Below are 57,671 nucleotides of genomic sequence, written 5' to 3' on the forward strand. Positions count from 1 at the left end.
AGGAATGTCGACCCTGACCGCATTGGTCGGGCAATCCTTCTCGCACGGCATGCAGTACCAGCATTCGTCGAACTTCATGTAGGCCTTGCCTTTGGTCAGGTCGATCGCGAGCAGGTCGAGCGGGCATACATCCACGCAGACGGTGCAGCCTTTGTCGGCGATGCATTTGTCTTCGTCGATCGTGACCGGCGCTGCGCTGCGCTGGAAAATGTTGTGCGGTGTCGTAGACATGGTGGCTCCTTAGGCGTCGGCCAGCGCGGGCTCGCCGATGCGCAGGTTCTGATAGGCGTGACTCTCGTGGGTGTCGAGCGGCACCACGTACGGCTCGACAGCGCGTTTTTCGCTGACCATGCGGCCCGCTGCATCTTTCTTCAGATGCGTGTGGCAGAACCACTCGGCGTCATTACGCTGCGGATAATCGACGCGATGGTGGTACAGCCCCCAGCGGCTTTCCGTGCGATACAGCGACGCATGGGCCGCCATTTCGGCGCAGTCGCGAATCGCCCGCACTTCCGCGGCGCGCATCAGTTCGTGCGGATTGTCGGCTTTGATCTGGTCGATGTCGGTGGCGATTTCCGCGAAACGTTGCAGGCCGATTTCCATCTTGCGCGTGACCTTCGGCGGCTGAAGATAGTCGTTCACCATGCGGCGCAGCTTGTATTCGACTTGCGCCGGTGCAAGCCCTGTCTCGCGTTCGAGCGGTGCATAGATCCGCGCCCGTTCGGCTTCGATCTGCCCGTTATCGAGCGCTGCATGCTCACGGCCCTCGACGTACTGCGCCGCGTTCTGCCCCGCGAACCAGCCGTAGGTGAACGCACCGAGCATGTAGTTGTGCGGTACCGCAGCCATGTCGCCGGCAGCGTAGAGACCGGCGACCGTGGTCTCCGCGCGCTCGTTCACGTAGACGCCCGACGCGCTATGGCCGCTGCAAAAACCGATCTCCGAGATGTGCATCTCGATCATCTGCTGCCGGTAATCGGTGCCGCGTCCCGCATGAAATCGTCCGCGGCTCGGGCGCTCATTCGTGTGCAGAATCTGCTCGATCGTTTGAATGGTTTCTTCCGCGAGATGGTCGAGCTTCAGAAATACCGGGCCGTTGCCGCTTTGGAGTTCCTGATAGAACTCCCACATCATCTGGCCGCTCCAGTAGTCGCATTCGATGAAACGCTCACCTTTGCCGTTCGCGGTGAAGCCGCCGAGGGGGCCCGTCACATAGGCGCAGGCGGGGCCGTTGTAGTCCTTGATCAGCGGATTGATCTGGAAGCACTCGAGGTTCGCTAGCGCCGCGCCCGCGTGATAGGCCATCGCGTAGCCGTCGCCTGCGTTGGTGGGATTCTCGTAGGTTCCCATCAGGTAGCCGGAGGACGGCAAGCCGAGCCGTCCTGCCGCCCCGCAGCTGAGAATGACGGCCTTCGCGCGCACCACATAAAAATCCGCCGTGCGGCAATCGAAGCCCAGCACGCCACACGCGCGCCCTTGCGCATCGGTCAGAACACGTGTCACGACGATGCGATTGGTAATCGCAATGCGCGCGCGTTTGAGCTGCCGGTAAAGCACTTTCTTGATGTCATGGCCTTCCGGCATCGGCAGAACATAGGAGCCCATGTGATGCACTTTCTTGACCGCATAGTCGCCCGTGCCGTCTTTTTCGAACTTCACGCCCCAGCGATCGAGTTCCTCGATGGTCTTGAAACTGTGCTGGGCGTACGCGTAGACGGCGGCCTGATCGACGATGCCGTCGTTGGCGATGGTGATTTCCTTGGTGTACTGCTCGGGTGTGGCGTGGCCTGGGATGATGGCGTTATTCAGACCGTCCATGCCCATCGAAATCGCGCCGCTGCGTTTGACATTGGCCTTTTCCAGCAGCAGTACCTTCAGATTCGGATTCTGTTCCTTTGCTTTGACGGCAGCCATCGGACCCGCTGTGCCACCCCCAACGACGACCAGGTCGTACTCGATCACGTGCGTATTCATTTGCTCTTCCTTGTGGTCTTCTTCTCTTTCTGGCGGTCGATGCGAAAGCGGTACTGAAACGCGTCGCCGCGGAAATAGAGGTGTTCGTAATCGATCGGTGTGCCGTCCGCGCTATGCGTCAGACGTTCGATGCGCAGCACCGGGCTGCCTTCTTCAACGTTCAGGGCTTCGACGATTTCATCGTCGGCGAGAATCGCGTCGATGGAGACGTCGGCGTGGCCAAGCGGCACCGCGCAGTCGTTCTCGAGAATCAGGAAGATGTCGCGCGTGACGAGATCGGCGCCGGCGAGGCGTTTGCCCAATGCTTCCGGCACCCACGTAATTTCGAGCGACACCGGCGCGCGATTGAGCATCCGCACGCGACGGATTTCGGCGACCTTCGCGCCCTCGGGCAGTTGAAGCCGGCTCGCGATCTGCGCGGTGGCGGGAATAAAGCGGATATGTTTGAGCTGGTTGACGATCTCATAGCCCATCGACGACATCGCTTCGGCGAAACCTTGCAACGCACTGACGTTCTGGAAGGCCTTAGGCTTGGAGACAAAGGTGCCCTTGCCGTGCAGTTTGAAAACGAGGCCTTCTTTCTGCAGATCGCCGAGCGCTTGCCGCACGGTGATTCGGCTGACGTTGAACATCGCGCAGAGGTCGTTTTCAGATGGCATCTGCGAATGGGCCGCATACGTACCGTCGAGAATGCGCGAGCGCAATGCAGTCTTTATCTGCTCGTAGAGCGGCGGGGCGGAGAGAGGCAGCACGTTGGCCGGGTTGGGTTTCTGCATGATCTGGGGGGTGTCTGAACTTGTTATGACAAGTGTATAACAGTTTGGCGAGAGAGCCTTGAGGGGCGAACGAAGATTTTGTGCTTTGCATTTCTGCGGAACAGCTTTCGGCGTGCCCGTTAGTGCCGGAGCCCCGGCGCATCGCGTTCGGCGGGCGGGTACGGAGCGGCGGGGGTGGCAAGCAGCGTCGGCGAAGGACGATTAAACTGGCCCGACCTGTTTGCGATGGAGCTTGCTACATGTCACGTCAGCTTCGCCTCGGCGCTTTCATGCGTCCGACGACAATTCACACCGGCGCATGGCGCTATCCCGGCGCCTATCCCGACGCCAACTTCAATTTCGCGCACCTCAAACGCTTCGCCCAGACGCTCGAACGTGGCCGTTTCGACGCGTTCTTCATGGCGGATCACCTCGCGGTGCTTAACATGCCGCTCGACGCGCTCAAGCATAGCCATACGGTCACGTCGTTCGAACCGTTGACGTTGCTGCCCGCGCTTGCGGCGGTCACGGAACGGCTGGGGCTTATCGCCACGGCGTCCACTACGTTCGACGCGCCTTATCACGTCGCGAGGCGCTTTGCTTCGCTCGACCATATCAGCGGCGGCCGCGCGGGATGGAATCTCGTGACGACATCGAACCCCGATGCCGCGCTCAATTTCGGTCTCGACGAGCATGTCGAACACGACGAGCGGTATCGACGTGCCCGCGAGTTTTTCGATGTGGTAACAGGGCTCTGGGACAGTTGGGCCGACGATGCATTTATTCGCGATATCGAAACCGGCACCTTCTTCGATCCGGAGAAATTGCATGTGCTGAACTATAAGAGCGAGAATTTCTCGGTGCGCGGCCCGTTGAATATTGCGCGCCCCGTTCAGGGATGGCCCGTCATCGTGCAGGCCGGTTCGTCGGAAGCAGGGCGCCAGATTGCTGCCGAAACAGCCGAGGTGGTGTTCACCGCGCAAACCTTGCTGGCTGACGGCAAGCGTTTCTATGCCGATGTGAAAGGCCGCATGGAAAAGCTCGGACGTGAGCGCGATCACATGAAGATACTTCCGGCCGCCTTCGTGGTTGTCGGCGATACCCTGGAAGATGCGCTGGAAACGCGTGCGCGGCTCGACACGTTCGTGCACTACGAGAGCGGCATCGCATCGTTGTCGATTGCATTGGGGCATGACGTGTCCGGTTTCGATCCGGACGGCCCGTTGCCCGAGATTCCCGAAACCAATGCGAGCCGGACAGCGCGGCAACGAGTGGTCGAATGGGCGCAGCGCGATGGGCTGACGATTCGTCAACTCGCTCAACGCATCGGCGGATATTCGGGGCTCGAGATGGTGGGCACGGCGAAAATGATCGCCGATCAGATGGAGCAATGGCTGGTGGAAGAGGGCTCGGACGGCTTCAACGTGATGTTCCCGTATCTGCCGGGCGGTCTCGACGACTTCGTCGACAAGGTCATTCCCGAGTTGCAGAAGCGCGGCTTGTTCCGGCGCGAATACGAAGGTGCGACGCTGCGCGAGAATCTGGGCTTGCCACGGCCTGAGAACCGTTTTTTTGCCCGGTGAAATGACCGACTACTGAACCGCTAATCGGCTTATTTCACTGCGTATTCGCGAGTTGGTGTGATGCTGGGAAGCACGTTTGACTATTCGCCCATGCGTGCAGTCAACTCGCCATTCATCGCGCTGCTCACGACAAACTCATACCGCTCCGGCCGGATATGAAACAGCGTCGATTCGCAGACACGCCCATCGGTGAGGCGCGAGACCCGTTTCATCACCAGCAGGGGCGCATCTTCCTTCATCTGAAGGCTGCGCGCGATAGCCGCTGACGCCGCCACGGCGGTAATGCTCATGTCCGCGCGGGCGATTTTCCATCCCGGCATCGATTCGATGATCTCGTAGGACGGCCGCGTTTGCGCCAGTTGCTCGGAGATCGTCTCCGCTTCCGGCAGCAGCCACGTTTGCGCCAGCGCGACGCTGACGCTGTCTACGGAATGCAGCCGCTCGAGATAGACGGCGGTCTTGACCTCGTTCGCGAATACGCCGGCCATGTCGGCCGGCAGCTTCTTGCCGGGCTGCATGCGCAGCAGCTTCATTTGCGGCTCGGCGCCCTGGCGCGCCAGTGAGTCGTAAAAGCCCCGCAATACATCGAGGCGATGCTGCATGCGCTTGCCGCTGGCAAAGGTGCCTTTGCCCTGTTTGCGCTCCACCAACTTTTCGTCCGCCAGTTTGCCGACGGCGAGACGCACCGTCACGCGGCTCACGCCAAAACGTTCGCTGAGTTCTGCCTCCGACGGCAGCTTGCCGGAAGGCTCGTAGCTGCCATTCTCTATTTCGCCGCGCAAGGTGCCGGCAATCTGATCGTAAAGCGACGTGACGTTCTCACGGACCAGGCTCATAGGTTCCTTTTCCTCTTGCAGTACAGATCGGCACTGCCATGAATCGATGCTGCGGGCTAAGCCATATCTTCGTATAAGGATATGAGAAGTGCTTAGATCGACGACTTGTATTAATACGTATTATGCCAACTTTCCGGCAGGTCATGTCCGTATGTGGACGAATCTCGGCCGCCTTACAGGAGCGGGGAAGTGGCAAACGAAACATCGAGCTATGCGTCGGTCGCAAGTGTCAGTCCAGCCGCGCCGCAACACGCGAGTCATTCTGCTGCGGCGCAATTGCCGGCGCGCGGGAGCCTGTTGAAGGCTCGCGCGGGATTTCTGCTCGCGTGGCTGTGCTTTGTCGCTATCGCCTGGGTATTGCCGGCGCCACAAGGTCTGACGCCGCACGGCAGGGCCACGCTGGCCGTGGTCGCATGGGTGGCGATCGTGTGGATCACCGAGGCGATTCCCGTCGGCGTCAGCGGCATTCTGCTGCCGATGCTGCTGGTGTTGTCGCACGCGGTCACGCCGTTCCCGAAAGCCGCAAGCGGCTTTGCCGCGCCGGTCGTGTTTCTGTGTCTTGCCGCTTTCCTGTTTTCCGCGATCATGCAGGCGGCCGGGCTCGACCGCCGCATTGCGCTGGTGTTGCTCGACAAGCTCAAGGTGCGCTCGGCGAATGGCGTGATCTGGGCAATGTTCGTCGTCAACTTTGTGATGTCGCTAGTGGTGCCGGCTGCCAACGCCCGTGCGGCCGCGTTGCTGCCGGTGACCAACGGCATCGTCGGGCTGTTCGGCAATAGCGTCCGCGAGCGTAATGCAAGGAAGGCCATCGTGATCCAGACGCTGGTCTATGGCTCGATGATCAGTGGCATGTGCATTCTCACCGCGCATCTGCCGAATATGGTTGTGTCCGGTCTGCTGGAGAAGCAGCTCGGTGTGCGGATTTCGTATTTCACGTGGTTCCGGCTGCAATGGCCGTACCTCGGCATGTTCGTGTTGACGCAGTTCTGGGTGCAGCACTATTTCAAATCACGCGGCGTGCCGGTGCCCGGCGGCCGTCAGGCGATCGTCGACGCGCGCCGTAGTTTGCCGCCGGTGGCGCGTCAGGACTGGCTGGTGCTCGCCGTATTTGGTTTCGTCGCCGTGATGTGGGCCACTGAATCGCTGCACCATCTGCAATCGGAAATCGTCGCATTGATCGCGCTTGCGCTGATGTTCGCACCGGGCGTGTTGCGTTCGAGCTGGAAGGACATTCAGGAACGCACCATCTGGGGCACGCTGTTTCTGCTCGGTGGCGCGCTTTCGCTGTCCGCCGCGATCAGCGATTCGGGACTCGCGCAATGGGCCGCCGATCACATCTACGCACTCGCGCACGGCTATGTCTGGTGGCTAATGCTGGCGATCGTGATGATCGGCACGCATGCGATCCGGATCGGCATGCTGTCGAACGTCGCGGCGGTGACCATGATCGCGCCGATTGCGCTCGCGTTGGCGCCACGTCTCGGCTTGCATCCGGTGGCGTTCACGCTGTTGATCAGCGATACCGACAGCTTTGCCTACCTGCTGCCCACGCAAATCACAGCGGGCGTCATTGCGTATAGCAGCGGCGCCTTCACGACCTCGGACTACGCCAAGGTCGGCGTGATCTCGGTGCTGATCGCAATTGTCTACGGTATCTGCGTCATGGCGCCGTGGTACGCGTATCAGGGTATCCCGATCTGGAATCCCGCCGCGCCCTGGCCGTTCGCGCACTGACCGCGCTGCGTTTCACCCCATCCTTTGATCAAGAGACACCGACGTGAACCACGACCACGAATACGATAGCGACCACGAAATCATCGAAGCAAAGGCCGCCGCACTGCGCAAGCGTCTCGGCCCGCACGTCGCGCCGGCCGGCTTGTACGAGCGTCACAAGGCGCTGCCGTTTGCCGGGCGGGTGAGCTGCAACGTGACGCAGCTCGAAGCGGGAAGCTGGAGCGAAATCGTGCTCGACTATGAAGTGGGCGCATCAGGTATCGCCGATGGCGCGTGGCTGAAGGCGACCTTCAAGTTCTATTCGGATTGGGCGCTGTTTCAGACCAGCGATCCGGCCGCGGCTAATTACATCAGCGCTGAATATCATGCGGCGGCGCTCGTCCCGGGCCAAAGCCCGGCGACTGTCCAGTCGTTGAATGTACGCTTCGATCAGAAGGGGCACGAAAGGCCCTTTCAGAAGGCCGTCATTGTGGATGTAGCCGACGGTTACCTGAATGCCGGCGACCACATCGTGATCCGCCTGGGCGATCGGCGGCGCGGTCCCGGTACGCGTGTGCAGACCTTCGTCGAGGATCAGTTCCGTTTCCGTTTTTACGTCGATCCGCTCGGCACCTCGCGTTTTGTCGCGGTGCCAGGCGACGTCGTGATCGACATCCACGCCGGTGCGCCAGCTCAGGTGCTGCTCAACGGGCCGCGTTTCGTGCAGCCGGGCCAAGCCGCGCCGTTCCGGCTTTCATTGCAGGACCGTTGGGGCAATGCCTGCCGCGATACCGGCGGTGCGGTGCGTGTACGAGCCTATGACGAACGCCAGCACGTGGTCTATGACCGCGAGCTGCCGCTGCCGGCCGAAGGCTGGGCGAGCATAGCGCTGACCGATTTGCCGACAACGCCTGGCAGCTTGCGTATCGTGGCGGATGCGCCGTCACTGCGCGACGTGCGCGCAGCAGAAGTATTTCTGACGATCGATGCCGCGCTGCCGGTCGCCCGTTCCCTATACGCGGACTTGCATGTTCACGCACACGATACGGTGGGGACGAACAGCCCGGCCTATAACGCCGCCTATGCGCGCGATATCGGTGGCATCGATGTACTCGGCTACACCGCCAACGATTTCCAGATCACGGATGCGAACTGGCAACTGGGCGTCGAAACCGTCGAACAGTTCAATGAAGCAGGGCGTTTCGTCGTTTATCCGGTGCAGGAATGGTGCGGCAGCTCGACAGCGGGCGGCGATCACAATGTCGTTTTTCTCGGCGACGAACGGCCGGGCTTTCCGTACAACGCGCGTGGCGAACACAACCGCACGCTGGTGTGGAACGAGGACATGAAGGGCGCCGCGGTCGAGTTGGGCCGCTGGCCGGTGGATGAACTGTGGGACGCTTACGTCGACGATGCCGCTCAACATCTGGTGATGCCGCACGTGGGCGGCCGCCGCTATATCCCTGACTGGCATCATCCGGAACTCGAACGGCTGGTTGAAATTGCGTCGACGTGGGGCCATTTCGACTGGCTCTATCGCGACGTGATCGCACGCGGCTATCAACTCGGCGTGGCGGCGAGCGGCGACGAGCATCGCGGCCGGCCTGGCGGCGGCGCGCCCGGCGTCAGCGTGTTCGGCGTGCATGGCGGGCTGACCGGCGTGCTGTCCGATTCGCTCGACCGGCGCTCCGTCGGCGAGGCACTACGCGCCCGCCGCACGTGGGCGACCACCGGCGAGCACAGCACGGCGCTGGTTCGCTGCGGCGAGTTTTGGCAGGGCGACGCCTTTACACACCGCGGGCCGGCGACACTCGACTATCGTTTGCTAGGCCGCGCCGGCTGGGAATACGTTGCCGCGTTCGATCACAATGGTCTGCTGGCTGAGCGCAATCTGCACGAAGAACTGGGCTACGCCGAGCGCCTGATCCGGGTGCGCTGGGGCGGCGCACGGATTCGCGACCGCTATCGCTGGGCGTCATGGCAAGGGCGCATTCGTATCGTCAACGGCACCATCAATAATTTCGGCGCTGGGGGCTTCGAACATGTGGAGGAGGCCGCGTGGCGCACGGGTGCAACGGATATCGAGTTTCGCAGCGATACCTATGGCGACGCCGATAGCATCGAGATCGACGTGAGCAATCTCGCGCATGCGCGCATCGTAATCGAAGGCACGATCGACGGTTTCGTGAAGGTGGGTGATCCGCTGCAGGGCAACCCGTTCGCTCACGCGCCGACCTTTCACTGGGAAATCAGCGGGGCGGAATTGCTCGCCAGCGGCACGGCACGGCATGAACTCGGCGGCACCGAACTATTCCTGGCTGTCGAGCGCTTGACGGATCAGCCGTTGCCGGTGGATCTGGCAGGGCGTTTCGAGGTTGCTCCGCAGAACGCCAGCTTCGGCTTTCGCCCGGTGTACGTGTTCGGCCGTCAGCGCGACGACAGCAAGGTGTGGAGTTCGGCGCAGTTCATCACGTTCGATAGAGATAGATAGCGCGCTTACGCGGTTGCGGCCACTTCCCGTGGATGCAGATGGCGGCTGACAGGCCGTCGCAACCCGAAGTGCTCGCGCAGGGTGCTACCCTCGTATTCGGTACGGAAAAGACCACGCTGTTGCAGAAGGGGAACCACGCCGTCGGCGAAGTCCTGCAAGCCGCCCGGCAGAACATCCGGCATCACATTGAAACCGTCGGCAGCGCCCCCTTTGAACCAGTGTTCGATATCGTCGGCAATCTGTTCCGGCGTGCCGACAACGACACGATGTCCGCCACCACCCGCAAGTGCGCGGATTAACTGGCGCGCCGTGTATCCATGGGTCCGCGCTTGTGCGAGCGTGGCGTTGAAGAACGTGTGATTGCCATTGCCATTGCCGTTGCCGGGCAATGAGAGATCGTCCGGCAGGCGCTCGTCGAGTTTCAACCGGTCGATGCTAATGCCCAATATGCCGGCCAGGCGAGTGAGGCTATAGGTCCATGGAATCAGATCGACGAGCTCATCGCGACGGCGCAGGGCCTCGGCTTCGGTGGCGCCGATGATGGTGGTGAGACCAGGTAGCACCCGAATTGCGTTGCTGCCACGTCCCCACGCCGCGGCGCGAGATTTTAGTTCGCGCGCATAGGCGGCTGCTTCGTCGAATGACTGCGATGCGGAGAACACGGCTTCCGCGTGCCGGGCCGCGAGTTCGCGTCCGTCAGCTGAGCCGCCGGCCTGAATCAACACGGGATGCCCCTGTGCGCTACGCGGCAGGTTGAACGGGCCATCGACACTGAAGTATTTGCCGCGATGGTCGATGCGATGCACCTTCGTGGTATCGATGAAGCGGCCGCTCGCCTTGTCACCGATGAAGGCGTCATCTTCCCAGCTATCCCACAGCGCCTTCACGACTTCCGTGAACTCGGCTGCGCGCTCGTAGCGTTGCGCGTGATCCGGTACCGCTTCGCGGCCGAAATTACGGGCTGAGCCGAGATCGGCGGTCGTCACGATGTTCCAGCCGGCCCGGCCCGCGCTGAGCTGGTCGAGCGTGGCGAAGCGGCGCGCGATGTTATACGGCTCGTTATAGCTCGTCGATGCCGTGCCGATTACGCCGATACGCGTCGTGGCTGCGGCAATGCCGGCGAGCAATACGGTCGGCTCCAGTGCCGTGATCGGGCGGAAGTCGATCTGATCGGCAATCGAGGCGTTGTCCGCGAGAAACACGGCGTCGAATTTCGCCGCCTCGGCAATCTGCGCGACGTGAACGTAGTGGGCGATATCGACGAAGGCGCGCGGATCAGCTTCGGGCGTACGCCATGCGGAAGGGACAAAGCCGGAGTGAAGGATATTGACGTTCAGATGAAGCTGGCGCGGCGGGTCGGTTCTCATGGTCTTTTCGAATGCGGAAGCAGCCAGCAACGAACGGACGAACGCTCTGACCGATTCACCCATTGTCGAATAGCGAATCGCTTGAGACCACGAATGAATTCTGGCATCGATATGCCGGCGAAGACTAAGCGCACGGCAGCGTCGCTCTCTGGTGGCGGTTCGCCATGCGCGACGCTTTGCATATCAGAACAAATTGGTTTTCCGCGAGTCCCGCCGAGGCAGACAATTATTGTTTTGGATGACGGTGCGTAACTATGGAAGAGGTCCAGTGCCCGAGCGAGCCGATCCTGACTGCCTCCGCGCTCACGAAGCGCTTCGGTGCAACCGTCGCGCTATCCAACCTCGATTTCTCGATCCATCCCGGCGAAGTCGTTGCGTTGATGGGCGCCAACGGCGCGGGCAAGTCGACGCTCGTCAAGATCTTAAGCGGCGTGTATGCGCCCGATGGCGGAACCTTGACGCTGCTGGGCAAACCGTATCGACCCACTTCGCCTCAGGCGGCGAAACAACTCGGGATTGCCACGGTGCATCAGTCGATTGCCGACGCGGTCGTACCGGCGCTCTCGATCGCGGACAACCTGCTGCTCGACCGTCTGTGCGATCCGGCATCGCCCTGGCGCGTGCCGCCGGCGGCACGGCGTGAGGCGGCGAGGCCGCTTGCCGAGCGTGTCGGGCTGGACGTGGATCTGTCGGCGCCACTCGGGTCGCTCTCGCTCGCGAGTCAGCAGCTCGTGACGCTGGCGCGTGCACTGGCTTCACGTCCCAAGCTGCTGATTCTCGATGAGCCAACGGCCAGTCTTTCTGCCGCAGAAGCAGAACGGCTGTTCCAGCGGCTCGAGCCGTTGCGCGAGGAGGGCGTCGCGATCCTGCTGGTCTCGCATCGGCTAGGTGATCTGCGGCGCATGGCGGACCGGGTAGCGATCGTGCGCGACGGACATCTCGTCGCCGATCTGCACCCGCCAATCGATTTCGATGCTGCCGTCGAGACGATGATTGGCCGGCCTCTGCCGCAAGCTCGAACTCAGGATGCGAAAGACGCAACCGCGCTCGAACCCTGTTTCAGCGTGCGTGATTTTCAATTGACGCCGAGCAGCCGCTCATTCGACCTCGACGTGCAGCGCGGCGAGATCGTGGCGATAGCAGGGCCGGTGGGTGGCGGCAAATCGCGCTTTGCACGAGCGATATTCGGTGCGGCACATGCGAGCAATGGTCGGATGGTGCTCGATGGCAAGCCCTGGCGTCCTCGGTCACCGGCCGATTCGATTCGCTCGGGCGTGTTCCTCGCCGGCGAGGATCGGTGGCGCACCTCGTTGTTTCCCGACAGCGTGCCGTTCGCATCGATTGCGGGCACGCTCAGTTTTCCGTTTCTGTCGAACTGGTTCAGGCGCGGCGCGGTACGCGAGGCCGCAGAGCGCGATGCCGCGAAAGACGCGATCAGAACCTTCGGCATTCGCTGCACGGGCCCTGACGATCGCCTGACGCGCTTATCCGGTGGCAATCAGCAGAAAGTCGTTCTCGCGCGCTGGCATGTCGAACGCGCGCGGCTGTTGCTGCTCGACGAACCATTTCAAGGCGTCGACGCCGGCGCGCGCGCCGACATCGTCGATACCTTGCGGCGGCATGCTCATGAACGCGCGACGATCGTATTCGTCAGCGATCTCGAAGAGGCTCTCGAGATTGCCGATCGCGTCGTGCGGTTCGATCGTGCGACGCTCGAGCGCCCAACTGTTCAACCCATCCATGACGCGAGCACTGAACTTCATTCATGAAACACCTTACCCCTTCTATTCCTGGCGACGTGCCATCCAATCAACGGGCGCAGTCAGCATGGCGTAGTGTGCGCGATCACCTGGAGCGCACCGGCATCCTGCTCGTGCTGGCGATTCTGATCGCCGTGTTCGCCATCAGGGAACCCGCCTTTCTGAATATCGACAATCTGTTCAGCATCCTCCAGGCGGTATCGATCGTGGCGTTGCTCGGCATTGGCGTGACGATCACGTTGGCGGCGGGCGGCTTCGATCTTTCGGTGGGCAGCGTGGCTGCTTCGGCGCAGATGGCCGCGAGTTATGTGCTGATCGTCTGGCATGGCAGCGCGCTGACGGCTGTGGCCGCATGTGTGGCGCTCGGTGTCGCGGCCGGTCTGTTTAACGGCTTGTTGATCACGCGGCTGCGCGTGCCGGACCAACTGGCGACGCTCGGCACACTGTTCCTGCTGGCCGGTCTGCAACTGATTCCGACGGGTGGCCGCTCGCTCGCAACCGGCACCGTGTTGCCCGATGGCACGGAGGCGAGCGGCATATTCTCCGACGCGTTTCTGGCGCTGGGGCGTCTGCGTCTTTTCGATGTCGTGCCGTTGCCCGTGCTGATCCTCGTTGCGTTGACCGTGCTCGCCTGCATCGTCATGGAGACGACGCGCTGGGGCCGCGTGATCTATGCGATCGGTGGCAATGAAACGGCCGCGCGGCTAGCGGGCGCGCCTACGGCCCGCTACCGGATCGCGGCCTATGCCGCCTCGGGGGCAATAGCGTCGTTGGGCGGCGTGCTGATCGCGGCGCGTGTCGGGCGAGGCGACGTCAGCGCCGGACACTCCCTGCTGCTCGATGCCGTGGCCGCTGCGCTGATGGGTTACGCGGTGTGGGGCGCGAAGCGGCCCAACGTGTTCGGCACCGTAGTGGGCGCGGTGTTTGTCGGCGTGCTTCTGAACGGCCTGACCATGCTGAATGCGCCTTACTACATGCAGGATTTCATCAAGGGTGTGCTGCTGGTTCTCGCGCTGGCGTTTACGTTCAGTGTTGGACGGCCTGCGGACTCACGCGGCTGACGCCACCGGGTCGCCGAAAAGTTGTTTGCCATCCGAAGGAATATCGATTGCCGAATCGTTCAGTTTGCGCATGCGGTGTCCGCTGATAGATTGAGCGAACAGTCATTCAAGCGGAGATTCCCATGGCAGAGTTTGGCGAAGCGGCTTCATCGAATATCCGCGACGAGAGTAGACACGCGGTCCGCGTGATCGCCGACGACGCGCAGGCCATTGCGGTGGCGCACGAGCTTGCCGGCCGCCTCGCGCAAGGCGCGGCCGCGCGCGATACTGAACGCCGCTTGCCCCACGAGGAGATCGAGTGGTTCTCGCAATCCGGGCTGTGGGCCATCACGGTACCGAAGGCTTACGGCGGAGCGGGCGTGTCGTTCGTCACGCTGACTGAAGTCATCAAGATCATTGCAGCAGCGGATCCGTCGCTCGGGCAGTTGCCGCAGAATCACTTCGGCCTGGTCGACGTGATCGCGCTAACCGGCTCGGAGGAGCAGAAGAAGTATTTCTTCGCGCAGGTACTGGGCGGCAAGCGTTTCGGTAACGGCTTTTCGGAGAAGGGCACAAAGAACGTGCTCGATCTGAAGACGAGCGTGAAACGGGATGGCGGCGACTACGTTGTACAGGGCACCAAATTCTATTCGACCGGCGCGCTATTCGCCGACTTCGTCCCCGTGCTGGGACTCGATAGCGAACGTAAAGGCTGGCTCGCCTATATTCCGAAGGGCACACCGGGGCTGACCGTGATCGACGACTGGTCGGGCTTCGGTCAACGCACTACGGCGAGCGGCACGGTCGTGTTGGAAAGCGTACGTGTGCCGGCCTCGCATGTGTTGCCGGCGCATCGCGTGTCCGATTTTCCAACGCTCAACGGTCCGATTTCGCAGATCATCCAGGCCGCCATCGACGCCGGCATCGCGAAGGCGGCGCTCGACGACACGCTGACGTTCGTGCGCTCGCGCTCACGGCCGTGGATTGACAGCGGAGTCGAGCGCGCGAGTGACGATCCGCTGACCGTGCGGGAGATCGGTCATTTGCATATCCAGTTGCACGCTGCGGAGGCCTTGCTCGAACGCGCCGCGCGCGTGATCGACGAAATCGCCGCGAAGACCGAAACGACTGAAGACGACGTGGCGCGCGCATCGGTTGCCGTGGGCGAAGCGAAAGTGCTGACGACGGAAATTGCCCTGCTGGCAGGCGAAAAACTGTTCGAGCTTGCCGGTACCCAGTCGACACTCGGTGAACACAATCTCGACAGGCACTGGCGCAACGCACGCGTTCATACGCTGCATGATCCGGTGCGCTGGAAGTATCACCTGGTCGGTAACTACTATCTGAATGGCGTCAAGCCGGCACGTCATCCCTGGAATTGACGCCAGGCGCAATCCTTAACCGAACCCGATCATGGCCAGAGAAATCCGCCTCAACGCATTCGACATGAACTGCGTTGGGCATCAGTCGCCAGGCTTATGGGCGCATCCACGCGACACGTCGTGGCGTTACAAGCAAATCGATTACTGGACCGATCTCGCGAAGCTGCTCGAGCGTGGCAAGTTCGACGGTCTTTTCATCGCCGACGTGCTGGGCATTTACGACGTCTTTAACGGCAATGGGGACGCCGCGATTCGCCAGGCCGCGCAAGTGCCGGTCAACGATCCCGTGCTGCTCGTCTCGGCGATGGCGAACGTGACCGAGCATCTGGGCTTCGGCGTGACTTGCTCGCTCTCTTACGAGCACCCCTATCCGTTCGCACGGCGCATGTCGACGCTCGATCACCTGACCAACGGCCGGGTTGGCTGGAACATCGTCACGTCGTACCTGGACAGCGCTGCACGCAATGTCGGCTTGCCGGCGCAGGCCAATCACGACGAGCGCTATTCGCTTGCCGAGGAATATCTCGAGGTCTGCTACAAGCTGTGGGAATCGTCCTGGGAAGACGACGCCGTGGTGCGCGATGCCGCGCGGAAGGTCTTCACCGAACCGTCGAAGGTTCATCCCATCAACCATCGTGGGCAGTATTTCGATGTGCCGGGCATTCATCTCTGCGAGCCGTCGCCTCAGCGCACGCCCGTGCTCTATCAGGCGGGCGCGTCGAAGCGCGGCAAGGATTTCGCCGCGCAGCACGCCGAGTGCATTTTCATCGCTGCGCCGTCGCGCACGATCCTGAAGAATTTCGTCGCGGATATCCGGGCACGCGTGAAGTCGTTCGGCCGCGATCCGCACGACGTGCTGATTTTCAATCTGCACACGGTGATCACGGGCAAGACGTCAGCGGATGCACACGCGAAGCACGCCGACTATCGCCGCTACACGAGCGACGAGGGCGCGCTCGCGCTGATGTCGGGGTGGACCGGCATCGATCTGTCGAAGTACGACCTTGACGAACCGCTGCGCTATATCGAGAGCAACGCGGTGCAATCGGCCGTGGAGGCGTTATCGAGTGCGGATCCGACGCGAGTGTGGACCGTGCGTGAGATTGCGAAGTGGGGTGGCATTGGGGGGCTCGGCCCGCTTTCAGTGGGAAGTCCGCAAGAAATCGCCGACGAGTTGCAGTCGTGGGTCGAGGAGACCGACGTCGACGGATTCAATCTTGCGTATGCGTTGACCCACGAGAGCTTCGCGGATTTCGTCGACCTGGTCGTGCCTGAATTGCAGCGACGAGGCGTCTACAAGACCGACTACACCAACGGCACGCTGCGCGAAAAACTGCATGGCGGTGGTCCGCGACTGGCCGAACCGCATCCCGGCGCGGCCTACCGCACGCACACGCCGGCCCATGCCGGATAGCACCCCGCTTACTCATAAAACATCGACTAACAGGTTGGAGATCATTGATGAAATCGTTTCTTCTTCGCAAGCTGGATGTGAGCCTTACGTTTCGCACACTCGCCCTGACGGCGGCCACGATGCTTGCAGGCGCCGCAGTGCATGCAGCCCCGCTCAAAGGTGCGCCCGCACCGTTCGATAAAGGCGGAGTGAAGATCGCGCTCGTCAACTATCTGTCGACGGGTGATTTCTTCCAGGCCTATGAAGCCGGTGCACAGAAGCAGGCCAAAGCGCTCGGCATTGATCTGCGCATCTACGAAGGCCGTCAGGATGCGGCCGAGCAACGCGAACAGATTCAGCAGGCGATCAGCCTGGGCGTATCGGCGATTATCGTGAATCACGGTTTGCCTGAATCGCTCAAGGACGTCGTGCAGCGCGCCTTGGATAAAGGCATCAAGGTCGTCGCGTTCGATGTCGACCTGGGCAATCCGAAGGTGCCGCAGATCGAGCAGAGCGATCGCGATCTGGCAGCGCTGCTGCTCGATCAGGCAGTGAAAGATAACGGCGATACCTTTGCCGCCGGCTACGTGTACGTAGCGGGTTTTGCACCGCTCGACCGGCGCGATGCGGTATGGCGTGACTTCAAGGCTGCTCATCCGAAGGTTCAGGAGAAAGCACGCTGGGGCACGGTGGACAATCCGATTGCGCAGTCGGTGGCCAACCAGGCTGCTGCAGCCTATCGTGCGCATCCTGAGATTCGTGTGGTGTTCGCGCCTTACGACGAATTCGCGCGCGGCGCGAAGCTCGCTGCAGATGAGGCGAACCTGTCGTCGAAACTGCGCATTTACAGCGCGGATATTTCGACCTCTGATATCGAGGCGATTCGCGCGCCGAATAGCGCGTGGGTGGCGACCGCGGCGACGAATCCGGCGGTGGTGGGTGCGGTGTCGGTACGGGCCGCGGCCTTGCTTCTGGCGGGGCAGACGCCCGAGCATCGGATTGTCGTCAAGCCGACGCTGATCACGCGCGACGATCTGGTGAAGAACGACATCAAGACGATTGCCGAGCTCGGCGATAAATTCCCGGCATTCCGTTCGAGCGATGCTGCTACCGCAGCGTGGATTCCGGCGGCCGACTGAGCGTCAGAGGCCGCACGGTCAATCATTTCCTTTGGACTTCCATGAGCAAACGTAGCGGACATCTGCGCCTCGGCGCTTTCCTTTACCCTGCCGGACACCACATAGCGGCGTGGCGGCATCCCGAGGCACAGGCGGACGCCGGCGTTAACTTCCGCCACTACGCCCGGCTCGCGCAAGCAGCCGAGGCCGCGAAGTTCGATCTGATCTTTCTCGCCGACGGCGTGGGAACACGCGGCGACAATGTCGACTTTCTGAGCCGCACGGCGCACAGCTACGTGGCACAGTTCGAGCCGATCACGCTGCTCTCGGCGTTGGCCGCTGTGACCGAGCGCATCGGTCTGGTCGGCACAGCCTCGACGAGCTTCAACGAGCCGTATCACATTGCCCGCAAGTTTGCCTCGCTCGATCACATTAGCGGGGGACGTGCGGGTTGGAATCTGGTCACCTCCTCGAGCGAGCACGAAGCGAAGAACTTCAACCGCGACAAGCATTTCGATCACGCCGAGCGTTATGCCCGTGCCGCTGAGTTTGCGGAAGTCACGGGAGGCCTGTGGGACAGCTGGGAGGACGACGCGTTCGTCCGCAATAAAGCTGAAGGACGTTTCTTCGATCCCACCAAACGGCATGTGCTGGATCACAAGGGACGTTTCTTTCAGGTCAAGGGTCCGTTGAACGTGGCACGTTCTCCGCAGGGGCATCCTGTTGTCGTGCAGGCCGGGTCGTCTGAAGCCGGCCGGGAGCTCGCCGCGAAGACGGCCGAAGTAATCTTCACTGCGCAGCAAACGCTGCAGGACGCGGCGGACTTTTATGCGGACGTGAAGGGACGCATGGCGGCTTACGGCCGTCATCCGGACGATCTTAAGATCATGCCGGGCGTGTTCCCTATCGTGGGGCGCACTGAAAGCGAGGCGAAAGAGAAGTTCGAACAGTTGCAGTCGCTCGTCGATCCGAAGGTCGGACTTGCGCTCGTATCCGGGTTGACGGGTGGGTTCGATCTCTCGGACTATCCACTTGATGGACCGATCCCTGAGCTGCCCGAAACGAATGCAAGCAAGAGCCGTCAGGTGTTGACGATCGAACTGGCTCGCCGCGAGAACCTCACGATCCGCCAGCTCTATTTGCGGGTTGCGGGTGCGCGCGGCCATTGGCAACTCGTCGGCACGCCGGCGCAGATCGTCGATCAACTCGAAGAGCGCTTTGTGAATCACGCCGCTGACGGTTTCAACGTGATGCCGCCGGTGCTGCCGGAGGGTTTGACCGATTTCGTCAAACTGGTATTGCCGGAGTTGCGGCGACGCGGCTTGTTCCGCGAGGACTATGAAGGACGCACGCTGCGCGAGAACCTGGGATTGCGGCGGCCGAAAAGCCGCCATTCTTCTGTACCTCAATCCGGCGCATAACTTTCCACGATTCGTTATTTCCTCCCGGCGCGGCCAGCGCCTACGCTGAGACGATAGACGCATGAGTATGCCGCCGCCACGCGTTGCGTGTCGTGGCCGTTCAGCGAATCGTTTTAACGTGATGAGGATGCGAACATGAGCGATATCGTCATCGATGCACCGGTGTCTGCCGCGACGGTCGAGGCAGAGTTGAACTACCTCGAGTTCACCGGCGAGAAACCCGTGTCGTATCAATACGAACCGCCGCCGGGTGTGCCGAAACGCAGTGGTGTTTATCGGCCGCATCGGGTGAGGATTTCAAATGCGCGCGTGGCGCCGCCGCCGGGCGCGTTGTCGCTCGATCGTAATGGTTTCGAACTGCACCGGCACGCTAGCGCGCTTAGCGATTTCGCCGATCCGGCAAAGATCGAATCTGTCTACTATCGGGAAGCGGAGCAGTTGCTGAAACAGGCCACCGGCGCTCGCCGGGTGGTCGTGTTCGATCACACGCTGCGTGATGGCAATCCTGAGCGTGGCGATGGTGTGAGGGAGCCCGTCAAATACATCCATAACGACCAGACTTTTGTGTCGGGGCCGCGCCGGGTACGCGATCATTTGCCAACAGGTGAAGCGGAGCGCTTGCTGCAGGGCCGTGTGGCGATCGTCAATCTGTGGCGTCCGATCGGAGAAGTTGTGCAATCGTCGCCGCTCGCGCTATGCGATTCGCGCAGTATCACGCTCAACGATCTGGTGGCATCGGACCTGGTCTATCCCGACAAAGTCGGCGAGACGTATGCGTTGGTTTTCAATCCGCGGCACCGTTGGTACTACTTTCCGCAGATGTCGCCCGATGAATTCCTGCTGCTGAAGATTTACGATTCGGCGGGCGACGGCATCGCGCGTCTCACGGCCCATACGGCATTCGACGATCCCACGTCGCCGGCTGATGCGCCGCCGCGCCGGAGCATCGAACTGCGCACGCTGTTGTTCTTTTGAGCGCCGGCGTTGAGCGCGCCGGCATGCCGTGAAATGAAGGGCAGCGGCTAGCGGGACGCGTCTGTTGCAGCATCGCAGAATCTGCAATATCGAAAGCGTGAATTCTTGTTTGTTTGTGACGCAGCGTTTGGTTAGCATGCGGCGTTTGGGTCGTTGCCTCACTGCTTTGCTCGACGCAGTTTTTGTTTTTCGTCGAACGAGGTGGGCGTAACGCTTGCCCGGTGCGTTTTCACAGCTCTCACGCCTTCGACATGTCAAGCCTCCATGCATCCAGCGCCGGCCAGCAGGCCACCGGCGTGACTCGACGGCTGGCCGCCGCGATCACTCAGGCGGCGCCGTCCCGCGACGCCGATGCCATTGCCGCCGCGAGACGCGGCATCCTCGACTTTCTCGCCGCCGCCTTTGCCGGTGCGAGCGATAGCGGTTATCAAAAACTCCTGTCAGTCAGCGCCAACGATTCGCGCGGCGAAGCGTCGGTGATCGGCAGCAGCGCCCGTGTGTCGGCGCAGCAGGCTGCGTTGCTCAACGGTTACGCGGGGCACGCGCTCGACTACGACGACGTGCACAGCAGCGTAAGAGGCCATCCAGCGACGGTTTTGCTGCCCGCGTTGTTCGCGCTGGCGCAAACACGCGGCAGCAGTGCGCTCGATCTGCTCGACGCCTACGTTGTCGGCGTCGAAACGATGGCGCGCCTCGGTCTTGCACTCGGCAGCCGCCACTACGAGCAGGGCTTTCATAACACCGCGACGTTGGGCGCACTCGGCGCGGCAGCCGCTGCGTCTTATCTGCTGAAGCTCGATGCCGGTGCCGTCGAGAACGCGCTGGGTCTTGCCGCCACACAGTCCGCCGGCTTACGTCTGCAGTTCGGCAGCGAAGCGAAACCCTTGCATGCCGGGCTCGCTGCCCGCGCCGGTTTATTCGCCGCGGAACTCGCAGCGGCGGGACTGCAGGGTTCACCGGAAGCACTGGACGGACCGGTCGGCTTTTTTGCCGTATTCAGCGGCGGCGCCGCGCAACCCGAACGCGTGCTCGACGGCTGGGGCGCGCCCTGGCAAATCGCAGTGCCGGGTTTGTACTTCAAGCCGTGGGCGTGCTGCACGGCGACGCACTACGCCGTGCATGCCGCATTGACGTTGCGCGACACACACCGTCTCACGCCGGAAGACATTGCCGAGGTGACGGTGATATTTCCGCCCGGCGGCGACACACCGCTTTCCAGACATTTGCCCTCGACTGGTCTCGAAGCGCGTTTTAGCGTTGCCTACGCAGTCGCGGCCGCGCTGACGGATGGTTCGCCCAGCGTGGCTACATTCGCCGATGTGCCCGTGCGCGACAACCTGATCGCGCTCGCGCAACGCGTGGCAAGCCGTCACGATGAAACGGCCGCGCGTGCGTCGACCGATCCGGTCACGCGTTTCTCGACCGTCGAGATCGCATTGCGCAACGGGACGGTACTGAGCCATAAGACCGATCGCCTCTACAGCGCGACGGATCTGGCCGCAAAATTCGCGGACGCCACCGGGCACGACGAACGTCTCGCGTTCATTCCCGCGCATATCGACACGATGCAGAGCACCGCCGACCTCGCATCCCTTTTCAATGTCTTCGCACAGATCCACGTATGAGCACGAATAGCAGCAGTACCCGCAGGCAGATGCGTCTCGGGCTCTTCATTCAGGGCGCGGGGCACCACGTCGCCGGCTGGCGGCACCCAGACGCGCAGGCGGGCAGCGAGAATCTCGCGCTGATGCAGCGCATCACGCAGACCGCTGAACGCGCCAAATTCGACATGGTCTTTCTCGCCGACGGCCTCACCAGCGGCCCCGATGCGCATCCGTCGATGGCGATGCGGCTCGAGCCACTGTGCCTGCTGTCGGCGCTCGCCATGGGTACGCGCCACATCGGTCTCGCCGCGACGGCGTCGACCACGTATAGCGAGCCGTATCACGTCGCGCGCGCGTTTGCGTCGCTGGATCATCTGAGCAGCGGACGGGCGGCCTGGAACGTCGTGACGACCTCGTACGATCGCACGGCCGCGAATTTCACACGCGGCAATCATCCGGATCACGCGCTGCGCTATGAAATGGCGGGTGAATTCGTCGACGTCGTCAAAGGGCTGTGGGACAGCTGGGATGACGACGCGGTGCTCAAGGACAAGGCGCGCGGCCTTTACTTCGATCCGGCCAAGGTACATACACTGGATCACAAGGGGCAGTTCTTCGCCGTCAAAGGCCCATTGAACGCATCGCGCCCGCCACAGGGACATCCCGTGGTGATTCAGGCCGGTTCGTCCGGACCGGGGCAGGACCTGGCCGCGCGCACGGCGGAAGTGGTGTTCACCGCGCAGCAGACCATCGAAGAAGCGCAGGTTTTCTATCGCGATCTGAAAGGCCGCTTGCCGAAGTTCGGCCGTGAGGGCCAGCAGTTGCACGTGATGCCGGGCGTGTTTCCTGTCATCGGCAGGACGGAGCAGGAAGCGAAAGACAAGTACGCGCAGTTGCAGGAATGGACCGATACATCGGGCGCGCTGTCGCTGTTGTCCGACCGGTTGGGGCACGACGTGTCGAAGTATCCGCTCGATGGTCCGCTGCCGGAGTTGCCGGAATCCGATCAACTGAAGAGTCGCGCCAAACTGCTGACCGATCTCGCACGCCGCGAGAATCTGACCTTGCGCGAGCTGTATTACCTGGTGGCCGGCGCGCGTGGGCACCGCATCGTTTGGGGCACGCCTGTGCAGGTGGCGGATGCGCTCGAAGAGTGGTTCACGGGCGAAGCGGCCGACGGCTTCAACATCATGCCGCCGTATTTCCCCGGCGGTCTCGACGATTTTGTCGAACTTGTCGTGCCGGAATTGCAGCGGCGTGGGTTATTCCGCACCGAATATAGCGGCACTACCTTGCGTGATCACCTTGGTTTGCAGCGGCCTGTGAGCCGCTATGCGGGGCAGTGAGGCATAAGAAGTAAAACGCGAAATGCAAAACGCGGCGTCTGCTCAGCAGGCGCCGCGTTTTTTTCAAACTTGCATTCCGACCCGCGCCGTACTCGCAGGTACAGATCGTTCGAGATCGTCTAGATGGCGAAGTGGCGCAGATCCAGTGCCAGCGGTGCGCGGGGCGGCGCCGCATGAGCAGTCTCCGGCGCGGACGGCGTGTGCGCCAGAAACTCACGCGTACGCGGACTGACCGGCGCGCGGAACAGCGCGTTAGCCGGGCCGTGTTCGACAATCACACCGGCATCGGTGAAATACACCGCATCGCTTACTTCCTCGGCAAAGCGCATCTCGTGCGTAACGAGCACGCAGGTCATGCCGTCCCTCACCAGATCGCGGATCACGGTCAGTACTTCGCCTACGGTCTCCGGGTCCAGCGCCGAGGTCACCTCGTCGAAGAGGATCAGATCCGGCTGCATCGCGAGCGCGCGTGCAATCGCCACGCGCTGTTGCTGACCGCCCGACAGTTCACCCGGATACGCATGGGCCTTGTTCTCGAGGCGGACCTTCTTTAGCAGATCGTAAGCGGTGCGAGTGGCGTCGGCTTTGTCGCGGCCCAGGATGCGCACGGGCGCGACAATCAGATTGTCCAATACGCTGAGATGCGGAAACAGGTTGTATTGCTGGAACACGAAACCGACGCGCTTGCGTAGTTCGATCTCGTCGCGTTCGGAGGCGAGTTGGTCGACACGGGTACCGTCGACTTCGATCTCGCCGTGCTGCGGACGCAATAGCCCGGTAATGCAGCGCAAAATCGTCGATTTGCCTGACCCGGATGGTCCGATGATCGACACGGCCTGGCCGCGGAACACGTCGAGGTCGATGCCCTTGAGCACAGGCGTCGAGCCGAACGACAGATGCACGTCGCGCAACCGGACCAGAGGACGCACGCCCGCAGCGGCTGCGGCTGCGGGAGCGAGCGAGACATCAGCTGAAAGCATAGCGTTTCTCAAGAAGGCGGGTGAAGCGCGCGATTGGGTAGCAGTAAGCGAAGAACAAGCCGAGCACGGTGAAATAGACGAGAACCGTGAAATCCGCGCGCGCAACGGTATTGCTCGCCACCTGCGCGGTGTCCAGCAGATCGTGCACGCCCACCAGCGACGCGAGCGCCGTCGCCATCGTGATGCTGGCGTACAGGTTCATCCACGGCGGCAGCATCCGCTTCACGCATTGCGGCAGGATGATCCAACGGAAAACCTGGCTTCGACTGAACGCAAGCGAACGTGCCGCATCCCACTGCGCATGAGGGATCGACTGGATCGCGCCGCGGAAGATCTCGGCGAAGTTGGCGCTGGCCGGCAGCGCGAGACCGAGCGTGACCTTGAACCAGTCGGGAAACGGCACGACGTGTTGACCGAACGCGATTTCGAATGGGAACACGTAAGTCGAAAAATAGATCAGCACGAGCAAGGGGGCGTTTCGAAACACCTGCACATAGCTGCGGACAATCAGGCGGACGCCCCGTATCGGCGAGAGCAGCAGGGGGCCGAGCGCCAGACCGGCGAGTGTGCCGAGTGCGACGGCAAGCAGGCTGATTTCGATGTTGACCCACAGCGATTTGCCGAGCGCCGGCGCCCACGTCATGAGTGCGGCAAGTGCGGGATAGCTCGGGCCATGCGCGATCTCGTGTTCGGCGAGCGCCAGCAGGGCGGCGACGCCGACCACGCTGGCAAACGCAAAGAGGGAACGATACCGCCCGTCCCGCGCGGGCACGGTGATGGATTCAGTGGCCATAGCCGGGCATCCTCAGACGGACTTCGAGCCAGCGCCCCGCGCGATTGATCGCAAAGGTCAGTGCACCGAAGAACAGCAGGATCAGGATCATCAGCTCGAGCACGTTGTCGCGCTGCGTCCAGATCATGATCGATGCATACGTGATGTCGCCCACGGCGATTGCGGAGGCAACGGTGGTCATCTTCACCAGGTCGACCATGTTGTTGACTAGCGCCGGGAGCGCATAGCGCAGCGCGAGTGGCAACTGTACGCTCCAAAGGCGCTGGCGGCGGCTGAAACCGAGCGACTGGGCCGCTTCGAGCGTGGTGCGCGGCACCGCTTCGATGCCGGCGCGCAGGGCTTCGGCATGAAACGCGCCCTTGTGCAGGGAAATGACGATCGCGCTCCAGATGAACGGCGTCAGCGGATTGCCGCCGAGATTGCGCAACGCCTCGCTGAGCAACATGTTGATCACCAGAAAGGCGCAGAAGAGCTGCACGAGCGTCGGCGTATTGCGCGTGATCTCAACGAACACGCGAGCGGGGCGCGCGAGCGCCGGACGCTGCGAAGTGAGCAACGCCGCCAACGCCACACCGGCGCCCAGACTGCCGAGCGCCGTGACGAGCGAGAGTTCCAGCGTGACCAGCATGCCGTGCAGGAACGATGCGAGTTCATCAGGCGCGAGCACGAAACTGTAGTTCAGCCCGATCCTGCTGATCGCATCGACCACGCTAGTGGCGGCGTGCGAGAGCCCTTGTGTCGACCCGCTCATGCACCTTGCGCCTTGTACTTCGCATGCAAATCGAGCACGGCCTGCGAGGGCTGCATGCCGTTTTTGTGCTCGACGTCGATCAACCAGCCGCTGCGATGCCAGTCCTGCACGATTTTCTCGAGCGCGCTTTGTGTATCCGTTTCACCTTTGCGAACCCAGATCACAGACGGCGACGGAATCAGCTCGTTCGATACGGGAATCGTATAGTCTTTCCAGTCCGGATTGCGCGCGACGAGCAGGCGCAGCGTGGGGGCAACGTGAACCGCGGCGACGCAGTTATTGCCGCGCAGTGCGAGCAACGACTCCGGCTGGCCGCGAAATGCCTTCACCTGTGCGCCATATTCTTCGGCGAGCGGCTTCGTATAGTTGCTGCCTTGCGAGACGCAGACGGGCTTGCCGCGCACGTCGTTCCAGGTCTTGATGCCGCTGTCCTTGCGGGTAATCAGCGCACCGCCGATTTCTTCAAACGGCGTGGGCGGGTAGGAGAACAGTTCTGCGCGCTCCTTGGTGACTTCCATGTTGGCGATCAGCGCATCGACCTTGCCTTGCTGCAGGAACTGCACGCGATTCGACGGCTGGACCGGCGTCAACTCCACGTCGACGCCGAGGCGTTTCGCGACGTCGTTCGCGAGATCGATATTGAAGCCGAGCGGTTTCTGTGTGGCCGGGTCCAGCGAGCCGAACGGTGGCCCGGACAGGATCACGCCGATGACGATCTTGTGCCGCTGATGAATCCGATCGAGTGTCGTATCGGCGTGGGCGGCACTGGCGCCCAATGCTGCGAAAAGCGTCACGGCGCGTAATGTGCGGAATGCGGCGCGCTGGAGGGTGGGGCGGGTCGGTCGGCTGAACATGAAAGAGTAGGCGGAAGTCAGGTTGGATCCTGATATCGCTCCGGCCGATCGGCGTGACTTCGTTGCTATGAAGCCACCAGGGCTCGCCGGAGGAGAAATACAGGACGCGATTCGGGACTGCCTATTCTCGGCATGTGTGACGCCGGAAAGAACCAAGGATTTTTCATACCGTTATCTGATTCGCGCATTTATGCAGACGCGAACGTCGTTGAAACGGAAAAATTGATGTCGCGACAGAATCGATCGGCTATGCACAGGATATGTGTGCCGCGCTATATCCGGCTGACGCGTTTGCTGTCCGTTGCGGCACGCCGGCATGCTGTGAAAAGCATGCCGGCGTGCTTGTGCGGCTAGCGCGTTGATGCTGTTCTGAATCAGAAATCCAGTCCCGGCCCACCTGCGCCCGGACCGCCCGGCTGGCCGGCTGCCGGCGCATCCTTCGGCGCTTCATGCACGGTGGCGTCGGTGGTCAACAGCAGACCCGCAACCGAGGCCGCGTTCTGCAGCGCCGTACGCGTGACCTTGGTCGGATCGAGCACGCCCGATTCCACGAGGTCGCCGTACTGGCCGGTCTGTGCGTTGTAGCCGAAGTTGCCCGCACCCTCGGCCACTTTCGCGACCACTACGCTGGCTTCTTCACCGGCGTTCGTCACGATCTGGCGCAGCGGTTCTTCGAGTGCACGCAGCACGATCTTGATGCCGGCGTCCTGATCGGCGTTCACGCCTCTGAGTCCGCTGATGGCCTGCTTCACACGGATCAACGCAACGCCGCCGCCTGGCACGATGCCTTCTTCGACCGCAGCGCGCGTTGCATGCAGCGCGTCGTCGACACGGTCTTTCTTCTCCTTGACTTCGATCTCAGTGGCGCCGCCCACCTTGATGACCGCCACACCGCCGGCCAGCTTCGCCACGCGTTCCTGCAGTTTTTCGCGGTCGTAGTCGGAGCTTGCTTCCTCGATTTGCGTACGGATCTGCTTCACACGCGCTTCGATGTTCTTGCTGTCGCCGGCGCCGTCGATGACCGTGGTGTTTTCCTTGCCCACCTCGATGCGCTTGGCTTGGCCCAGTTCAGCCAGCGTCGCCTTTTCGAGCGTCAGCCCGGTTTCTTCGGCGATCACCTGGCCGCCCGTCAGAATCGCGATGTCTTCGAGGAGAGCCTTGCGGCGGTCGCCGAATCCCGGCGCCTTGACCGCGACGGTCTTCAGAATGCCGCGGATGTTGTTGACCACGAGCGTAGCCAGCGCTTCGCCTTCCACGTCTTCCGCGATGATCAGGAGCGGGCGGCCGGCTTTGGCGACCTGCTCCAGAATCGGCAGCAGATCGCGGATATTCGATACCTTCTTGTCGTGCAGCAGCACGAACGGGTTATCGAGCACGGCAACCTGTTTGTCCTGATCGTTGATGAAATAGGGCGACAGGTAGCCACGATCGAATTGCAGACCTTCCACCACGTCGAGTTCATCGTCGAGCGACTTGCCGTCTTCCACGGTAATGACGCCTTCCTTGCCGACCCGGTCGATCGCTTCGGCGATACGCTGGCCGATCGACTCTTCGCCGTTGGCCGAGATCGTAGCGACCTGGGCGATTTCCTTGCTGGTCGTGGTCGGCTTGCTGATCTTCTTCAGCTCGTCGATCGCAGCGATCACGGCTTTGTCGATGCCGCGCTTCAGGTCCAACGGGTTGAGGCCCGCCGCGACGTATTTCTGACCTTCACGCACGATGGCTTGCGCAAGCACGGTTGCAGTGGTGGTGCCGTCGCCGGCGGCGTCGCTGGTGCGCGAGGCGACTTCCTTCACGAGTTGCGCGCCGATGTTCTGCACGCGGTCCGGCAATTCGATTTCCTTGGCGACCGAGACGCCGTCTTTCGTCACCACCGGCGAGCCGAAGGTGCGCTCCAGCACGACATTGCGGCCCTTCGGGCCGAGCGTGACCTTGACCGCGTTGGCCAGAATGTTGACGCCTTCCACGAGTTTCGAGCGGGCGACGTCGCTAAAAATGATTTCTTTTGCTGCCATGGTTTGATGCTCCGTTCGTTATTGCGTGACGACTGCGACGACATCTTCTTCGCGCAGCACGAGCAGTTCGTTGCCGTCGACTTTGACCGACTGGCCGGCGTACTTGCCGAACAGCACGCGCTCGCCGACTTTCAGGTCGGGCTCGATGCGTTTGCCGTCGCTATCGCGCTTGCCCGGTCCAATGGCGATCACTTCGCCCTGGTCCGGCTTTTCCGCGGCGCTTTCGGGAATGACGATGCCTGAAGCAGTTTTGGTTTCCTGGTCGAGACGCTTGACGATCAAGCGGTCATGCAAGGGACGTAGGCTCATGGTTCGACTTCCGCGATTGAAATTTGGCACTCGTCGTTGGTGAGTGCTGACCGGAATCGAGTATAGAAAGATGCCGTGCGACGCTCCAATAACGGATTCATCGATCCTTATCGGCGAATGGCATTTCAGAAACACGCATATCCATAGCTTGATTCGCTGGTTTTGCAAGGTGGGCGGCGTCCCTATACTGATCCGTCGAATCGGCACGTCTCATCGGGATGCCGATACACGCTCCCAGGACAATCAGCCGGATCAAGCCTGATCCGCGCGCTTATACACAAGGAATGACGGCATGCAGGTCTCTCAGGAAAGCGCAGCACGTGCGCGGCTTCAGGCAGCGCTCAGCGCATTGCCGGCGCTCGCAAAAGCGATCGGCGAAGATGCCGCGCAACGCGAGGTGCGGCGCGAGTTGCCGTTCGATCGCTTCGCGTTGTTTCGCGAATCGGGGTTCGGCGTGCTCCGTTTTCCGGTTGAATGGGGCGGCCTCGGCGGCTCGCTGGAAGACCTATTCCATGTGATCGCGACGCTGGCTGCAGAGGAGTCGAATGTCGCGCACGCATTGCGGATTCACTTCGATTTGACCGAGCAGTTGGTGCTGTCGCCGCGCTCTGCCTTCAACGACACGCAGATTGAGCGTGTACGGGAAGGGGCGATCTTCGGCGGTGCGTCGACGGAGCTCGGCACATCCAGGCCCGGTGAAATCGTCACCAGGCTGGTGCGCGACGGTGAGCACTTTCGCGTAACGGGCAAAAAGTATTACTCGACCGGCACGGCGTTCTCCGACTACGCGCGTATCAATGTGCAGGACGAGAACGACGAGAAAGTGTCGATTGTCATCCCGGTCTCGCGTGAGGGCCTGAAGGTGCTCGACGATTGGGACGGGATGGGTCAACGCATGACGGCGAGCGGCAGTCTCGTGCTCGACAACGTGCAGGTATTTGCCCACGAAATCGCAACACGGGGTTATACGAGTCTCGCGGGCCGACATGGCAGCGCAGTGCGGCAATTGCATCTGGTAACGGTTGCGGCAGGTATCGTGCGCAACATTCTCGCGGACGCGCGGCGCTACGTGACGCAATACGGGCGTCCCGTGCTGCACAGCCCGGCACCCTCGGCACGTGAGGACGGTTTCGTGCAACAGGTGGTGGGGGATCTTGCGGCGCACAGCCTGTCGATCGATGCACTGGTCGCACAGAACGCACGCACCCTGGATCGCTCGGCAAATGCAATCCGCAGCGGTGCGGCCAATGCGGAAGAACTCGTGCTGGAAGGGTCCTTGGCTACCGCCAAAACGCAACTGGTGGTCAGCAAGCTGGCGCTTTACGCGGGCGAGCGTCTGTTTGAAATCGGCGGGGCATCGGCTACTGGACGAGCGCATAATTTCGACCGTCATTGGCGCAATCTGCGCACGATCTTCAGCCACAATCCGTTGCTGCATAAAGCGCGCGTGATCGGCGATTACGAGTTGAACGGCGTGACCACGCATCTGACTGAAGGGCGGGTTTTCTGAAGCGCCGGGAAGACGCCGCGATCTATTTACCCATCATCCAAACATTGAATGCCATGAGCCGAGATCTGCTATTGCTGTTGGAACCGAGCTTCACCGATCCGAATCACCCCGGTGAGCGTTTTATCTGCCCGGATGGCGCGCCTATCGAAGGATTGCTCGCGAGCGACCCGGCGCTCAACGCACGCCTGGATATTCGCCGCCTGCCATTTCCGCGTCCGCGAGCGGCGGTCGTGGAGGCGCTCGATGCTGAGCACCAGAGCCTGCCGGTGTTGATTTTCGGCGACGAACAGGCTGCGCCGGCTGATGCCCAGACGCTGGGCGAGAAGCGCTTTGTGACGGATACACGCCGGATCCTCGACCTGCTTGCTCAGCGTCACGGGTTCCCCAAGGTGCATTGACTTAGTGACTGCATTGAGGCTGCCCATTGATCCTGAGCCGGCCTCGTCACACGGGTCAGAAACAACGGGCACCCGATCCTCATCGGGTGCCACCTGCATCAGAACTGATGCTTGATACCTGCCGAGACAGCCACCTGTTTGTCGGTGGCGGACGGCGTGAGATAGCCGATCGCAGCCACCGCGCTCCGGCCCAGCGAGTCCGTACCGCTGGCGTGCTGATAGGCGCCGGTCAGGTACAGATCGGTCGCTTTCGATAGCGAGTACGCACTCGTGAGATTCAACTGCTCGTATTTCGCCCCACCCTTGCTGCCGACGCTTCCTCCTTCCGTATAGTCGAACGATGTGCCGAAGCGCAGGAACGGCGTGGCCTGATAGCGCAAGCTTGCGCTAACGGTACTGAGCGATGTCGAGCCGCTGTAGTTGAGCGAATTGAGCGACGCGTTCGAGCCTAATCCGCGGAACTGCGTATTCGAGTAGGCTGCGCCGAAGATCGCACCGCCGCTCGTATAGGTTGCCGCAACCGAAACGGTCTGCTGCGTGTGTGCCGATGCGAAGCCGGCGATCGCCGGATTGGACTCGGGAGCGGTGGCCGAGCCGGCGGAACCCAGGTTGTTGCCTGTGGCGCTCGCATTGGCGTTGGTACCGTAGAGAGAGGTATTCGGATTGCGTGCATTGACGATCGACGCAGCGAACGCGAATGCGCCGCCGGTGTAGCTGGCGCCTGTGGACCATAGCTGGTTCTGCGTGACATTGCCGGCTATGCCGCCGACGCTGTACAGCGCACCGAAACGGAACCCGTTGAAAGAATCCGACTGGTACTTGATCGAATTGTTGATGCGGTGTGTGAAGTTCAGATTGTCATAGTCGGCCGGATGGATCGAAAGGTTGCCGCCAAACCAGACGTAGAGCAATGGCGATACAAAATCCACTGACGTATCGCCCTGACGTCCCAGCGTGAACGTCCCGTAGCGGTCGGCGCTGACACCCACCCACGCCTGGCGGCCAAACTCGGTGCCCCCTTGTCCCAGTGCGCCGTTATTCACACTGAGCCCGCTCTCAAGCTGGAACACAGCCTTCAATCCACCACCCAGATCTTCCACGCCCTTCAGGCCCCAGCGGCTCGACGACAGGCCTGATGAGCCACTGTCGAATTGCGACACCTGACTGCCGCCCTTAGGTTTGCCGGAAGCGGACGTTGCAGCGGTTTGTGTGTTGTTCGTATACGTAAGGTTGCCCGTAACGATCCCATACAGCGTGACGCTGCTTTGGGCACTTGCTGTGCCAGCCATTAAAGACGAAACGCCAAATGCGAAAAGCAGTTTTTTCATAATTGTTGGAATCAATATTGAGGGAGCGCGAGAGGAGTGGCGCGTCGAGGATCGCGGTGAAGCGAGCATTCACGATAAGCAAAACGAACTTATTGAACAAACAAGAAAATTCGATATGGATATCGGTTGTTTCCCTCGAAAATGCGCTTAAACGGCGTTCTTTAAGCAATAACGCCAACCGTCGGCATTAGATATGCAATCCTGAATTGATTCGTTCTTTTGTCGGGTGGCGGTTGATATCTTGCGACGCATCCGATAGACATTGCAGAGCGCTGCCGGCGGCATGGTGCTTGCATTCGAAGGGAGTACGCATGAGTCATTACAGGGGATTTCATTCCGGACGTCGCCACACTTTGCTTGGACTTGCGGGCAGTGCGGCGGGTATCGCACTCGGCCCGTTCACATCGTTGGCGCAGGCGGCGGTTCAGGGCGGCACTGTGTCGCCTCGACACGGCGGCCGGTTGACGGTGCTGGTGAATCCTGAGCCCAATGCACTGGTCAACTTCGCAACCACGGCGGGCGCGGAACAGAGGATCAGCCCCAAGGTGACTGAAGGTTTGCTGGCCTATGACTTCAACGTGCAGCCGCGCGCGCAGCTTGCAACCGCGTGGTCGATCAGCCCCGACGGTTTGCAGTACACGTTCAAGCTACGAGAGGGCGTGCGCTGGCACGACGGCCAGCCGTTCACGTCGAAGGACGTGGCGGTGTCGATCGGGCTGCTGAAGCAGTATCACTCGCGTGGGCGATCGACCTTTGCCAACGTGCTGGAAGTAGAAGCGCCGGACCCGCACACGGCGTTGCTGAAGCTATCGAAGCCTGCACCGTATCTGATCTACGCGCTTGCCGCGTCGGAATCGCCAATCGTGCCCGCGCACATTTACGGCAGCGGCAATCCGCTGGAGAATCCCCATAACATCGACCCGATCGGAACGGGACCCTATCGGTTCAAGCGTTGGGAGCGGGGCAGTCATGTGGTGTTCGTGCGCAATCCTGACTACTGGGACGCACCGAAACCGTATATCGATGAACTGATCGTGCGTTTCATCAACGATCCCGCAGCGCGCGCCGTCGCGCTCGAAACCGGCGAGCTGGATCTGGCCGGTGAGAATCCTGTGCCGCTGCTCGACATCCAGCGCTTGCAGGCACTGCCTCATCTTGCACTGGAAACGCGTGGATATAGCTACAACGCTGCGCAGACACAGTTGCAGTTCAATCTCGACAACCGCTATCTGGCGAAGCAGAAGGTTCGCGAGGCGATTGCGCACAGCATCGACCGGCAGACAATCCTGAAGTCGGTCTGGTACGGCTACGGGATCGTTGCGCCTTCACCGATCAGCCCGCTGTTGACCCAGTTCTACGATCCGAGCGTGCCGACCTTACCGTACGATCTCGCCAAAGCGGAGCAATTGCTCGATGAGGCGGGTTTGCCGCGGCAGTCCAACGGTTTCCGCTTTCCGCTGACGATCGACTTCAACCCCTACGATTCGACTTTCGCGCGCCTTGCCGAATATTTACGGCAGACGTTGCGGCGCGTCGGGATCGAATCGACCGTGCGCTCGCAGGATTTCGCCGCCTATGTGAAGCGGATCTACACCGATCGAGATTTCGATCTGGACGCCAACTTTCTCGGCAATACCTTCGATCCGACCGTGGGCGTGCAGCGCCTTTACTGGTCGCGTAACTTCAAGAAAGGGGTGGCGTTCTCCAATGCGTCGCACTACGACAACCCCGAGGTCGACCGCCTGCTCGAAGCAGCCGCGGTGGAGAACGATCCGCGCACGCGGGTCGACTACTTCAAAAAATTCCAGCAGGTGGTGGCGCGCGATTTGCCGATCGTCGATCTGATCACGCTTAAGCAAGTGACTCTCTACAACAAACGTGTGCATAACCATACGGTGACGGCGGACGGTCTCGGTGGAAATCTGGCCGATGTGTTTCTCGCATGATCTAACGATCCGAAAGAATGCATCAGGGTGTATCGCCTTTCCTTCGCACCGTGCTTTGCATATGCCTAACGATTGGTTCGTTTGCTGCCGGAGCGGCTTTATCGTGAGCGCTGCGGCAGCAGCATTGCCGAAAAAAAATGACGACATTTCACGCGGCCGTAATTGGCCGAATATCGGCAAAAGGATCGGGATCACATGGCAGGGTTGAATCGACGCGATTTTCTGATTTCATCGGGCGCAGCGCTCGCGGCCGCCGGTATGCCGGCATTGGCGTTCGCACAGGGCGAGGCCGCCGCACCGAAGCGGGGCGGTACGCTCAACATGCTGATCAATCCGGAGCCGCCGGTGCTCGTGTCGATCTTTCAGACCACGGGTCCCGCGCTCGTTGCAAGTTCCAAGGTGCTCGAAGGCCTGCTCGCTTACGAGTTCGATTTGCAACCCAGGCCGCAGTTGGCCACGGCATGGACCGTCAGCCCGGATGGCTTGAAGTACACGTTCACACTGCGGCAGAACGTCAAATGGCATGACGGGCAGCCGTTCACCTCAGCCGATGTCGCTTTCTCGATCGATTTGCTCAAGGCGGTGCATCCGCGTGGCAGGAGTACTTTTGCCAATGTGACGCGTGTGGCCACGCCGGACGCGCGTACGGCGGTGATCGAATTGGCGAAGCCGGCGCCGTATCTGTTGAAGGCGTTGTCTGCGGGCGAATCGCCGATCGTTCCCAGGCATCTTTATGCATCGGGCGATCCGCTGTCCAATCCGCACAACAATGCGCCGATCGGCACCGGGCCGTTCCGCTTCAAGTCGTGGACGCGCGGTGCGAATATCGTCTACGAACGCAATCCGGACTATTGGGACGCTGGCAAACCGTATATCGACGGTCTTGTGTTCAAGGTCATTCCCGACGCTGCCGCCCGTTCCGCCGCTTTCGAAACAGGCGCGCTCGATCTGGGCGGCGAGAATCCGGTGCCGCTCACCGATCTGCCGCGGCTCACGCAATTGCCGCAACTGGCCGTCGAAACGCGCGGCTATCGCTTTCTGGAACCGCTCGCCGAGATCGATTTCAATCTCGATCACCCGATTCTCAAAGACCTCCGTGTGCGCCAGGCGATCGCTCACGCCATCAATCCGCAGGTCGTTCAACGCACGGTGGCATACGGCTATGCCGATCTGTCACCCACGCCGATCACGCCGGGGTCTCCGTATCACGATCCCAAACTCACGCCGTATGCATTCGATATCGGCAACGCGGAGAAGCTGCTCGATGCAGCGGGTTATCCGCGCAAGGACGGCGGCGTGCGCTTTGGTTTGACGCACGATTTTCTGCCCTATGGCGACATGTATCGCCGCCAGGCGGATTACGTGAAGTCGGCGCTGGCGAAGGTCGGCATCGTCGTCACGGTGCGCTCGCAGGATTTGCCGGCGTTCCTGAAGCGTGTGTATGCGGATCGTCAGTTCGATTTCACCAGTATCGGCGTCAACACGCTGTTTGATCCGAGCGTGGGGGTGCAGCGCCTCTACTGGTCGAAGAATATCCGTCCCGGTGTGCCGTTTTCGAACGCGCCGCATTACAGCAATCCGGAAGTCGACCGGCTGCTGGAGAGTGCGTCGATCGAAACCGACGAAAGCAAACGCGTCGTGCTGTACCAGCAGTTCCAGCAGATTGTCTATCGCGATCTGCCGATTCTCAACCTGGTCGCACCACGCATGGTCACGCTCGCGAACCGTCGCGTTCACAACCATACGGTTTCCGCGCAGGGCCTGGAAGGCAATCTCGCGGATGTCTATCTGAGCGCGTGACAGGAGAGACACGATGAGTCGACGTTTGCGTTTCGCAGCAATTGCACGGCGCACCGCGTGGCAGGCGCTGCCGACGGTGATCGGCATCGTGATCCTGAACTTCTTCCTGCTGAAGCTGATGCCGGGCGACGCCGCCGATGTGCTGGCCGGCGAATCCGGCTCTGCGACGCTGGAGACGATGCAGGTGTTGCGCGCGAAGTTCGGGCTCGATCAGCCGGTGTTGCATCAGTTGTGGTCGTATCTCGCGCACCTCTCGCATTTCAGTTTGGGCTATTCGCCGCGTTACGACATGCCGGTGATGCAACTGATCCTGTCGCGCCTGCCGAATACGCTGCTGCTGATGGGTGTCGCGCTGTCGTTCGCGATCGTGACGGGCGTGGTGCTCGGCGTGGTGATGGCACATTGGGCCGGCAAGTGGCCTGACCGTGTGCTGTCCGTGCTGGCCTTGCTGTTCTACTCGACACCGGGTTTCTGGATCGGCCTGCTGGCGATCGTGTTGTTCTCTGTGCACCTGGGCTGGCTGCCGAGCGGAGGCAATATCACGCTCGGTGTGCAACTGCACGGCTTCGCCTATTTTGCCGATGCAGCCAGACATGTACTCCTGCCGGCTGCCACGCTGGCGACATTCTTCGTCGCGATCTATGCGCGGCTCACGCGGGCCGCGATGCTCGAGGTGCAACGCCAGGACTTCGTGCGCACCGCCGAGGCCAAGGGTTTGCATCCATGGCGCGTGACGGTGCGGCATGTGTTGCGCAACGCCCTGATGCCGCTCACGACGATCATCGGGATTCATTTCGGCACGTTGCTGGGTGGCGCCGCTGTGACGGAGACGGTGTTCAGCTGGCCGGGTCTTGGGCGTCTCGCGCTCGATGCTGTGATGGCACGTGATTTCAGCGTGCTGCTCGGCGTTCTGCTGCTGTCGTCGTTGCTGGTGATCGTCGCCAATGTGCTGGTCGACCTGCTGCAGGCGTGGCTCGATCCGCGCGTGGCGTGACATGGCACGACGGTTTCGACACTCATGCTGATCTTTAGAGGGATGAAATGGCTTCCGACTCTTCCAATCTGATTGCCACGCCGCCCGAACCCACGACGTCGCCGTGGCGGCGTCAATTGGCCGGCACGCTGTTCGGCCAGCGACGTGCCGGCGCTTCGGCTGCATCGGGATCGCGCGGCGCGGGTCGAGGTGTATGGCGTGCGCTGGCGCGCAACCCGTCGGCACTTGCCGGGCTTCTATTGCTCGCGGCTTTTATCGCACTGGCACTTGGCGCGGGGCACCTGTTTCCGGGCGATCCGCTCGACATGGTGGCGGCGCCCTTCGAATGGCCGGGCGTTGACCCGCAATACCGGCTCGGCACCGATTCGCTGGGACGCGATGTGGCTGCAGGCATCGCGCACGGCACGCGCGTGTCGTTGCTGATCGGCGCGGCGTCGGCGGGAATTGGGCTCGTGATCGGCACGCTGGTCGGCGCGATAGGGGGCTTCTTCGGGGGCGTGATCGACGATCTGCTGGTGCGCGTGACCGAACTCTTCCAGACGGTGCCGTCGTTTCTGCTGGTAATCGTGATTGTCGCGATCGGCCGGCCGAGCGTGACGATCATCGCGCTGGCGATCGGCATTGCCTCGTGGCCCACCGTCGCGCGGATCGTGCGCGCCGAATTTCGCACGCTGCGCCAGTCGGACTTCGTGCTCGCCGCGCGCAGCCAGGGTTTCAGCAACGCACGCATCATCTTCGGCGAGATTTTGCCGAACGCATTGCCGCCGGTGATCGTGACCGCATCGGTGATGGTGGCGAGCGCCATTCTGATCGAGTCGTCGCTGTCGTTTCTCGGCATGGGCGATCCGAACGTGGTGAGCTGGGGCGGCATGATCGGCGCAGGCCGCGATTCGCTGCGCACGGCGTGGTATCTGACCGCCGTTCCCGGCGCGGCGATCGTGCTGGCGGTGCTTGCGCTGAACCTGCTCGGCGACGGCCTGAACGACGCGCTCAACCCGCGCCTGCGCGAACGGGTCTGACAACGCAGCCGACAACGTACAGAGGATGCATCGTGGCAAATCTGCTTGAAGTACGCGACTTGCGCGTCAGTTTCGGCGCGCATGAAGCCGTGCGCGGCCTGAGTTTCGATATTGCGCAAGGCGAGACCCTTGCGCTGGTCGGCGAATCGGGTTGCGGAAAGTCGGCGACAGCGCTTTCGTTGATGCGCCTCGTGTCCGCGCCGGGACGCGTGACAGGGAGCCTGCGTTTCGACGGTCGCGAACTCATCGATTTGCCGCCGCGTGAGATCCGGGAAATTCGCGGCCGGCAGATTTCGATGATCTTCCAGGAGCCGATGACGTCGCTCAATCCCGTGCTCCCAATCGGTGCGCAGATCGTCGAGACGTTGCGGCAGCATGAACGTCTGTCCAAAGCCGCGGCAGGCAAGCGTGCAATCGAATTGCTGGACCTGGTACAGATTCCCGATCCGCAGCGGCGCGTGTTCGACTACCCGCATGAGCTTTCCGGCGGCCAGCGGCAGCGAGTGATGATCGCGATGGCGGTGGCCTGCCGGCCGCGTCTGTTGATCGCCGATGAGCCGACCACAGCGCTCGACGTCACGATTCAGGCTCATATTCTCGACTTGCTCGACGGGTTGCGGCGCGAGTTGTCGATGTCCTTGCTGCTGATCACTCACGACCTCGGCATCGTCGCCAAGCACGCGGATCGTGTGGCGGTCATGCTCGCGGGCGAAAAAGTGGAAGAAGCACCGGTTGCGCGACTCTTCACGCAACCACAGCATCCGTACACACGTGGTCTGCTTGGCGCTTCATTGAATCTTGCGGACGATCTGCATTATCGCGGCTGGAAGCTCCCAGAAATTCGCCACGGCATTGGCGAAGACGGCAAGCCGACGTTCGCCGTGGTGCCGCGTTCCGCACGTAGCGGGCAATATGTTGCGGATGCGAATCCCGCACAGCGTGTTGCGGCGCTCAACAACGTCCCTTTGCTCGAGTTGCAGGACGTACGGATCGACTATCTGCAGCGTCATGGCAAAACCGTCCTGCGTGCCGTTGACGGCGTCACGCTGCAGATTGCGCGCGGCGAGACGGTCGGCCTTGTCGGCGAATCCGGTTGCGGGAAATCGACGCTGTCCAAAGCGATCCTGCGACTCGTGCCGACAACAAGCGGCGAAATCCGTTTGCGCGGCATCGATCTCGTGCCGCTGGGCGAGCGCGAGCTGCGGCCGCTACGGCGTCATGTGCAGATGGTGTTCCAGGACCCGTATGCGTCGCTCAATCCACGCCGCACGGTGGCGGAGATTCTCGATACGGTGCTGGTGGTGAACGGCGTCGGCAACGCGCAGCAGCGCCGCTCGCGCATCGCGACTATGCTCGATCGGGTGGGACTGCCGAGCTCGGCGCTCGGCCGCTTTCCCCACGAGTTTTCGGGCGGGCAGCGGCAACGCATCGGGATTGCGCGGGCGCTGGTGCTGGAGCCGGATCTGCTGATCTGCGATGAGCCCGTGTCCGCGCTCGACGTGTCGATTCAGGCTCAGATTCTCAATCTGCTGGTCGATCTGAAGCGCGATCTGGGGCTCGCGTATCTGTTTATCTCTCACGACCTCTCGGTGGTGCGTTATATCGCCGATCGCGTGCATGTGATGCAGGGCGGACGGATTGTCGAAAGCGGGCATCATCGCGACATCTGGCGCTCGCCGCAGCACCCGTACACGCGCAAGCTGCTCGACGCGATTCCGGGTAAGACCTTCGACGCGCAGGCCGCGTAGTCCACAGAGCGCGCGCAACGCCGCTCAGGCGGTATCAGGCGAGGGCGGTTGATGCCCCTCTCGCCATTCCTCTTTCACTCTTTGCCGAAGTACGCGGGCAGGCGAAAGCCGTCATAGAAACGGTTGCTGCGAATCGCACGCTGGAAATCAGGTGACTGATACGCCTCGACGATGTCCTGCGTCGAACGTGCATTGCGGTTGGACGCCTTGACAACGACCTGGTTGATGTACGGCGGCGTCATCTCTTCGAGCGCCAAAGCGTCGGTCAGTTTGTGGCCGCTGAAGATCGCGAAATTGCCCTGAATGGCGGCGTAGTCGACATCGTCGAGTGCGCGCGGCGCCTGGCCCGATTCGAGCGGAACGATCTTGATGCCGGCCGGGTTGGCGATCACGTCTCTCTCGGTCACGTCGACGGGATTCGGGTTCGGCTTGATCCTGATCCAGCCGATGCGCTGAAGAATCTTCAGCGCGCGTTCCAGATTTACCGGATCGTTCGGCACCGCGACGCGCGCGCCGGGTTTCACCTCCGCAAGGGAATGATGCTTGTTCGAGTAGAGCCCCATCGGCGGAGTCGGAACCTGCACGACGCCGACCAGATCGGTGCCGTTGCGGTCGTTATAGGACTTCAGATAGACCTCGTGCTGCATCACATCGGCGGCGATCTCACCGCGATACACCGCCTGATTCGCTTCCAGGCCGGTGCTGAACTCGACGTATTTGATGGCGTAGCCTTTCTTGCGCAGTTGCGGTTCGACGCCTGTCTTGAACTCGTCAGCGTAAGGGCCGGGTACGAAACCGACACGCAGTTCCTGGGCGGTGCCGCCGCTATCGGTGGCGTGGGCGGGGAGCGTGGTTAACGTGGCGGCGGAAAGAAACGCCAGCGAGGTCTGCAGAAAATTGCGCCGGTCGAATGTCATGGCTATCCCTGTTGAACGGCCGCTTGCGTATCCCCGGAAGCACCATGCCGCGCAATTCGCCCAAAGAACGGATGCCCCGGATCGTTGAAACCCGGTGTCGACGGATGGCCACTCGTGACGAGCGAGTCGACGAATGCCTCGTCTTCAGACGTCAGGTGGTAGCGCAGCGCCGGCAGATAGTCCTGCCATTGCGCTTCGGTACGTGGGCCGCCGATCGTCGAGCTGATGTAGCGGCTATTGAGCACCCAGGCGAGCGCGAACTGCCCCGCGGAAAGCCCTCGCGCTTGCGCATGCTCGCGTACGCGCCGCGCCAGTTCGAGCGATTCCGGACGCCATTCGGTCTGCTGCAGGCGCCGGTCGCTGCGGCCCGCGCGCGTGTCGGAAGCGGGTGTCGCGCCCGGCTCGTACTTGCCGGTCAGCACGCCGCGCGCCAGCGGACTATACGAAATCACGCCGAGCCCGTAGCGGTGCGCAGCCGTTAGCTGCTCTGCTTCGGCCTGGCGATTGGCAATGTTGTAGAGCGGCTGGCTCGCCACGGGCGCATCGAGTCCGAGCGCCTGCGCGGTATGGCTGAACTCGGCAATCTTCCACGCGCGATGATTCGACAACCCGTAGTAGCGTAGTTTGCCTGCCTGGATCAGATCGCTGAGCGCGCGCACGGTCTCTTCGACCGGGGTCTCGTGATCTTCGCGATGAATGTAGAGAAGATCGATGTAGTCGGTATTCAGGCGTTTCAGGCTCGCGTCGACGGCCCGCACGATATGTTTGCGCGATGCGCCGCGTGCGTTGACGTCGTTGCTGTCGAGCGGATTGGCGAACTTGGTGGCGAGCACCCAGCGCTCGCGCTGCGCGGCGATGCTGCGGCCGACCACGCGCTCGGATTCGCCTTTGCCATAGACGTCCGCGGTGTCGATCGAATTAACGCCTTGTTCGAGAGCCTGATCGATGATGCGAGCCGAGGTCGCTTCATCGGTTGGGCCGCCGAACATCATCGTGCCGAGCGTGAGCGTCGAGACCTTGATGCCGCTGCGGCCGAGTTGTCTGTATTCCATGTGAGTCGGGTTCCGTAAGAATTTGAATCGAAAGAGGTTTAGCGTTGCAGCCACACGTCGGCGAAGCTGGACGAGAGACCGTCAGGCGAGGTCGTATGGTTGTGCACGACGCGCGAATAGAGCGTCAGGTACTGCGGCGCCACGAGGTTGATGTCAGGCAGGTCGCGTTCGAGAATGCGCTGGATCTGCGAGAACAACTGCTTGCGTTTGGCTTCGTCGGTTTCTTCCGCCACCTGCGCGAACAACCGATCGATCTCCGGATTGCTGTAATGCGAGCCGTTGGTAAAGGGCACGCCGCGCCGGAAGTTATTGGTCGTGTATAGACGTGCCACGCCGACCACCGGATCGAACAGATTGCTCATTCCGTTGATGCTGAAATCGAAATCGCGGTCGGTGTAGATGCGCTTCAGATACGCAGGCAGATCCTGGCTGCGCACGGTGACGGCGATGCCGACGCGTGCCAGGGCGGATTTGACGTAGGCGGCGGTGCGCGCGGGCAGATCGCCGATCGGCAACGGATCGACCGTCAGAGCGAAGCGTATGCCGTCGGCCTTGCGCGGATAGCCAGCTTCGTCGAGTAACGCGTTGGCGCGCTCCACGTTGAACGGATAGGGCGTAGGCGCCGGATCGTAGTAGGGATTCGACGGAATGATCGGGCTCGCGAGCGGTGTCGCATAACCGTAGTAGATGACCTTGCGGATCACTTCGCGATCCAGCGCCGACGCGATAGCCTGACGCACTTTGGGATTCTTCAGCACGGGGTTGTCGAGGTTGAACTCGATGCGTGACACCCCGGCCTGGAACTCGTAGCCGCGTGTCTCGAGTCCGAGCTTCGGATTGCCTTTCAGACGTTCGAGATCGGACAGCGGCACAGGGGAATCGCCGCTCAGATCCGCGGAACCGTCTTCGAATGCTACGGTGCGGGCGGCCGGATCGTCGATCACCTTGACGACAATGTGATCGAGCCATGGCTTGCCTTTGTCCCAGTAGTCGTCGTTACGCGCGTATTCGATGTAGCTGCCACGCACCCATTTGACGAAGCGAAATGGACCCGTGCCGATCGGCGCGTTATTGGCGGGATTGGTTAGCACGTCGGTGCCGTCGTAGATGTGCTTCGGCACGATCGGCGTTTCCGACGAAGAAAACGCCTTGATCAGATACGGCGCCGGCTTCGCCAGCGTGACGACGACGGTATAAGGATCGGGCGTCGCGACATCGGTGACATTGGCGAAGGTGGTCTTCGCACGCGGGTGAACCTGCCGGAGCGTCTGGATCGAATACGCGACGTCGTCGGACGTGAAAGGCTTGCCGTCGTGCCATTTCACGCCGTGACGCAGGTGGAAAACGTATTTTCGGCTGTCGTCGCTGATTTCCCACGAGGTGGCGAGTGACGGCTTGGGTTGAAACTTGAAGTCGTAGTCGAGCAACCCCTCGACGACTTTCGGGCTGACCTTCAGTACGTTGGTCGCGGTAGTGGCCAGATCGACGAGGGCGGTCGGCTCCGGCGTGACGATGAAGTTGAGCGTGCCGCCGCGAGTCTGCGCCTGCGACGGCAGGCCCGATAGCGCGATGACGAGTGTGAGCGCCCAGCCGAGTGCGGCGCTGAACAGGTGTTTGCCGCGGCGGCGTAGCGTCCGCCGCGATGAGACATGTGCCATCGTTGGGTTGTGTGAGGAAAGGAGAGTGGCGCGAAACGGACTCAGACCGGAGATGTCAGCGCCTGTCGCCGGGCGAGCGCAGCGCGAAGGGGCGCGGGGTCCACCCATGCATCGAAATCGAAGTCCGATGGAATGAAACCCCACGTGAAGAGAAAACGTTTGAAATCGGCGAGGGCAGCGAGCGCGTGCGGATCGAGTCCGATCGTCAGTTGCCGGTGCAAGCCACCTGGGTACGCGCGCGCAACCCAATGCTCGGCGCTGCGTGTTTCGCGTGCAACGTATTGAGTCACCTCGGTTGCGTGATGGCTGGCCCAGTCGCCGGTGTCCAGCGTGCGGGCAAGTACGCGCTCGACCAGATCCGGGCGTTCGTGCAGCAGTTGCGCATCCACGGTCAGCGGGCGTGGTGTGCCGTTATTCGCGTGCAACGTGCGAATGGGCTGGGCGTTGATGTCGACGAGAATCTTTGCGTTGAGCAGGTTCGTAATATCGAGCCCTGTCGCCCCTTTGACGAACACGACGTCGGCTTCACCGCGCAGCAGCGCTTCGGCCTCGCGTGCGAATTCGTGCGGACGCTGCGCGTCGAGCCAATCGGCCAGCGGCGCATCGACGGCGGGTTTGGCGTCTTCAAGGCTGCGCGGCGTGTGCGGCAGATCGATCAGATCGATGTCTTCGAGTTGCACGCCCAGCGCTCCGAGCAGGGAGGAGAAACCACGCAGTGCGGTGGCGCGATGAAAATCGACCACGCTCGCACGGGTGTTGAGCGGAAATCCGAAGCGGCGTCCGGCAAGCGATTCGGGGCTCGTGTCGAGTTGTTTGTCGAGCGTAATCAGCGCCTGGAATTCATCCACCCAGCTCAGACCGATCAGGCGAGTATCGCTGCCCTGGGCACGTGCCCAAAGCGCGGGGATGTTGCCGCCCTGACGGAACGACCATGGCTGCGTGTGAGTGAAGTGCGAGCGCCGAATCTGCACGTCGTCCGCATCCTGCAGCGCCTTCACATCGATTCCATCGGCTGCGAATTCCTCTTCCAGCCAGCCTTTTTGCACGGTGATACCGAAAGGCGTGGGGGCGGGGCAGCGCGTGTACCAGAGTCGGCTCATACGATCACCTTGTTGTTTTGAGTTCAATCAGTACCGCAGGCCGGCTTCGCGCAGCAGCGGCAGCACGCGCTCACCAAAGAAATCGAGGTCGGGCTGAAAATCGAAGAAGCTCAACTGCACGCCATCCACGCCGGCCTGATGCAAACGCACAATGTAGTCGGCGATCTGCTGCGGCGATCCGACGATCGAGATGTTGCCGCCCACCGCGCGCGCGGCAGCCTGATTGCGCTGTTCCGCGTTACCGCGCCACGCGTGGGCGTCGCTCTCGAAGCGATGAAAACTGCCTTCGTCACCGTGTGCGACGATCGCATCGCGATAGGCGCGCGCTTCGGCCGCTGTCTCGCGACAGATCACCATCGGGTTGATCAGCGTGCGGATCTTGCGGCCATGCTTCGCGGCCGTGGCTTTTACGCGCGCCGTGTGGGCCGGCAATGCGGCCAGCGCGCCTTCAATCTCGGAGCCGGCCGGGCTCGTGATGAACACGATGTCCGAGTAGCGCGCGGCGAAATCGATGCCGGCATCGGAGCCGGTGGCATTGACGAGCAACGGGCGCCCATAACGCGGCTTGGGTGTGACAAAGGCCTTGTCCAGCTTCCACGAGGAAAGCTCGGGCGCGAAGCTGAAGTTCTCCGCTTGTGCCCATAGTTGCTGCACGGCGTCGAGAAACTCTGCAGCCAGTTCATAGCGGCGGTCATGTTCGATTCGGTGCCAACCGAACATCTCATGTTCGATGGCTCGATGACCGGTGACGACGTTGATACCCCAGCGACCCTTCGAAATGTGATCGAGCGTCGCGGTGAATTTGGCGAAATGCAGCGGATGCCATGGACCGTAAAGCACGTGGCTGGTCGCCACCAGAATAATGCGTTCGGTGCGCGCGGTCATCGCGGCGAGCGACATGAACGAATCGAGCGCCTCGCCGTTGAATACGCCGCCGTAGCCGCCTTTCGGCAGCCATTGCGACAACGCGAAGACGAGGTCGAAACCGAATGCCTCGGCCTTTTGCACGAGCGCGAGGTTGTAGTCGAATGACCAGTCGGTGGTGCGGGGAAGTGTCGATGCGCTCCAGCCGCCCGCCTGAATCGGCAGGAACAGTCCGAGCAGAAGTGGCTGTTCCAAAGCGCGCGATACAGGGCTATCCGCGAATGCTGTGGGCGAGCGAACCGGAACCAAGGGTGAGGTTTCGCGCGTGGCATCGGCGGAAGTCGTTGGCGTGGGCGATGACGCAGCCAGAGTTGAGTGAGTCACAGAGAGATCCGTGCCGATCGGCATGAAAGGGCGTGTGTTCGATGAAGACGTCTGGACATCGCGGCGCACGGTGTCGCACGGTGCGAGGACTTCGGTGTCTGCAGTAAATCACGCGAGCATTGGCGATGCCAAACAACTAATTCTTCTATTTATTCGAGGGACAAAACATGTGACGCTATGCGTGTTATAGCGTGATTGCCGTGCGCCATAACGCCGATTCCGCTCCGTCGTTCGGGACGATGTCACGCAACCGGGTTTTTGTCCTCCCGGCTGCGGCATGTTCTGTTCAGGTCTGTCCACTACCTGGTGGTCTGACGCCGTTGAGATAGAAATTGCCAATGGCGGCGTATTTCCAGCTAGACGCGGCTCGCCACCAGCGTGTCTCCAGCGGGCGCAACGGGTGAAGCCTGCTGGATCATCAATAGCTCCGGGGCGTCGTCTTCAGTTCAACGCGACGGCCGCCGCGGCGCTCACCGGCGAGCCTTCGATCGCGACCGACTGCGCACCGTCCGGGCCAACCGGCACATCGCCCACCAGCGTTGTGCGATACAACTGCCGGTCGAAGTCGAGATCGAAAATATCCGTGGGGGCGAGGTGAGCTGTTGCGCGGTTGTCCCAGAAGGCGAGGCTGCCGGCTTCCCATTTGAAGCGCACGGTGAACTCGGGCCGCGTCACATGCTCCCAGAGGAGTTCGAGCAGCACCTGGCTTTCGCGCGGCGTCACGCCGACAATCGACTTCAGGAAACTCGGGCTCACATAGAGCGCCCGCTCGCCCGTTTCCGGATGCACTCTAACGAGCGGATGCTCGGTAACGAGAATGCGTTGTTCGACGGCCTTGACAAACGCGTCCGTTCCACTCGCTCCGGCTGGTGGCGCAAAGCGGTGAAGTCCGCGCAGGCCATCGACAAACGTGCGCAACGGCGCGGACAGCTTCTGATACGCGGCCACCAGGTTGGTCCACTGCGTATCGCCGCCGTAAGGCGGAATGGTCACGCCGCGCAGGATCGACGCCCAGGGTGGATTGACAGCAGCCGTCACATCCGTGTGCCAACCGGTCCAGGGTCGCTGCAGCGCCTGTCCTTCGAAGCGCGTTGCCTTGCGGTACTTCGAGATCGAATAGATTTCTGGATGACCGTCGACATGGCCGAACACGGGATGCCCCAGAGTCAACTCGCCAAACTGTGCTGAGAAAGCGATGTGCTGTTCGTGCGTCAGAAACTGTTCGCGAAAGAACACGACGCGCCACTTAAGAAGCGCCGCGCGAATGTCCGCGATCTGACGTGTATCCAGTTTCTGTGTGAGATCGACACCGTGGATTTCAGCACCGATATGCGCTGAAAGTGGATTGACCTGAATCGACTGTACTTCCTGCAATGCGGTTGCGCTCATGGGAGGCTCCTCGCGAAAGAGAACGTGTTGCGTCAATAGCCCGCTACGGCGGGCACCTGTTTTGTCTCGGCGATATAGCGGTTTGCGGGTCGCGGCAGCCCGAGGTTCTCGCGTAGCGTGCGGCCCTCATATTCGGTGCGGAAAAGTCCGCGCCGCTGCAACTCCGGCACCACCAGTTCGGCGAATTCCGTCAACCCGCCCGGCAACCATGGAGACATGATGTTGAAGCCATCGGCGCCTTCTTCTTCGAACCACTGCTGCAGCTGATCCGCGATGCTCTGCGGCGTGCCGACCACCTGCTGATGGCCACGCGCGCCGGCAATGCGCAGATACAGGTCGCGGATCGTCAGGTTTTCGCGCCGCGCGAGATCGAACAGCAGACGTTGACGGCTCTTGCCACCATTGGTTTCCGGCAACTCGGGCAGGGGCCCGTCGACGGGGTATTGGGAAAGGTCCACCCCACCCGACATGTTCGATAGCAGGGAAAGACCAACGGTCGGGTGAATCAGGTCCTGCAGCGCGGCGAGCTTCGCATCCGCTTCTTCCTGCGTGCGGCCGACAATCGGAAAAATGCCCGGCATGATCTTCAGATGATCCGGCGAGCGGCCGTACTTCGCGAGGCGGCCTTTGACGTCGCGATAGAACGACTGCGCTTCATCGAGTGTTTGATGCGCGACGAAGATCACCTCTGCGGTTTGCGCCGCGAGCTCACGTCCCGCATCTGATGCGCCCGCCTGCACGACGACCGGCCAACCCTGCGGCGAACGCGCGACGTTTAGCGGTCCGCGCACCTTGAAGTGCTTGCCTTTGTGGCCGAGCACGTGCAGCTTGTCCGGATCGAAATAGACGCCGCTTTCCTTGTCGCGGATAAACGCGTCGTCTTCCCAGCTATCCCAGAGGCCGGCCACCACGTCGTAGAACTCGCGCGCGCGTTCATAGCGGACGGCGTGTTCCGGATGGCGTTCGAAACTGAAGTTGAGCGCTTCTGATTCGGTGCTCGACGTGACGAGATTCCAACCCGAGCGTCCGCCGCTCAGATGATCGAGCGACGCGAATTTGCGCGCGAGGTTGTACGGCTCGTTGAATGTGGTGGAGACCGTGGCGATCAGGCCAACGTGTTTCGTCACGACCGAAAGCGCGGACAGCAACGTCAACGGTTCGAAATGATCGGCGCGCGCGGTGCGGGATAGCGACGGTAGATTCGTGTCGCGCACGCTGACGCTGTCGGCGAAAAATATCGTGTCGAATTTGGCGCGCTCGGCGATTTGTGCGAGTTCCGCGTAGTGCGCGAAGTCGAGCCCGCCACTCGCGAGTGCATCCGGATGCCGCCATGCGGCGATATGGTGGCCCGTCTCCATCAGGAAGGCGCCCAGTTTGATCTGCCGCTTCTGGCGATTCTCACCGCTCATCGTTGTCTCCGCGAAGGGTTTGTGTGTATGGGGGTACCGCGGGTCTCACCAGGCGAGCCGCCATTCGGTAATCGATGGATTCGCCACCGGGATGCGCGTGCCGCCGTGTGGCGTGTCGTCGTCGTGAGGTTTGCGGCGCGCGGCGTTGTGCTCAGCGTCGTGCTCGGCGAAGTCGGCCAGCACTTCGTCGCGCAAACGAATGAAGCGGGGATCGTTGCGCTCGCGTGGACGCGGCAGAGCGACATCGACGATCCGTTTGATGCGGCCCGGCCGTGGCGCCATCGTAACGACACGGTCACCGAGGTAGAGCGCTTCGTCGACGTCGTGTGTAACGAGAATCATCGTGATACGTTCGTGTTCCCAGATACGCTGCAACTCGTTTTGCAAGCGGCCGCGTGTCAGCGCATCGAGCGCACCGAACGGCTCGTCGAGCAGTAGAACGCGTGGACGGTTCACGAGGCCGCGTGCGATCGCCACACGCTGCGCCATTCCGCCCGATAACTGATGCGGATAGGCATTCTCGAAGCCGTTCAGGCCAACCAGCGCGATGTGCTGCGCAACGGCATCACGCTTTTCTCGTACCGACAGCGGCGCGTTACGCAACGCAGCGAGAATGTTTTGCGAAGCCGTGAGCCACGGAAACAGACGGTGATCCTGGAACACGATGCCGCGTTCGAGCGACGTATCGCGCACCTTGTCTCCGGCAACGACGATATCGCCGCTGTAATCGGTATCCAGTCCCGCGATCAGCCGCAGCAAGGTCGATTTGCCGCAACCGCTCGAACCGAGCACGCTGACAAATTCGCCGGGGCGTACCCGCAGGTTGATGTCGTCGAGCACTGCAAGCGATGCGCCGCCTTGTTGCGTATAGCGCTTGCTGACGTGAAGAATGTCGATGCTGTCGGACAGCGCGGAAGAAGTCATGTGCGGACCTTGATCTGTAATCTGTGTTCAGTGCAAATTCAAGTGGAATTCAGCGCATAGCCGCTGAATATCGGTTGCGTGCTTATCGGGCGCCCGCCTGCGAACGGCGCGCAAAGATCGCCCGTTCCGCCGCGCGCGCCAGCGCGTTCAACGCCCAACCGGTCACGCCGACCACGATCACGCCGAACAGCACCAGATCCATGCGGAACTGCTCGCTGCCGTCGATCAGCGTATTGCCGATCCCGCTGCCTGCCACCAGTAGATATTCAGCGCCAAGCGTGGCGAGCCACGAATAGATCAGCGCGAGATAGAGGCCGGTGAAAATTGACGGCAACGCGGCCGGCAAAATGACAGCGCGGATCAATTGCCAGCGCGAATAACGGAAAGCACGCGCGACTTCGATGTAGGTGCGCGGCACGGCATGAATGCCGTCACAGGTATGCGCGGCAACCGGCAGCAACGCCGCGAGCGAGAGGAACACGACTTTCGCTGCATCGCCGAGACCGAACCACACGGAAATCAGCGGAATCCACGCAAACAGCGAGATCTGCTTGAACGTGTCGAAGCTCGGACCGATCATGCGCGTGGCGAGTCGCGAGAAGCCCAGCGCGCTGCCAAGCAAGAGGCCGCCCAGCGTGCCAATCACGAAGCCGCTCGCTTCCCGTATGAGCGAGGCGGAAAGGGCCTTGAAAAGCGCGCCGCTGACGATTTGCTGCCACGCAGTGGCCAGCACCTGCGCGGGGCTGACCAGCAAGCCGCTCTTGACGACGTGTGCTTCCGAGATCGCCCACCAGATCGCAATGGCGACGACGGGTAAGACGGCGCCGCGCCAGTCGACGCGTGAGAGCAGGGGACGGCGCGGCCGCGCTGCGCGCTGGAAGGAGGCGGGCACGTTACTGCCGCAGTCGCAGGACGCATCGGCCGACTGTTTCGAACCGGCGGGTCGCTTAAAGAGAGCAAGACTCATCGTGGATACCTCCTATGCGGTGCATGGCAGCAATCGGCGCCACCACCCTTACTCGCGAAACGCCGACGGTTGACCGCGCCGCAAACGTGCTTCGAGCGCGTCGAGCGAACGATTCATCGCGTAACCGATCGCGCCGACCACGACCACCGAGGCCATTACCAGGTCGAGCTGAAACAGTTGCCGCCCGTAGACGATCAGATAGCCGAGCCCTTCGGAAGACGCCACCAGCTCGACCACGACCAGCGCAAGCCACGCTTTGGTGAACGCGAGCCGCACGCCGGTGGCGAGCGTCGGCACGGCAGCGGGCAACACGAGATAGACGATCCGTTGCCAGCGGTTGTATTCGAAGACGCGCGCGACTTCATCGAGCGAGGCGGGTGTCTGGCGGAATCCTTGCAGCGTGCTCAACGTCACGGGAACAAGCGCGGCATGCGCGATCAGGATGTATTTGAGCGGCTCGCCGACACCGACGAGCAGCAGCAGAAACGGCAACCAGCCGAGCACCGGAATCTGCACCAACGCATTGAAGCTCGGTAGCACATAGGCTTCGAAGGTACGCGACAGACCGAGCGCCGCACCGAGCACAAAACCGACCAGGGTGCCCGCAGCGAAGCCGAGCAGCACGCGCTGGAGACTGATGAGCGTATTGCTGGCGAGATCGCCGTTGCGCGCCAGTTCGACGAAGGTGTCGAACACCCGCTCGGGTGGCGGTAAAATCTGCGGCGCGATCCAGCCGCGCTCGCAACCGGTCGCCCATAAGGCAAGCAGGACAACGGGCAATACCCACGGCGCGAGATGCCAGGCGAGGGCGCGCAAGCGTGCATTGCGATAGAGCGGCGCGCGAGGCGCCGCGGCGGCGTGGCCGAGCCGTTCGCTATCGGCATGGAGTGCGGTTTCGCTCATCGTGATCGCTCCCGTTTTAGCCGAGCGGCTTACCGGCTGCGTCGTAGCGCGTCCAGTAGTGGTCGAGTTTCTGCGCGCGCAACGCGTTGTCGAGATACTTCGTCTCGAACCAGCCGTCGACCTGGACGGGTTGCCGGATCAGTTTGAGCTTCAGCGCATCCGCCGCGACCGCTTTATAGCGTGCGACGACGAACGGGTCGATCAACGGCGAATTGCGGTCCTTCAGACTTTGGTTCGCGAACTCGGCTTGCCATGAGGAGTAGGGCACGCCGCTTTTTGCCCACAGCTTGAAGAGCGCATCGCGGTTCGCTTCATCCGACGACCATTGCGCGCCCTGAACGAACACATTGACGACGCGTTGCACGACATCCGGATGCGCGTGATCGAAATCGTCGAGTACCAGCAGATGCGCCTGACGCGTAAATTGCGGTCCGTCGTTCTGCGATTCGTAGACGATTTTCGCGAGGCCCTGGTCGCGCAGTTTGTACAGGTGATAGTCGTTGACCGACGCGTCGATCCCCTTGGACGCCAGCGCGGCGAGCGAGCTGGCAGTGTCGAGATTGATCACGCGCAGGTCGCGCTCGTCGAGCTGATTGGCGGCGAGCGCGTTGTCGGCGACCAGTTGCAGATTGGTGCCGCGAAAGATGGAGACGCGGCGGCCTTTGAGGTCCTTGATCGAACGCACATCGGAATCCGTCGGCACCGCGATCTTGATACCGGTGCGCACGCCCGAGGCGAGCAGGAGGTGTGTCTTCAGGCCGTTGGCGCGGGCCAGCACTGCAGGCAGATCGCCCTGAAAAGCGAAATCGAGTGACTTGTCGGCGATCGCTTCATTCACGGCCGGGCCGGCGCCTTTGAAGAACAGCCATTCGACCTTGATGCCGTCGGCGGCGAATTCCTTTTCGAGCGACTGCTGCAATTGCACGGTCGCTGCGGGGGTGCCGCCGAAGGTAGGCGGATCGCCTGTGCCCTGCTGCGCAACGCCGATGCGGATCACGGCGGGTTTGTCAGCATAGGCGTGAGCCGCGGCAAGCGACAGGGTCGCCACGGCAACAAAAGATTTCAGCAGACGAAAATAGCGCATGCGGCGATACCGATCGATGGAAGGGAATGGAGTGCAAATCCTCAGATGGACAGAGAGCTGGCAATACACGTTAGATTCGCGTGCGCTCGAATCCAACCAATCATTGCTGATAAGAAAATCTGCAGTAGTTCGAACCACGTTGTTTACATGGGGCCGTGCGGCACTAGCGTGGTGCAAGTGCGCGATTCCCGATTTGCATAGTTAAATTCGTCGTTTTGCCGGTATGGATTGCATGGCTACCATGCGACGCTTCAGCCATTCATGCGAACGCGAGATCATGTCCACTGTTGCTTTTCCATCTACCGTCGCCGACTCACAGGCGCCTGCGGGTAACACAGCGTCTCTTACTATCATCCGTAGTGCGCAGGATGTTTCGCGCATCGTCAATGCAGGCGCAGCAAAGGGCAGTAACGCGCGTATCGTGATTGCGATCGCGCTGGGTGGCGTCTTTCTCGATGCTTACGATCTGACGTCGCTTGCTTACGGGATCAAGGACATCGCGCGCCAGTTTTCGCTGTCGCCGGTTCAGGTGGGATTTGTCTCGTCGGCGATCACGTTCGGCGCGATTCTCGGCGCATTGTTCGGTGGGTATCTGACCGATCGCATCGGCCGTTATCGTGTGTTCATGGCCGATATGCTGTTCTTCGTGGTCGCGGCGATCGCAGCCGGTCTTGCGCCGAATGCGTGGGTGCTGGGCGGGGCGCGCTTTCTGATGGGCTTCGGCGTGGGGCTCGATCTACCGGTGGCGATGGCGTTTCTTGCGGAGTTCTCACGGGTGGCGGGCAAGGGCAACAAGGCGGCCAGTGTCGCCGCGTGGTGCCCCGCATGGTACGCGGCCACGAGCACCTGCTATCTGCTGATTCTCGGGTTGTACGCGATTCTGCCGGAGCATCAGCTTGGCTGGTTATGGCGTCTGACGCTCGCGTTCGGTGCGGTACCGGCCATCGCGATTATTCTCGTGCGCAGCCGCTATATCAGCGAATCGCCTGTTTGGGCAGCGAACCAGGGCGATCTCGAGGAGGCCGCGCGCATTCTGAAGCGATCGTACGGTGTCGACGCGGTGGTTGAACGCAGCACAACGCCGGTCAAGGCGCCGCGTGCGGCGTCGTGGCGTAACTACGGGGTCCTGTTCAACGCCACTTACCGGCGTCGCACGATTCTTGCCGCGGTGATCGGCAGTGCGTCTTCGTTCGGCTACAACGCCATTATTTTCGGCTTGCCGGTGATCATCACCAGCTTCTTTCATCAGGGGCCGCTTACGACAATCATCGCGGCGCTCGCGCTGAATCTGGCATTTGCGTTCGTGGGTGGACTGATCGGCGTGCGCACCGCGCCGACCGTCGGCGCGTGGAAGATGACTGTGCTCGGACACTCGCTGCAGTTCGCCTCGCTTATTGGCCTCGCGTTGATCGGCAAACCCGGCAGCGGCGCGCTTGTGGTGGTCGCGATTCTGTTGCTCGGCGGCTATCTGTTCGGGCAAGGTTTCGGACCGGGCTCCCATTCGATGACCTATGCATCGCTCAGCTACCCGACCTCGCTGCGTGGGATTGGGGTGGGTTTCAATCAGACGTTGGTGCGTTCAGCGTCGACGGTCTCGCTGTTTCTGTTCCCCGTTCTGGCGGCTACGTTCGGCACGAAGGTCTTCTGGTTGATCGCGATTGCGCCGCTGACTTCGTTGCTCGTGCTGCTGGCGATCCGGTGGGAGCCGTCGGGTTATGACATCGATGCTGAGGATTACGCGGATTCAGGCGTGACGGCGCGAGCGTAGGGTTGCGCAAAGCAAATAAGCAAAGCGAAATTTGTTGGTTTGGGTAAGCCCGGGGCGCCGCGATACTTGATTGTCCGATGGCCGCGCCATTCGATTTCGACGTATCCGTCTGCTATTTAGCCCCTGTTCGAACCCGACACCATGACGCAATCCACTCACCCCGATCAGTCTGCGCTCGACACACTTCGGCTGATCGGTCCAGCACCCGAGAACTGGGTCCCGCCGCGCAATGGCATCGACCACAATGTGGTGATTGTCGGCGGTGGACAAACCGGCGCGGCGTTCGCTTTCGCCTTAAGGCGCGCCGGCATCGGTCAGGTCAACGTGATCGACGCAGCGGCCGATGAAGCTCAATCGGGTGTCTGGTTGAATCGTGCGCGCATGAACAAGCTGCGCACCCCGAAATCGTTGGTGGGTCCCGAGGCGGGTCTGCCGGGTTTGAGCTTTCAGGCATGGTATGAAGCGCGCTTCGGCGCCGCTTCTTATGCGGAGATCGACCGAATTCCTCGCACGCGCTGGGCGGAGTATCTCGCGTGGTACCGGCATTTCCTCGGGATTCCGATTCGCTACGGCACACGGCTCACGCGGATCGAACCGGCAGGCGAGCATTTCCGTTTGCATCTGGAAGTGCGCGATGGCGCGACGGTTCGCAACGTCGTGGAGACTGCACGCAAGATTGTCCTCGGTAACGGTGTAGCGGGTAATGGCGGGCCGAACATTCCTGCTGTGCTGAAAAGCCTTCCGCCGGCATTTCGTGCCCACACCTCCGAGGCGATCAGTTTCGCTGCACTGCGCGGCAAATCCGTGGCAGTGATCGGCAGCGCGGCATCCGCATTCGATGCGGCAGGCACGGCGCTCGAAGCCGGCGCGGGGCAGGTGCATCTGTTCGTGCGGCGCGAGCGGATTGCGTCGGTGCCGGTGACCCGCACACGCGCCTATCCCGGCGCGTACGACAACTATTTCCATTTGCCCGACGCGATTCGCTGGTCGCAGGCGCGGCGCTTCCGCGTTGCCGGTTCGACGCCGCCGGTCGACGCCGTGGAGCGCGTCACACGCTTTCCGAACTTTCATCTGCATCTCGGCGCGCCGTGGACACATACAAGCGTCAGAGACGGGCGCGTGGAGACCGACGTGGCGGGGGAGTCGTTCGCATTCGATTTCGTCATTGCCGGCACGGGCTACGTCATCGATCCGGCGCTGCGGCCGGAATTGGCGGAGATCGCCGGGTCCATCCGCCTTTGGCGCGATCAATACTCGCCCGCCGAGGGTGATAGCGACGACGCGCTGGGCGCGCATCCGTATCTCGGCGCGGCGCTCGAATACCTCGAGAAGGTCGAGGGCGATGCGCCTTATCTGAAGCATATCCACGTCTACAACCCGGCGGCCTTCGTTAGTTTCGGCTTGCCGGTCGGCGACGTGCCAAGCATGAAGCGCGACATTCCCGCCGTGGTGCAGCGAATCAGCCGCGATCTGTTCCTCGCGGATCTGGACGCGCATGAAGCACGGATTCACGGCGACATCGCCGCCGATTTCGACGATTCAGTCTATGCACAGAGCGTCTGGCAGCGCGACAGGATCGACGTTGCGTGAGGTGGACCCGAGCAGGCACGCGGTCACGATAGTTCAACAAAGCGAGAGGCAGGAGCCGCTATGTCCACGCAGTTCGAATCGATCACGACAGGAACGCCGGCCATCGGCACGGACGTCGGTGACATTAACAACATTAACCGCGACTCAACACGGCGCGTGCTTTCACGCGGTGTTCTGATCGCGGGCTTCGCCGCCATAGCGTGGTTCGGCAGCGTGGCGCTGACCGAATGGTGGCCGAGTGCCGACGACTGGCCTTACACGAAAGAATTCATCGCGTTGAAGCTGGTGCTCGCGGCATTTGCTGTCGCGACGGCCATCGCGGGATGGCGCAATCCGTCCACTCCTGCGACGACGCCCACGCGTACCGGCGCATGGCTTGGAGCAATGCCATGGTTACTCGCGTTGGCGCTCGGCGTGAGCGCGTGGGAGGTAATCACGGCGCAACTCGAGTGGCTGCCTCGGCCCTTTTTCGCACCACCTCAAGCGCTGATCGGTGTTTACGCTGAAGACTACCCACGGCTTGGATCGAGCGTCGTGCATTCGTTTGGACTACTCGCCTATGGCTATGTGTTAGGCGCGGTTGCCGGCTTCGTGACCGGGGTGAGCATCGGCTGGTCGCAGGCCGTGAGCTACTGGGTCCATCCGGTGCTGCGCCTGATCGGGCCGCTACCGGCTACCGCATGGCTGCCGCTGGCGTTCTTCTTTTTTCCGTCGAGCTTTAGCGCAAGTGTGTTCCTGATTGCGCTCGCGACCGCCTTCCCGGTTGCGGTGCTGACGTGGTCAGGTGTAGCCGGCGTCAATTCGGCCTATTACGACATTGCGCGCACGCTCGGCGCGCGGCCCGGTTTTCTGATTCTGCGCGTGGCGATTCCGGCGGCGCTGCCGTCGGTCTTCGTCGGCCTGTTCATGGGTCTTGGGGCATCGTTTTCAGTGCTGATCGTCGCGGAGATGATGGGTGTGAAAGCGGGGCTCGGCTGGTATCTGCAATGGGCCCAGGGCTGGGCCGCGTATTCGAATATGTATGCCGCGCTGCTCGTGATGGCGCTGATGTGTTCCGGTCTGATCACTTTGCTGTTTCGTGTGCGTGACCGCTTGCTGGCCTGGCAAAAGGGATTGCTCAAATGGTAGCCGTACCCGAAGTGTTGAATCAGCCGGCCGCTGTCCGGCCGGTCCGCGACGGCGCGCGCATCGACGTGCGCCACGTCAGCCATCAATTCGCGCTGCGTGGTGCCGCGTTGCCGGTGCTTCAGGATGTCAGCTTCACGGTGGAGCCTGGCGAGTTCGTCGCGCTGCTCGGCCCGAGTGGTTGCGGCAAGTCCACCTTGCTGCGGCTGGTCGCTGGACTCGATTCGCCGACGCAGGGCAGCGTGCAGGCAGATGGAGCGGCAATCGCCGGTCCTGATCCGTCACGTGTGGTGGTGTTTCAGGATCCGACCTTGTACCCATGGCGCACGGTGCGCGGCAACGTCGGCGTCGGTCCGCAGGCGCAGCGCAAACGCTTCGCGCGACGCAGCGGCCCGCAAGAGGAACGGGTGCAACAACGGATCGACGCTGCACTGGAACTGGTCGGACTCAGCGAATTCGCCGAAGCATTTCCGCACCAATTGTCGGGTGGCATGGCGCAGCGTGTCGCGTTGGCCCGGGCGCTCGTCAACGATCCTGCGCTACTGGTGCTGGACGAGCCGTTCGGCAAGCTCGACTCCCTCACACGTATCCGTATGCAGGGTGAACTCGCGCGGCTTTGGAAGGACGCGCGCTTTTCGGTGTTGCTGGTGACGCATGACGTGGAAGAAGCGCTCCTGCTCGCCGACCGCGTGATCGTTTTCAGCGAGCGGCCGGCGCGTGTGGTCGCCGAAGTGCGTAACGATGCGCCGTATCCACGCCATCGGGACGATCCGAAACTGGTGGCGCTACGCCGCGAAGTGCTGGCCCAGCTCGGACTCGACACCTGAACGAATAAAACAATCGATAACGACCAGAGGAACAGTCAACCATGAATCCCTACGATGAATCTCCGCTGAGTCCGGCCCGCCGCGCATGGTTGCGCAAGACGGCCTGGACCGCGGGCGCGGCGGCGCTCGGTGGTGCGTCGCTGATGCCGGGAATGCTCGCATTCGCTCAAACGCCGCAAGCTCCGCTCAAGCCCCTCAAACTTTCCTGGAACGCGGGCGCAATCTGTACTGCGCCTGTGGCCGTTGCGGTGAAGCAGGGTTTTTTCGAGCGGCACGGTTTGCAGGTGGAACTCGTGAATTTTTCAGGGTCGACCGATCAGTTGCTCGAGGCAATCGCGACCGGCAAGTCCGACGCGGGTGTCGGCATGGCGCTGCGCTGGATCAAGCCGCTCGAGCAGGGTTTCGATGTGAAACTCACAGCGGGGATTCACGGCGGGTGCATGCGTTTGCTCGCCACGCGCGCGTCGGGCATTGTCGATGTGGCGGGACTGAAGGGGCGCACGATCG

General features: G+C 61.8%; 47 protein-coding genes (2 of these 47 running past the window's edge). 24 read left to right on the plus strand and 23 right to left on the minus strand.

Annotation, left to right across the window (positions count from 1 at the left end; translation table 11 throughout):
* The 3 genes in view from R8871_RS27880 to R8871_RS27890 are tightly spaced (at most 9 nt apart) and all read right to left on the minus strand, a layout consistent with a single transcriptional unit that may run on beyond the window.
* Positions 1-231 carry the 5' portion of a 4Fe-4S dicluster domain-containing protein gene (locus tag R8871_RS27880; RefSeq protein WP_175053360.1) on the minus strand. It extends 15 nt beyond the left edge of the window, so the window shows 231 of its 246 coding nt (coding positions 1-231); it begins with the start codon at positions 229-231; the stop codon falls past the left edge of the window.
* A gap of 9 nt (positions 232-240) precedes the next feature.
* On the minus strand, positions 241-1,974 hold the full coding sequence (locus tag R8871_RS27885) for a fumarate reductase/succinate dehydrogenase flavoprotein subunit (protein ID WP_175053361.1): 1,734 nt from the start codon (positions 1,972-1,974) through the stop codon (positions 241-243).
* Complete coding sequence (locus tag R8871_RS27890) at positions 1,971-2,750, minus strand: GntR family transcriptional regulator (RefSeq protein WP_175053362.1); 780 nt, start codon at positions 2,748-2,750, stop codon at positions 1,971-1,973. The genes R8871_RS27885 and R8871_RS27890 overlap by 4 nt, the downstream gene beginning before the upstream one ends.
* 239 nt (positions 2,751-2,989) lie before the next feature.
* Here R8871_RS27890 and R8871_RS27895 point away from each other — a divergent pair, with 239 nt between their 5' ends.
* On the plus strand, positions 2,990-4,312 hold the full coding sequence (locus R8871_RS27895; protein WP_175053363.1) for an LLM class flavin-dependent oxidoreductase: 1,323 nt from the start codon (positions 2,990-2,992) through the stop codon (positions 4,310-4,312).
* A gap of 80 nt (positions 4,313-4,392) precedes the next feature.
* Here R8871_RS27895 and R8871_RS27900 read toward each other — a convergent pair whose 3' ends face one another.
* Positions 4,393-5,148: a GntR family transcriptional regulator gene (locus R8871_RS27900; protein ID WP_175053364.1), complete on the minus strand. Its 756-nt coding sequence runs from the start codon at positions 5,146-5,148 to the stop codon at positions 4,393-4,395.
* Positions 5,149-5,337: 189 nt separating this feature from the next.
* On the opposite strand from R8871_RS27900, the gene R8871_RS27905 reads away from it, so the two are divergent.
* Both R8871_RS27905 and R8871_RS27910 read left to right on the plus strand, forming a co-directional pair.
* Positions 5,338-6,882, plus strand: coding sequence for an SLC13 family permease (locus R8871_RS27905; protein ID WP_246287785.1), 1,545 nt, complete (start codon positions 5,338-5,340; stop codon positions 6,880-6,882).
* 43 nt (positions 6,883-6,925) lie between these two features.
* Entirely contained in the window at positions 6,926-9,352 is a 2,427-nt protein-coding gene (locus tag R8871_RS27910; protein WP_217468919.1) for a hypothetical protein, read from the plus strand.
* A 5-nt stretch (positions 9,353-9,357) separates the two neighbouring features.
* Here the strand turns inward: R8871_RS27910 and R8871_RS27915 are convergent, their stop codons facing one another.
* Positions 9,358-10,719, minus strand: coding sequence for an LLM class flavin-dependent oxidoreductase (locus tag R8871_RS27915; protein WP_175053365.1), 1,362 nt, complete (start codon positions 10,717-10,719; stop codon positions 9,358-9,360).
* Between the two features lie 254 nt (positions 10,720-10,973).
* Between R8871_RS27915 and R8871_RS27920 the strand changes: the two genes are divergently transcribed.
* The 9 genes from R8871_RS27920 to R8871_RS27960 all read left to right on the plus strand — a co-directional run bounded on the left by R8871_RS27920 (position 10,974) and on the right by R8871_RS27960 (position 22,758).
* On the plus strand, positions 10,974-12,488 hold the full coding sequence (locus R8871_RS27920; protein WP_175053366.1) for a sugar ABC transporter ATP-binding protein: 1,515 nt from the start codon (positions 10,974-10,976) through the stop codon (positions 12,486-12,488).
* Complete coding sequence (locus R8871_RS27925) at positions 12,485-13,540, plus strand: ABC transporter permease (RefSeq protein WP_175053367.1); 1,056 nt, start codon at positions 12,485-12,487, stop codon at positions 13,538-13,540. The genes R8871_RS27920 and R8871_RS27925 overlap by 4 nt, the downstream gene beginning before the upstream one ends.
* A gap of 122 nt (positions 13,541-13,662) precedes the next feature.
* Complete coding sequence (locus R8871_RS27930; RefSeq protein WP_175053368.1) at positions 13,663-14,901, plus strand: SfnB family sulfur acquisition oxidoreductase; 1,239 nt, start codon at positions 13,663-13,665, stop codon at positions 14,899-14,901.
* A 31-nt stretch (positions 14,902-14,932) separates the two neighbouring features.
* Complete coding sequence (locus R8871_RS27935) at positions 14,933-16,315, plus strand: LLM class flavin-dependent oxidoreductase (protein WP_175053369.1); 1,383 nt, start codon at positions 14,933-14,935, stop codon at positions 16,313-16,315.
* Between the two features lie 47 nt (positions 16,316-16,362).
* Positions 16,363-17,433: a substrate-binding domain-containing protein gene (locus R8871_RS27940; RefSeq protein WP_175053370.1), complete on the plus strand. Its 1,071-nt coding sequence runs from the start codon at positions 16,363-16,365 to the stop codon at positions 17,431-17,433.
* Between the two features lie 41 nt (positions 17,434-17,474).
* Positions 17,475-18,833 (plus strand): LLM class flavin-dependent oxidoreductase, encoded by a 1,359-nt coding sequence (locus R8871_RS27945; RefSeq protein ID WP_175053371.1) that lies wholly within the window; start codon positions 17,475-17,477, stop codon positions 18,831-18,833.
* 135 nt (positions 18,834-18,968) lie between these two features.
* Positions 18,969-19,808 carry a CmcJ/NvfI family oxidoreductase gene (locus tag R8871_RS27950; protein WP_175053372.1) on the plus strand — a complete coding sequence of 280 codons (840 nt, stop codon included), beginning with the start codon at positions 18,969-18,971 and terminating at the stop codon, positions 19,806-19,808.
* Between the two features lie 251 nt (positions 19,809-20,059).
* Positions 20,060-21,433 (plus strand): MmgE/PrpD family protein, encoded by a 1,374-nt coding sequence (locus R8871_RS27955; RefSeq protein ID WP_175053373.1) that lies wholly within the window; start codon positions 20,060-20,062, stop codon positions 21,431-21,433.
* Positions 21,430-22,758: an LLM class flavin-dependent oxidoreductase gene (locus R8871_RS27960; RefSeq protein ID WP_175053374.1), complete on the plus strand. Its 1,329-nt coding sequence runs from the start codon at positions 21,430-21,432 to the stop codon at positions 22,756-22,758. The genes R8871_RS27955 and R8871_RS27960 overlap by 4 nt, the downstream gene beginning before the upstream one ends.
* Before the next feature lie 119 nt (positions 22,759-22,877).
* On the opposite strand, the gene R8871_RS27965 is transcribed toward R8871_RS27960, so the two are convergent.
* The 6 genes from R8871_RS27965 to R8871_RS27990 form a co-directional block, all read right to left on the minus strand.
* The gene (locus tag R8871_RS27965; RefSeq protein WP_217468920.1) at positions 22,878-23,738 is read right to left on the minus strand and encodes an amino acid ABC transporter ATP-binding protein; all 861 of its coding nucleotides are present in this window, start codon (positions 23,736-23,738) and stop codon (positions 22,878-22,880) included.
* Positions 23,725-24,531, minus strand: coding sequence for an amino acid ABC transporter permease (locus R8871_RS27970; RefSeq protein WP_175053375.1), 807 nt, complete (start codon positions 24,529-24,531; stop codon positions 23,725-23,727). The genes R8871_RS27965 and R8871_RS27970 overlap by 14 nt, the downstream gene beginning before the upstream one ends.
* Entirely contained in the window at positions 24,521-25,282 is a 762-nt protein-coding gene (locus tag R8871_RS27975) for an amino acid ABC transporter permease (protein ID WP_175053376.1), read from the minus strand. The genes R8871_RS27970 and R8871_RS27975 overlap by 11 nt, the downstream gene beginning before the upstream one ends.
* Complete coding sequence (locus tag R8871_RS27980; RefSeq protein ID WP_175053377.1) at positions 25,279-26,136, minus strand: transporter substrate-binding domain-containing protein; 858 nt, start codon at positions 26,134-26,136, stop codon at positions 25,279-25,281. Before R8871_RS27980 ends, R8871_RS27975 begins: the two co-directional genes overlap by 4 nt.
* Before the next feature lie 374 nt (positions 26,137-26,510).
* Complete coding sequence (gene groL / locus R8871_RS27985; protein WP_175053378.1) at positions 26,511-28,151, minus strand: chaperonin GroEL; 1,641 nt, start codon at positions 28,149-28,151, stop codon at positions 26,511-26,513.
* An 18-nt stretch (positions 28,152-28,169) separates the two neighbouring features.
* Complete coding sequence (locus R8871_RS27990; protein WP_007177123.1) at positions 28,170-28,460, minus strand: co-chaperone GroES; 291 nt, start codon at positions 28,458-28,460, stop codon at positions 28,170-28,172.
* A 292-nt stretch (positions 28,461-28,752) separates the two neighbouring features.
* Between R8871_RS27990 and R8871_RS27995 the strand changes: the two genes are divergently transcribed.
* Together R8871_RS27995 and R8871_RS28000 are read left to right on the plus strand one after the other, a co-directional pair.
* Positions 28,753-29,970: an acyl-CoA dehydrogenase family protein gene (locus R8871_RS27995; protein ID WP_175053379.1), complete on the plus strand. Its 1,218-nt coding sequence runs from the start codon at positions 28,753-28,755 to the stop codon at positions 29,968-29,970.
* 53 nt (positions 29,971-30,023) lie between these two features.
* On the plus strand, positions 30,024-30,368 hold the full coding sequence (locus R8871_RS28000; RefSeq protein WP_175053548.1) for a DUF3088 domain-containing protein: 345 nt from the start codon (positions 30,024-30,026) through the stop codon (positions 30,366-30,368).
* Between the two features lie 98 nt (positions 30,369-30,466).
* Here the strand turns inward: R8871_RS28000 and R8871_RS28005 are convergent, their stop codons facing one another.
* Complete coding sequence (locus tag R8871_RS28005; protein WP_322789529.1) at positions 30,467-31,657, minus strand: porin; 1,191 nt, start codon at positions 31,655-31,657, stop codon at positions 30,467-30,469.
* A 350-nt stretch (positions 31,658-32,007) separates the two neighbouring features.
* On the opposite strand from R8871_RS28005, the gene R8871_RS28010 reads away from it, so the two are divergent.
* From R8871_RS28010 to R8871_RS28030, 5 genes are all read left to right on the plus strand, one after another.
* Positions 32,008-33,642, plus strand: coding sequence for an ABC transporter substrate-binding protein (locus tag R8871_RS28010; RefSeq protein WP_175053381.1), 1,635 nt, complete (start codon positions 32,008-32,010; stop codon positions 33,640-33,642).
* Positions 33,643-33,837: 195 nt separating this feature from the next.
* Positions 33,838-35,442: an ABC transporter substrate-binding protein gene (locus R8871_RS28015; RefSeq protein WP_175053382.1), complete on the plus strand. Its 1,605-nt coding sequence runs from the start codon at positions 33,838-33,840 to the stop codon at positions 35,440-35,442.
* A gap of 13 nt (positions 35,443-35,455) precedes the next feature.
* Positions 35,456-36,436, plus strand: coding sequence for an ABC transporter permease (locus R8871_RS28020; protein WP_175053383.1), 981 nt, complete (start codon positions 35,456-35,458; stop codon positions 36,434-36,436).
* Positions 36,437-36,483: 47 nt separating this feature from the next.
* Entirely contained in the window at positions 36,484-37,455 is a 972-nt protein-coding gene (locus tag R8871_RS28025; protein ID WP_175053384.1) for an ABC transporter permease, read from the plus strand.
* A gap of 32 nt (positions 37,456-37,487) precedes the next feature.
* Positions 37,488-39,203 carry an ABC transporter ATP-binding protein gene (locus R8871_RS28030; protein WP_175053385.1) on the plus strand — a complete coding sequence of 572 codons (1,716 nt, stop codon included), beginning with the start codon at positions 37,488-37,490 and terminating at the stop codon, positions 39,201-39,203.
* 74 nt (positions 39,204-39,277) lie between these two features.
* On the opposite strand, the gene R8871_RS28035 is transcribed toward R8871_RS28030, so the two are convergent.
* The 11 genes from R8871_RS28035 to R8871_RS28085 all read right to left on the minus strand — a co-directional run bounded on the left by R8871_RS28035 (position 39,278) and on the right by R8871_RS28085 (position 51,854).
* Entirely contained in the window at positions 39,278-40,120 is an 843-nt protein-coding gene (locus R8871_RS28035; RefSeq protein WP_175053386.1) for a MetQ/NlpA family ABC transporter substrate-binding protein, read from the minus strand.
* Positions 40,121-40,122: 2 nt separating this feature from the next.
* A complete protein-coding gene (locus R8871_RS28040) occupies positions 40,123-41,172 on the minus strand; it encodes an aldo/keto reductase (protein WP_175053387.1) in 1,050 nt (349 codons plus the stop codon).
* A gap of 38 nt (positions 41,173-41,210) precedes the next feature.
* A complete protein-coding gene (locus R8871_RS28045; protein WP_175053388.1) occupies positions 41,211-42,830 on the minus strand; it encodes an ABC transporter substrate-binding protein in 1,620 nt (539 codons plus the stop codon).
* 41 nt (positions 42,831-42,871) lie between these two features.
* On the minus strand, positions 42,872-43,930 hold the full coding sequence (locus R8871_RS28050) for an ABC transporter substrate-binding protein (protein WP_175053389.1): 1,059 nt from the start codon (positions 43,928-43,930) through the stop codon (positions 42,872-42,874).
* Between the two features lie 27 nt (positions 43,931-43,957).
* Positions 43,958-45,178, minus strand: a complete 1,221-nt coding sequence (locus R8871_RS28055; protein WP_407673219.1) for an LLM class flavin-dependent oxidoreductase — start codon at positions 45,176-45,178, stop codon at positions 43,958-43,960.
* Between the two features lie 441 nt (positions 45,179-45,619).
* Positions 45,620-46,567, minus strand: coding sequence for a TauD/TfdA dioxygenase family protein (locus R8871_RS28060; RefSeq protein ID WP_175053390.1), 948 nt, complete (start codon positions 46,565-46,567; stop codon positions 45,620-45,622).
* Between the two features lie 32 nt (positions 46,568-46,599).
* The gene (locus tag R8871_RS28065; RefSeq protein ID WP_175053391.1) at positions 46,600-47,976 is read right to left on the minus strand and encodes an LLM class flavin-dependent oxidoreductase; all 1,377 of its coding nucleotides are present in this window, start codon (positions 47,974-47,976) and stop codon (positions 46,600-46,602) included.
* A 45-nt stretch (positions 47,977-48,021) separates the two neighbouring features.
* A complete protein-coding gene (locus tag R8871_RS28070) occupies positions 48,022-48,900 on the minus strand; it encodes an ABC transporter ATP-binding protein (protein ID WP_175053392.1) in 879 nt (292 codons plus the stop codon).
* An 82-nt stretch (positions 48,901-48,982) separates the two neighbouring features.
* Positions 48,983-49,867 (minus strand): ABC transporter permease, encoded by an 885-nt coding sequence (locus tag R8871_RS28075; RefSeq protein ID WP_175053393.1) that lies wholly within the window; start codon positions 49,865-49,867, stop codon positions 48,983-48,985.
* A 48-nt stretch (positions 49,868-49,915) separates the two neighbouring features.
* Positions 49,916-50,770: an ABC transporter permease gene (locus R8871_RS28080; protein ID WP_175053394.1), complete on the minus strand. Its 855-nt coding sequence runs from the start codon at positions 50,768-50,770 to the stop codon at positions 49,916-49,918.
* A 16-nt stretch (positions 50,771-50,786) separates the two neighbouring features.
* A complete protein-coding gene (locus R8871_RS28085; RefSeq protein ID WP_175053395.1) occupies positions 50,787-51,854 on the minus strand; it encodes an ABC transporter substrate-binding protein in 1,068 nt (355 codons plus the stop codon).
* Between the two features lie 277 nt (positions 51,855-52,131).
* Here R8871_RS28085 and R8871_RS28090 point away from each other — a divergent pair, with 277 nt between their 5' ends.
* From R8871_RS28090 to R8871_RS28110, 5 genes are all read left to right on the plus strand, one after another.
* Positions 52,132-53,622, plus strand: a complete 1,491-nt coding sequence (locus R8871_RS28090; RefSeq protein WP_175053396.1) for an MFS transporter — start codon at positions 52,132-52,134, stop codon at positions 53,620-53,622.
* Positions 53,623-53,763: 141 nt separating this feature from the next.
* The gene (locus R8871_RS28095; protein ID WP_175053397.1) at positions 53,764-55,212 is read left to right on the plus strand and encodes a SidA/IucD/PvdA family monooxygenase; all 1,449 of its coding nucleotides are present in this window, start codon (positions 53,764-53,766) and stop codon (positions 55,210-55,212) included.
* Positions 55,213-55,272: 60 nt separating this feature from the next.
* Positions 55,273-56,340: an ABC transporter permease gene (locus R8871_RS28100; RefSeq protein WP_175053398.1), complete on the plus strand. Its 1,068-nt coding sequence runs from the start codon at positions 55,273-55,275 to the stop codon at positions 56,338-56,340.
* Positions 56,334-57,164, plus strand: a complete 831-nt coding sequence (locus tag R8871_RS28105) for an ABC transporter ATP-binding protein (RefSeq protein ID WP_175053399.1) — start codon at positions 56,334-56,336, stop codon at positions 57,162-57,164. Before R8871_RS28100 ends, R8871_RS28105 begins: the two co-directional genes overlap by 7 nt.
* A 41-nt stretch (positions 57,165-57,205) precedes the next feature.
* Positions 57,206-57,671, plus strand: the start of a protein-coding gene (locus tag R8871_RS28110) for an ABC transporter substrate-binding protein (RefSeq protein ID WP_175053400.1). The gene runs 572 nt beyond the window's last position; 466 of the gene's 1,038 nt are visible here — the first part of the coding sequence; the start codon lies at positions 57,206-57,208; its stop codon lies off the right edge, out of view.

It is taken from the genome of Paraburkholderia sediminicola, assembly GCF_902859805.1.
GTDB classification, from domain to species: Bacteria; Pseudomonadota; Gammaproteobacteria; order Burkholderiales; family Burkholderiaceae; genus Paraburkholderia; species Paraburkholderia sediminicola.

What these genes read in the sequence shown, in the direction of transcription:
- R8871_RS28060 (WP_175053390.1), bottom strand. Translation starts at nt 46,567, where the DNA reads ATGAGCGCAACCGCATTGCAGGAAGTACAGTCGATTCAGGTCAATCCA.
- R8871_RS27925 (WP_175053367.1), top strand. Translation starts at nt 12,485, where the DNA reads ATGAAACACCTTACCCCTTCTATTCCTGGCGACGTGCCATCCAATCAA.
- R8871_RS28035 (WP_175053386.1), bottom strand. Translation starts at nt 40,120, where the DNA reads ATGACATTCGACCGGCGCAATTTTCTGCAGACCTCGCTGGCGTTTCTT.
- R8871_RS27940 (WP_175053370.1), top strand. Translation starts at nt 16,363, where the DNA reads ATGAAATCGTTTCTTCTTCGCAAGCTGGATGTGAGCCTTACGTTTCGC.
- R8871_RS27960 (WP_175053374.1), top strand. Translation starts at nt 21,430, where the DNA reads ATGAGCACGAATAGCAGCAGTACCCGCAGGCAGATGCGTCTCGGGCTC.
- R8871_RS27885 (WP_175053361.1), bottom strand. Translation starts at nt 1,974, where the DNA reads ATGAATACGCACGTGATCGAGTACGACCTGGTCGTCGTTGGGGGTGGC.
- R8871_RS28105 (WP_175053399.1), top strand. Translation starts at nt 56,334, where the DNA reads ATGGTAGCCGTACCCGAAGTGTTGAATCAGCCGGCCGCTGTCCGGCCG.
- R8871_RS27990 (WP_007177123.1), bottom strand. Translation starts at nt 28,460, where the DNA reads ATGAGCCTACGTCCCTTGCATGACCGCTTGATCGTCAAGCGTCTCGAC.
- R8871_RS28080 (WP_175053394.1), bottom strand. Translation starts at nt 50,770, where the DNA reads ATGAGCGAAACCGCACTCCATGCCGATAGCGAACGGCTCGGCCACGCC.
- R8871_RS28045 (WP_175053388.1), bottom strand. Translation starts at nt 42,830, where the DNA reads ATGGCACATGTCTCATCGCGGCGGACGCTACGCCGCCGCGGCAAACAC.
- R8871_RS27945 (WP_175053371.1), top strand. Translation starts at nt 17,475, where the DNA reads ATGAGCAAACGTAGCGGACATCTGCGCCTCGGCGCTTTCCTTTACCCT.
- R8871_RS28100 (WP_175053398.1), top strand. Translation starts at nt 55,273, where the DNA reads ATGTCCACGCAGTTCGAATCGATCACGACAGGAACGCCGGCCATCGGC.
- R8871_RS28005 (WP_322789529.1), bottom strand. Translation starts at nt 31,657, where the DNA reads ATGGCTGGCACAGCAAGTGCCCAAAGCAGCGTCACGCTGTATGGGATC.
- R8871_RS28025 (WP_175053384.1), top strand. Translation starts at nt 36,484, where the DNA reads ATGGCTTCCGACTCTTCCAATCTGATTGCCACGCCGCCCGAACCCACG.
- R8871_RS27980 (WP_175053377.1), bottom strand. Translation starts at nt 26,136, where the DNA reads ATGTTCAGCCGACCGACCCGCCCCACCCTCCAGCGCGCCGCATTCCGC.
- R8871_RS27955 (WP_175053373.1), top strand. Translation starts at nt 20,060, where the DNA reads ATGTCAAGCCTCCATGCATCCAGCGCCGGCCAGCAGGCCACCGGCGTG.
- R8871_RS27995 (WP_175053379.1), top strand. Translation starts at nt 28,753, where the DNA reads ATGCAGGTCTCTCAGGAAAGCGCAGCACGTGCGCGGCTTCAGGCAGCG.
- R8871_RS27915 (WP_175053365.1), bottom strand. Translation starts at nt 10,719, where the DNA reads ATGAGAACCGACCCGCCGCGCCAGCTTCATCTGAACGTCAATATCCTT.
- R8871_RS28090 (WP_175053396.1), top strand. Translation starts at nt 52,132, where the DNA reads ATGTCCACTGTTGCTTTTCCATCTACCGTCGCCGACTCACAGGCGCCT.
- R8871_RS27930 (WP_175053368.1), top strand. Translation starts at nt 13,663, where the DNA reads ATGGCAGAGTTTGGCGAAGCGGCTTCATCGAATATCCGCGACGAGAGT.
- R8871_RS28075 (WP_175053393.1), bottom strand. Translation starts at nt 49,867, where the DNA reads ATGAGTCTTGCTCTCTTTAAGCGACCCGCCGGTTCGAAACAGTCGGCC.
- R8871_RS27895 (WP_175053363.1), top strand. Translation starts at nt 2,990, where the DNA reads ATGTCACGTCAGCTTCGCCTCGGCGCTTTCATGCGTCCGACGACAATT.
- R8871_RS28015 (WP_175053382.1), top strand. Translation starts at nt 33,838, where the DNA reads ATGGCAGGGTTGAATCGACGCGATTTTCTGATTTCATCGGGCGCAGCG.
- R8871_RS27970 (WP_175053375.1), bottom strand. Translation starts at nt 24,531, where the DNA reads ATGGCCACTGAATCCATCACCGTGCCCGCGCGGGACGGGCGGTATCGT.
- R8871_RS28085 (WP_175053395.1), bottom strand. Translation starts at nt 51,854, where the DNA reads ATGCGCTATTTTCGTCTGCTGAAATCTTTTGTTGCCGTGGCGACCCTG.
- R8871_RS28095 (WP_175053397.1), top strand. Translation starts at nt 53,764, where the DNA reads ATGACGCAATCCACTCACCCCGATCAGTCTGCGCTCGACACACTTCGG.
- R8871_RS27935 (WP_175053369.1), top strand. Translation starts at nt 14,933, where the DNA reads ATGGCCAGAGAAATCCGCCTCAACGCATTCGACATGAACTGCGTTGGG.
- R8871_RS27965 (WP_217468920.1), bottom strand. Translation starts at nt 23,738, where the DNA reads ATGCTTTCAGCTGATGTCTCGCTCGCTCCCGCAGCCGCAGCCGCTGCG.
- R8871_RS27920 (WP_175053366.1), top strand. Translation starts at nt 10,974, where the DNA reads ATGGAAGAGGTCCAGTGCCCGAGCGAGCCGATCCTGACTGCCTCCGCG.
- groL (WP_175053378.1), bottom strand. Translation starts at nt 28,151, where the DNA reads ATGGCAGCAAAAGAAATCATTTTTAGCGACGTCGCCCGCTCGAAACTC.
- R8871_RS28065 (WP_175053391.1), bottom strand. Translation starts at nt 47,976, where the DNA reads ATGAGCGGTGAGAATCGCCAGAAGCGGCAGATCAAACTGGGCGCCTTC.
- R8871_RS28040 (WP_175053387.1), bottom strand. Translation starts at nt 41,172, where the DNA reads ATGGAATACAGACAACTCGGCCGCAGCGGCATCAAGGTCTCGACGCTC.
- R8871_RS27975 (WP_175053376.1), bottom strand. Translation starts at nt 25,282, where the DNA reads ATGAGCGGGTCGACACAAGGGCTCTCGCACGCCGCCACTAGCGTGGTC.
- R8871_RS27950 (WP_175053372.1), top strand. Translation starts at nt 18,969, where the DNA reads ATGAGCGATATCGTCATCGATGCACCGGTGTCTGCCGCGACGGTCGAG.
- R8871_RS28010 (WP_175053381.1), top strand. Translation starts at nt 32,008, where the DNA reads ATGAGTCATTACAGGGGATTTCATTCCGGACGTCGCCACACTTTGCTT.
- R8871_RS27890 (WP_175053362.1), bottom strand. Translation starts at nt 2,750, where the DNA reads ATGCAGAAACCCAACCCGGCCAACGTGCTGCCTCTCTCCGCCCCGCCG.
- R8871_RS28000 (WP_175053548.1), top strand. Translation starts at nt 30,024, where the DNA reads ATGAGCCGAGATCTGCTATTGCTGTTGGAACCGAGCTTCACCGATCCG.
- R8871_RS28070 (WP_175053392.1), bottom strand. Translation starts at nt 48,900, where the DNA reads ATGACTTCTTCCGCGCTGTCCGACAGCATCGACATTCTTCACGTCAGC.
- R8871_RS28050 (WP_175053389.1), bottom strand. Translation starts at nt 43,930, where the DNA reads ATGAGCCGACTCTGGTACACGCGCTGCCCCGCCCCCACGCCTTTCGGT.
- R8871_RS27900 (WP_175053364.1), bottom strand. Translation starts at nt 5,148, where the DNA reads ATGAGCCTGGTCCGTGAGAACGTCACGTCGCTTTACGATCAGATTGCC.
- R8871_RS28020 (WP_175053383.1), top strand. Translation starts at nt 35,456, where the DNA reads ATGAGTCGACGTTTGCGTTTCGCAGCAATTGCACGGCGCACCGCGTGG.